The 57,671-nt window shown below is 60.6% G+C and carries 48 protein-coding genes (1 of these 48 running past the window's edge); 30 read left to right on the forward strand and 18 right to left on the reverse strand.

Going from position 1 to position 57,671, the window contains the following annotated elements; translation table 11 throughout:
- The first annotated feature begins 305 nt into the window (after positions 1 to 305).
- Positions 306 to 1,193 carry a threonine/homoserine exporter RhtA gene (gene rhtA, locus GTU76_RS08125; RefSeq protein WP_016985412.1) on the forward strand — a complete coding sequence of 296 codons (888 nt, stop codon included), beginning with the start codon at positions 306 to 308 and terminating at the stop codon, positions 1,191 to 1,193.
- A 167-nt stretch (positions 1,194 to 1,360) separates the two neighbouring features.
- The gene (locus GTU76_RS08130; RefSeq protein WP_016985413.1) at positions 1,361 to 1,642 is read left to right on the forward strand and encodes a hypothetical protein; all 282 of its coding nucleotides are present in this window, start codon (positions 1,361 to 1,363) and stop codon (positions 1,640 to 1,642) included.
- Between the two features lies 1 nt (position 1,643).
- Here the strand turns inward: GTU76_RS08130 and GTU76_RS08135 are convergent, their stop codons facing one another.
- Positions 1,644 to 2,207 (reverse strand): TetR/AcrR family transcriptional regulator, encoded by a 564-nt coding sequence (locus tag GTU76_RS08135; RefSeq protein ID WP_175553666.1) that lies wholly within the window; start codon positions 2,205 to 2,207, stop codon positions 1,644 to 1,646.
- A 91-nt stretch (positions 2,208 to 2,298) separates the two neighbouring features.
- Here GTU76_RS08135 and GTU76_RS08140 point away from each other — a divergent pair, with 91 nt between their 5' ends.
- Both GTU76_RS08140 and GTU76_RS08145 read left to right on the forward strand, forming a co-directional pair.
- A complete protein-coding gene (locus tag GTU76_RS08140; RefSeq protein WP_175553665.1) occupies positions 2,299 to 3,027 on the forward strand; it encodes an SDR family oxidoreductase in 729 nt (242 codons plus the stop codon).
- Between the two features lie 33 nt (positions 3,028 to 3,060).
- A complete protein-coding gene (locus GTU76_RS08145; protein ID WP_180698398.1) occupies positions 3,061 to 3,657 on the forward strand; it encodes a 2-hydroxychromene-2-carboxylate isomerase in 597 nt (198 codons plus the stop codon).
- A 43-nt stretch (positions 3,658 to 3,700) separates the two neighbouring features.
- On the opposite strand, the gene GTU76_RS08150 is transcribed toward GTU76_RS08145, so the two are convergent.
- The 4 genes from GTU76_RS08150 to GTU76_RS08165 all read right to left on the reverse strand — a co-directional run bounded on the left by GTU76_RS08150 (position 3,701) and on the right by GTU76_RS08165 (position 7,911).
- The gene (locus GTU76_RS08150) at positions 3,701 to 5,509 is read right to left on the reverse strand and encodes an aminopeptidase P family protein (RefSeq protein ID WP_180698399.1); all 1,809 of its coding nucleotides are present in this window, start codon (positions 5,507 to 5,509) and stop codon (positions 3,701 to 3,703) included.
- A gap of 56 nt (positions 5,510 to 5,565) precedes the next feature.
- A complete protein-coding gene (locus tag GTU76_RS08155) occupies positions 5,566 to 6,732 on the reverse strand; it encodes an aminotransferase class V-fold PLP-dependent enzyme (protein WP_180698400.1) in 1,167 nt (388 codons plus the stop codon).
- A gap of 205 nt (positions 6,733 to 6,937) precedes the next feature.
- The gene (locus tag GTU76_RS08160) at positions 6,938 to 7,552 is read right to left on the reverse strand and encodes a LysE family translocator (RefSeq protein ID WP_180698401.1); all 615 of its coding nucleotides are present in this window, start codon (positions 7,550 to 7,552) and stop codon (positions 6,938 to 6,940) included.
- A 101-nt stretch (positions 7,553 to 7,653) separates the two neighbouring features.
- A complete protein-coding gene (locus tag GTU76_RS08165; protein WP_016985420.1) occupies positions 7,654 to 7,911 on the reverse strand; it encodes a hypothetical protein in 258 nt (85 codons plus the stop codon).
- Between the two features lie 390 nt (positions 7,912 to 8,301).
- Here GTU76_RS08165 and msuE point away from each other — a divergent pair, with 390 nt between their 5' ends.
- The 4 genes from msuE (at position 8,302) to GTU76_RS08185 (ending at position 12,454) form a co-directional block, all read left to right on the forward strand.
- Positions 8,302 to 8,865, forward strand: coding sequence for an FMN reductase (msuE, locus tag GTU76_RS08170; RefSeq protein WP_016985421.1), 564 nt, complete (start codon positions 8,302 to 8,304; stop codon positions 8,863 to 8,865).
- A gap of 10 nt (positions 8,866 to 8,875) precedes the next feature.
- Positions 8,876 to 10,021: an FMNH2-dependent alkanesulfonate monooxygenase gene (gene ssuD, locus GTU76_RS08175; protein WP_007949711.1), complete on the forward strand. Its 1,146-nt coding sequence runs from the start codon at positions 8,876 to 8,878 to the stop codon at positions 10,019 to 10,021.
- Positions 10,022 to 10,129: 108 nt separating this feature from the next.
- The gene (locus tag GTU76_RS08180; RefSeq protein ID WP_180698402.1) at positions 10,130 to 11,317 is read left to right on the forward strand and encodes an acyl-CoA dehydrogenase family protein; all 1,188 of its coding nucleotides are present in this window, start codon (positions 10,130 to 10,132) and stop codon (positions 11,315 to 11,317) included.
- Positions 11,318 to 11,353: 36 nt separating this feature from the next.
- Positions 11,354 to 12,454 (forward strand): sigma-54 interaction domain-containing protein, encoded by a 1,101-nt coding sequence (locus GTU76_RS08185; protein ID WP_016985423.1) that lies wholly within the window; start codon positions 11,354 to 11,356, stop codon positions 12,452 to 12,454.
- Here GTU76_RS08185 and GTU76_RS08190 read toward each other — a convergent pair.
- Positions 12,451 to 12,804: an antibiotic biosynthesis monooxygenase gene (locus tag GTU76_RS08190; RefSeq protein ID WP_180698403.1), complete on the reverse strand. Its 354-nt coding sequence runs from the start codon at positions 12,802 to 12,804 to the stop codon at positions 12,451 to 12,453. The two genes, GTU76_RS08185 and GTU76_RS08190, sit on opposite strands and share 4 nt — an antisense overlap.
- 93 nt (positions 12,805 to 12,897) lie before the next feature.
- Here GTU76_RS08190 and soxR point away from each other — a divergent pair, with 93 nt between their 5' ends.
- The 4 genes from soxR (at position 12,898) to GTU76_RS08210 (ending at position 15,986) form a co-directional block, all read left to right on the forward strand.
- Entirely contained in the window at positions 12,898 to 13,350 is a 453-nt protein-coding gene (gene soxR, locus GTU76_RS08195) for a redox-sensitive transcriptional activator SoxR (RefSeq protein ID WP_180698404.1), read from the forward strand.
- Between the two features lie 104 nt (positions 13,351 to 13,454).
- Positions 13,455 to 13,913 carry a VOC family protein gene (locus GTU76_RS08200; protein ID WP_016985426.1) on the forward strand — a complete coding sequence of 153 codons (459 nt, stop codon included), beginning with the start codon at positions 13,455 to 13,457 and terminating at the stop codon, positions 13,911 to 13,913.
- A gap of 222 nt (positions 13,914 to 14,135) precedes the next feature.
- Positions 14,136 to 15,011 (forward strand): alpha/beta fold hydrolase, encoded by an 876-nt coding sequence (locus GTU76_RS08205; protein ID WP_180698405.1) that lies wholly within the window; start codon positions 14,136 to 14,138, stop codon positions 15,009 to 15,011.
- 24 nt (positions 15,012 to 15,035) lie between these two features.
- Positions 15,036 to 15,986 carry a LysR substrate-binding domain-containing protein gene (locus tag GTU76_RS08210; protein ID WP_180698406.1) on the forward strand — a complete coding sequence of 317 codons (951 nt, stop codon included), beginning with the start codon at positions 15,036 to 15,038 and terminating at the stop codon, positions 15,984 to 15,986.
- 126 nt (positions 15,987 to 16,112) lie between these two features.
- Here GTU76_RS08210 and leuD read toward each other — a convergent pair whose 3' ends face one another.
- Both leuD and leuC read right to left on the reverse strand, forming a co-directional pair.
- Complete coding sequence (leuD, locus tag GTU76_RS08215) at positions 16,113 to 16,727, reverse strand: 3-isopropylmalate dehydratase small subunit (protein WP_180698407.1); 615 nt, start codon at positions 16,725 to 16,727, stop codon at positions 16,113 to 16,115.
- Positions 16,724 to 18,142 carry a 3-isopropylmalate dehydratase large subunit gene (leuC, locus tag GTU76_RS08220; RefSeq protein WP_180698408.1) on the reverse strand — a complete coding sequence of 473 codons (1,419 nt, stop codon included), beginning with the start codon at positions 18,140 to 18,142 and terminating at the stop codon, positions 16,724 to 16,726. The genes leuD and leuC overlap by 4 nt, the downstream gene beginning before the upstream one ends.
- A gap of 392 nt (positions 18,143 to 18,534) precedes the next feature.
- Between leuC and GTU76_RS08225 the strand changes: the two genes are divergently transcribed.
- From GTU76_RS08225 to GTU76_RS08260, 8 genes are read left to right on the forward strand one after another with little or no spacing between them, the layout of a single operon-like run.
- On the forward strand, positions 18,535 to 19,734 hold the full coding sequence (locus GTU76_RS08225) for a PepSY-associated TM helix domain-containing protein (protein WP_016985431.1): 1,200 nt from the start codon (positions 18,535 to 18,537) through the stop codon (positions 19,732 to 19,734).
- Positions 19,731 to 20,273, forward strand: a complete 543-nt coding sequence (locus tag GTU76_RS08230; RefSeq protein ID WP_016985432.1) for a hypothetical protein — start codon at positions 19,731 to 19,733, stop codon at positions 20,271 to 20,273. The genes GTU76_RS08225 and GTU76_RS08230 overlap by 4 nt, the downstream gene beginning before the upstream one ends.
- Positions 20,270 to 20,611, forward strand: coding sequence for a hypothetical protein (locus tag GTU76_RS08235; RefSeq protein WP_016985433.1), 342 nt, complete (start codon positions 20,270 to 20,272; stop codon positions 20,609 to 20,611). The genes GTU76_RS08230 and GTU76_RS08235 overlap by 4 nt, the downstream gene beginning before the upstream one ends.
- Positions 20,608 to 21,183, forward strand: a complete 576-nt coding sequence (locus tag GTU76_RS08240) for a DUF6162 family protein (protein WP_180698409.1) — start codon at positions 20,608 to 20,610, stop codon at positions 21,181 to 21,183. The genes GTU76_RS08235 and GTU76_RS08240 overlap by 4 nt, the downstream gene beginning before the upstream one ends.
- A gap of 35 nt (positions 21,184 to 21,218) precedes the next feature.
- Positions 21,219 to 22,148 (forward strand): metal ABC transporter substrate-binding protein, encoded by a 930-nt coding sequence (locus GTU76_RS08245; protein ID WP_034155183.1) that lies wholly within the window; start codon positions 21,219 to 21,221, stop codon positions 22,146 to 22,148.
- Positions 22,138 to 22,899 (forward strand): metal ABC transporter ATP-binding protein, encoded by a 762-nt coding sequence (locus tag GTU76_RS08250; protein WP_180698482.1) that lies wholly within the window; start codon positions 22,138 to 22,140, stop codon positions 22,897 to 22,899. The genes GTU76_RS08245 and GTU76_RS08250 overlap by 11 nt, the downstream gene beginning before the upstream one ends.
- The gene (locus GTU76_RS08255; protein ID WP_180698410.1) at positions 22,899 to 23,798 is read left to right on the forward strand and encodes a metal ABC transporter permease; all 900 of its coding nucleotides are present in this window, start codon (positions 22,899 to 22,901) and stop codon (positions 23,796 to 23,798) included. The genes GTU76_RS08250 and GTU76_RS08255 overlap by 1 nt, the downstream gene beginning before the upstream one ends.
- Positions 23,799 to 24,704 (forward strand): metal ABC transporter substrate-binding protein, encoded by a 906-nt coding sequence (locus tag GTU76_RS08260; protein WP_180698411.1) that lies wholly within the window; start codon positions 23,799 to 23,801, stop codon positions 24,702 to 24,704. It abuts the gene before it with no gap.
- Between the two features lie 177 nt (positions 24,705 to 24,881).
- Here the strand turns inward: GTU76_RS08260 and GTU76_RS08265 are convergent, their stop codons facing one another.
- The 5 genes from GTU76_RS08265 to GTU76_RS08285 form a co-directional block, all read right to left on the reverse strand.
- Positions 24,882 to 25,106, reverse strand: a complete 225-nt coding sequence (locus GTU76_RS08265) for an MbtH family protein (protein WP_016985437.1) — start codon at positions 25,104 to 25,106, stop codon at positions 24,882 to 24,884.
- Between the two features lie 83 nt (positions 25,107 to 25,189).
- A complete protein-coding gene (locus GTU76_RS08270) occupies positions 25,190 to 26,602 on the reverse strand; it encodes an aspartate aminotransferase family protein (protein WP_180698412.1) in 1,413 nt (470 codons plus the stop codon).
- Between the two features lie 142 nt (positions 26,603 to 26,744).
- Positions 26,745 to 27,230 carry a GNAT family N-acetyltransferase gene (locus tag GTU76_RS08275; protein WP_180698413.1) on the reverse strand — a complete coding sequence of 162 codons (486 nt, stop codon included), beginning with the start codon at positions 27,228 to 27,230 and terminating at the stop codon, positions 26,745 to 26,747.
- A gap of 124 nt (positions 27,231 to 27,354) precedes the next feature.
- A complete protein-coding gene (locus tag GTU76_RS08280; protein WP_180698414.1) occupies positions 27,355 to 28,677 on the reverse strand; it encodes an ATP-binding protein in 1,323 nt (440 codons plus the stop codon).
- The gene (locus GTU76_RS08285; protein ID WP_175553648.1) at positions 28,677 to 29,357 is read right to left on the reverse strand and encodes a response regulator; all 681 of its coding nucleotides are present in this window, start codon (positions 29,355 to 29,357) and stop codon (positions 28,677 to 28,679) included. Before GTU76_RS08285 ends, GTU76_RS08280 begins: the two co-directional genes overlap by 1 nt.
- Before the next feature lie 238 nt (positions 29,358 to 29,595).
- Here GTU76_RS08285 and GTU76_RS08290 point away from each other — a divergent pair, with 238 nt between their 5' ends.
- The 4 genes from GTU76_RS08290 to dsbG all read left to right on the forward strand — a co-directional run bounded on the left by GTU76_RS08290 (position 29,596) and on the right by dsbG (position 33,746).
- Positions 29,596 to 30,288, forward strand: coding sequence for a hypothetical protein (locus tag GTU76_RS08290; RefSeq protein WP_016985442.1), 693 nt, complete (start codon positions 29,596 to 29,598; stop codon positions 30,286 to 30,288).
- Between the two features lie 97 nt (positions 30,289 to 30,385).
- The gene (gene dsbD, locus GTU76_RS08295; RefSeq protein ID WP_180698415.1) at positions 30,386 to 32,119 is read left to right on the forward strand and encodes a protein-disulfide reductase DsbD; all 1,734 of its coding nucleotides are present in this window, start codon (positions 30,386 to 30,388) and stop codon (positions 32,117 to 32,119) included.
- Complete coding sequence (locus GTU76_RS08300; RefSeq protein ID WP_175553645.1) at positions 32,119 to 33,000, forward strand: TlpA disulfide reductase family protein; 882 nt, start codon at positions 32,119 to 32,121, stop codon at positions 32,998 to 33,000. Before dsbD ends, GTU76_RS08300 begins: the two co-directional genes overlap by 1 nt.
- Positions 32,976 to 33,746: a thiol:disulfide interchange protein DsbG gene (gene dsbG, locus GTU76_RS08305; protein WP_016985445.1), complete on the forward strand. Its 771-nt coding sequence runs from the start codon at positions 32,976 to 32,978 to the stop codon at positions 33,744 to 33,746. Before GTU76_RS08300 ends, dsbG begins: the two co-directional genes overlap by 25 nt.
- A gap of 108 nt (positions 33,747 to 33,854) precedes the next feature.
- On the opposite strand, the gene GTU76_RS08310 is transcribed toward dsbG, so the two are convergent.
- Together GTU76_RS08310 and GTU76_RS08315 are read right to left on the reverse strand one after the other, a co-directional pair.
- Complete coding sequence (locus tag GTU76_RS08310; protein WP_016985446.1) at positions 33,855 to 34,670, reverse strand: alpha/beta fold hydrolase; 816 nt, start codon at positions 34,668 to 34,670, stop codon at positions 33,855 to 33,857.
- A 197-nt stretch (positions 34,671 to 34,867) separates the two neighbouring features.
- Complete coding sequence (locus tag GTU76_RS08315; RefSeq protein WP_180698416.1) at positions 34,868 to 47,866, reverse strand: non-ribosomal peptide synthetase; 12,999 nt, start codon at positions 47,864 to 47,866, stop codon at positions 34,868 to 34,870.
- Positions 47,867 to 48,235: 369 nt separating this feature from the next.
- Between GTU76_RS08315 and GTU76_RS08320 the strand changes: the two genes are divergently transcribed.
- Complete coding sequence (locus GTU76_RS08320) at positions 48,236 to 48,790, forward strand: RNA polymerase factor sigma-70 (RefSeq protein WP_016985448.1); 555 nt, start codon at positions 48,236 to 48,238, stop codon at positions 48,788 to 48,790.
- A 134-nt stretch (positions 48,791 to 48,924) separates the two neighbouring features.
- On the opposite strand, the gene GTU76_RS08325 is transcribed toward GTU76_RS08320, so the two are convergent.
- The 3 genes from GTU76_RS08325 to GTU76_RS08335 form a co-directional block, all read right to left on the reverse strand.
- Positions 48,925 to 49,938, reverse strand: a complete 1,014-nt coding sequence (locus GTU76_RS08325; protein WP_180698417.1) for a GNAT family N-acetyltransferase — start codon at positions 49,936 to 49,938, stop codon at positions 48,925 to 48,927.
- 86 nt (positions 49,939 to 50,024) lie between these two features.
- A complete protein-coding gene (locus GTU76_RS08330) occupies positions 50,025 to 50,822 on the reverse strand; it encodes a substrate-binding periplasmic protein (protein WP_049802137.1) in 798 nt (265 codons plus the stop codon).
- A 92-nt stretch (positions 50,823 to 50,914) separates the two neighbouring features.
- Positions 50,915 to 51,538 carry a TetR-type transcription factor C-terminal domain-containing protein gene (locus GTU76_RS08335; protein WP_180698418.1) on the reverse strand — a complete coding sequence of 208 codons (624 nt, stop codon included), beginning with the start codon at positions 51,536 to 51,538 and terminating at the stop codon, positions 50,915 to 50,917.
- Positions 51,539 to 51,722: 184 nt separating this feature from the next.
- Between GTU76_RS08335 and GTU76_RS08340 the strand changes: the two genes are divergently transcribed.
- The 5 genes in view from GTU76_RS08340 to GTU76_RS08360 are tightly spaced (at most 30 nt apart) and all read left to right on the forward strand, a layout consistent with a single transcriptional unit that may run on beyond the window.
- Positions 51,723 to 53,507, forward strand: a complete 1,785-nt coding sequence (locus GTU76_RS08340) for an acyclic terpene utilization AtuA family protein (protein WP_180698419.1) — start codon at positions 51,723 to 51,725, stop codon at positions 53,505 to 53,507.
- A 12-nt stretch (positions 53,508 to 53,519) separates the two neighbouring features.
- On the forward strand, positions 53,520 to 54,389 hold the full coding sequence (locus GTU76_RS08345; protein WP_175553639.1) for an SDR family oxidoreductase: 870 nt from the start codon (positions 53,520 to 53,522) through the stop codon (positions 54,387 to 54,389).
- Positions 54,390 to 54,392: 3 nt separating this feature from the next.
- Positions 54,393 to 56,009 carry a geranyl-CoA carboxylase subunit beta gene (gene atuC / locus GTU76_RS08350; RefSeq protein ID WP_180698420.1) on the forward strand — a complete coding sequence of 539 codons (1,617 nt, stop codon included), beginning with the start codon at positions 54,393 to 54,395 and terminating at the stop codon, positions 56,007 to 56,009.
- A 30-nt stretch (positions 56,010 to 56,039) separates the two neighbouring features.
- Positions 56,040 to 57,197, forward strand: a complete 1,158-nt coding sequence (gene atuD / locus GTU76_RS08355; protein WP_175553637.1) for a citronellyl-CoA dehydrogenase — start codon at positions 56,040 to 56,042, stop codon at positions 57,195 to 57,197.
- Positions 57,194 to 57,671 carry the 5' portion of an enoyl-CoA hydratase/isomerase family protein gene (locus tag GTU76_RS08360; RefSeq protein ID WP_180698421.1) on the forward strand. Its footprint extends 320 nt past the window's final position, so 478 of the gene's 798 nt are visible here — the first part of the coding sequence; it begins with the start codon at positions 57,194 to 57,196; the stop codon falls past the right edge of the window. Before atuD ends, GTU76_RS08360 begins: the two co-directional genes overlap by 4 nt.

A 57,671-nucleotide genomic window follows, 5' to 3' on the forward strand; every position in this document is an offset into this window, starting at 1 on the left:
AATTCTACAGCGTTACACGCTGCTGTCAACACCTCTTTTTCAACTTCCTTTTGGCTTCGATGACCTGAAGCTACCTGCTGCCGAAACTTACATAACTCATTGAATCTCAAGTAGTTTTCCGTTTCGACTGCGCCGGAAGTGGGGCGAATTATAGACATCTGAAATCTGCCGTCAACCGTTAATTCCGTTTTTTATCAAAACCATTGAAAAGCCTGCTTATATATAGACGCATCGTTCGCGAATGCGCAGTATATTGCTCAACACCCAAAATAATACCCAGCTCTTACCTTGGACGATGCCGCGTAATGAATGACCAACCCCGCTCGATTGCCTCAATGCTGTTTCCGGTTGGCCTGCTATTGATCGCCATGGCATCAATCCAGTCCGGCGCATCCTTGGCAAAAAGCATGTTCCCGGTGGTCGGCGCTCAGGGTACGACCACTCTGCGGCTAATCTTCGCCAGCGTGATCATGCTGTTGTTGCTGCGTCCATGGCGAGCGAAGCTGACAGCCAAGTCGTTACGTACGGTCATCGTCTACGGCATGGCGTTGGGCGGCATGAATTTCCTTTTCTATATGTCATTGCGCACAGTTCCACTGGGCATCGCCGTTGCTCTTGAGTTCACTGGCCCGCTGGCAGTCGCTATCTACGCCTCCCGGCGCGCTATCGACTTTCTCTGGATCGGTCTGGCCGCTGCAGGGTTGCTATTGTTGATACCTACAGGAGCAACAACCGCCGGAATCGATCTGGTGGGTGCCGGCTATGCATTGGCGGCTGGCGTCTGCTGGGCACTGTACATTCTGTTCGGCCAGAAGGCCGGTGCTGACAACGGGGTCACGACTGCGGCGTTAGGCGTGATGATCGCGGCGTTGTTCGTGGCTCCCATTGGCATAGTGCACGCCGGCGCCGCGCTATTGACGCCTTCGCTGATTCCGATTGCCATCGGCGTCGCCATCCTGTCCACTGCCCTTCCCTATACCCTGGAAATGGTTGCACTCACTCGCATGCCTGCACGCACCTTCGGCACACTGATGAGCATCGAACCGGCGTTCGGTGCGCTCTCCGGCCTGCTGTTTCTCCAGGAATACCTCACGCTGTCACAATGGATGGCGATCCTGTGCATTATTCTGGCCTCCGTCGGCGCAACCCTGACTATGGGCAGCACCGCCAAGCCTGCCATTGCGGCAGATTGAAACAGGATTTGACGAAGGTCTGGTATTTGGCGTTCATATAGGCCATGTTTAGGCCCGCAACCCAATGCCAGGCATGGATTTTTTCGGACAGGGATTTCAAAACGCTTAAAGCGCAAGCGAATACAGGCAGACCCGAGCGTAGACTCGCGGCCGCTATAAGGACGGGAATGAAACGAATTTTGATACTGATCGCCGTACTCGCAATCGCGGGCTGCGCGGCGACTTCGAAAACCCAGGTAAAACACGGTAAGAAAGGACTGCATATCAACTGTTCGGGGCTCTCGTCCTCTTGGGACCAGTGCTATACCAGCGCTGCCAACGCCTGCGCACCCAAGGGCTATAAGGTCATTGCCAAGTCAGGAGACTCCGTGGAGGAGCCCGGCGACTATCCATTCGGCCTCAATCCCGCTGGTTATACCAGCCGTAGCATGATCGTCATCTGCAAATAGATCACGGCTGCCTGGCGATCTGGCGGCAGATCTCGTCATGGCTGGACGTCAGCACCACCCGCTGGATGTCCGGTGTGGCCAGCATACGCGCCACCACCAACGCACCAACGCATTGCGACAGCACTGACCATGCCACGCTGTCACTCTCGAGTATCTGCGCCCAACTTTCCTGAAGCCGGCAGATCCACAGCTCGGCCTGCTCACGCACCTGGATATCAGAACGGGCGATTTCCGCGCCCAAGGCCGGCAACGCGCAACCCGATTCAGGCTGCTCAACATGGGCCATATTCAAATAATGTTTAAGACAGCGCTCCAGACGCTCACGATCCTTCGCGCCCTCGCCTCCCAGTCGCTCGAGGCTTTGACATAACTCTCGCTCGACAATGGCAGTGAACAACGCATCTTTCGACGAAAAGTGGCTGTAAAACGCCGCACCGCTCAATCCAATAGCCTTCATCAAACCATCGACGCCCACCGTGGAAAACCCGGAGCGCTTTGCTGACAGCGCGCTGCTCTGCAATAGCTTTTCCCGGGTTTCCAGCTTGTGATTGGCGGAGTAACGCATGTATTTGCCCTCGAATCGACTGCCTTGACGTTGTCTGGATCCTAGCATAACGTTCGTTCACTTAACGATCGTTTGATAAAGGGGCTCACCCATGAATAACAAGAAGGTCGTATTGGTTGTCGGCGCTGGTGATGCCACGGGCGGCGCGATTGCCAAGCGTTTTGCCAAGGAAGGATTCATAGCCTGCGTCACCCGCCGCAGCGCCGACAAATTGCAGCCACTGGTGCACGCGATCAAGGCTGAAGGCGGCGAAGCCCACGGCTTTGCCTGCGATGCGCGCAAGGAAGAAGACGTCACCGCGCTGATTGAAGACATCGAAACTCGCGTCGGTCCGATCGAAGCCTTTGTGTTCAATATCGGCGCCAACGTGCCGTGCAGCATTCTTGAAGAAACCGCGCGCAAGTATTTCAAGATTTGGGAAATGGCCTGTTTCTCCGGTTTCCTCAATGCTCGTGAAGTGGCCAAACGCATGGTCACGCGCAATCGCGGCACGATTCTTTTCACCGGTGCCACCGCCGGACTTCGCGGCGCTTCCGGATTCGCCGCATTCGCCGGCGCCAAGCACGGTATTCGCGCACTGGCGCAAAGCATGGCGCGGGAACTGGGGCCAATGAACATCCACGTCGCCCATGTGGTGGTCGACGGCGCCATTGACACCGATTTCATTCGCAACAGTTTCCCCGAGAAGTACGCCACCAAAGATCAGGATGGCATACTCAATCCCGAGCACATCGCCGAGAACTACTGGTATCTGCACAGTCAGCCACGGGATGCCTGGACGTTCGAGCTGGACCTGCGTCCCTGGAACGAACGCTGGTAAGCCCTCCATAACAATAACGACAGAGACGCGAAAATGACCAAAACCGTGGAGTTCTATTTCGACCTTGGCAGCCCTGCCACCTACCTGGCCTACACCCAATTACCAAAGATCTGCGCCGCGACGGGCAGTGAGCTGATCTACGTTCCAATGTTGCTCGGTGGTGTATTCAAGGCAACCGGCAACGCATCCCCGGCGATGATTCCGGCGAAGGGTCGGTATATGTTTGAGGATCTGGACCGCTACGCGAAACGCTACGGGGTGCCGCTGAAATTCAATCCGCATTTCCCGATCAACACTCTGATGTTGATGCTTGCGGTTACCGGCATCCAGTTGCGCCAACCAGCACGCTTTCAGGCGTTTATCGATTGTCTGTTCACGGCGCTATGGGTTGAAGGATGCAGCCTCGACGACCCCGCTACCGTCGCCGCCGTGCTGAGCGAACACGGCTTCGATCCGCAGGAAGTGTTAGCGCTGACCAATGACGAATCCGTCAAAGCAAAGCTCAAGGAGAACACCGAAATCGCGGTTAAACGCGGTGTGTTCGGGGCACCCAGTATGTTTATCGGCAATCAGCTGTTCTTCGGCCAGGATCGGCTCGACTTCGTTGAGGAAGCCTTGCGCCAAGGCTAAGCGATCATTCAGGCGCTGCTAACAGCGCCTGAATTGCAACGGATCAGATAGCGACAGTGCGGGTATTCAACCATTCCAGCGCAGCACCCTCAAGCAATGGACTCAAGCGCTCACGCACTTGCGCGTGGTAGTCGTTGAACCACTGTTTCTCTTCCTCCGTCAGCAGCGCCGGCAGCAGGCAACGCGTGTCGATCGGGCACAGCGTCAAGGTTTCAAACTTGAGGAACTCACCGAATTCGCTGCTGCCCGCCTCGCGATTCATCGCCAGGTTCTCGATACGCACGCCCCAACGACCCGGACGGTAGGTGCCTGGCTCGATCGAAGTAATCATCCCCGGCTGCATGGCCGTTTGCGGCGCAGGCGCGGCCTGGTAGGCAATGACCTGTGGCCCCTCGTGAACGTTGAGGAAGTAGCCAACACCGTGACCGGTGCCATGACCGTAATCCACGCTGTCGGCCCAGATCGGCGCGCGGGCAATGGCGTCCAGCAGCGGCGACAGAATGCCTTTCGGGAACTGCGCTCGCGACAGGGCAATCACGCCCTTCAACACCCGCGTGCAATCGCGCTTCTGCTCTTCGGTCGGTGTACCGACCGGCACCATCCGCGTGATATCCGTGGTGCCGCCCAGGTATTGGCCGCCCGAGTCGATCAGCAGCAAGCCGTCACCCTCGATGACTGCGTGTTCTTCTTCGGTCGCGTGGTAATGCGGCATCGCGCCATTGGCGTTGAACGCGGCGATGGTGTTGAAGCTCAGCGAGACATAATCCGGACGACGCTCGCGAGCAGCCGTGAGCTTCTCGTCGATGGTCAGTTCGGTAATGCGCTCGCGGCCCCAGGCCGATTCCAGCCAGGCAAAAAACTCGCACAGCGCGGCGCCGTCCTGCTCCATCGCTTGGCGGATGTGCCGAGCATCGGCTTCACTTTTCTGCGACTTGGCCAACGTGGTCGGGTTCAAGCCTTCGACCAGTTTCACACCGCTGTCGAGGTTATCCAGCAAACCGCTGGTCACTCGCGCCGGGTCCACCAGCAGGCTCGCGCCACTCGGCACGGCACGTAGGGCATCGGCGACTTCGCTGTAATCACGCAGCGTCACGCCGTCCGTCTCGAGCACCGCGCGCAAATCCGCGTCAACCTTGCTCAACGCTACGAACAAAGTGGCCTGCTGCTGACCGATCAACGCAAATGAAACAAACACCGGGTTGAACGACACATCGCCGCCGCGCAGGTTGAACAGCCAGGCAATGTCATCCAGGGTGGCGATGAAATGCCAGTCAGCGCCCCGCTCTTGCAAGGTTTCGCGCAGTTTGGCGAGTTTTTCGCCACGGCTGACCGTCGCTTGTGGTGGCAGATGCTGATAGATCGGTGCATTCGGCAGGCTTGGACGATCACTCCAGACTTCTTGCAGCAGATCGATGTCGGTACGCAGACGTGCACCGCGTGCTTCCAGTTTGCTGCTCAGGGTACGCGCCGATGCCACGGCCATCACCGCACCGTCAACCGCGACCACGCCACCTTCCGGTGTCTTCTCGGCCAGCCAGTCCAGCGGGCTCGGCTGACCCGGTTGCAATTTGACCAGTTCAATGCCGCTGCCCTTGAGCTCCTTGGTCGCCTGTTCCCAGTAACGACTGTCGGCCCAGACGCCGGCGAAATCAGCGGTGACAATCAAAGTGCCAACCGAACCATGGAAGCCCGACAACCACTGCCGGCCCTGCCAGTAACCCGGCAGATACTCCGACAAATGCGGGTCGGCGGACGGCACCAGCAGTGCGTGAATGCCTTCGCGGCACATCAGTTCGCGGGTGTGCGCCAGGCGCTGGGGCACCGATCCGTCGGTCGAGGTCTGGGTACTCATCATGTCTCCTGCTAATCACTTCATCGTTATTGTTCGTAGCCGTTGGGGCGGCTCGTTTAAAGCCCTGTCGCCCAGAATGCCGGAGCACTGGCGCAGGCGGTCTTGATCAGTTGAACAGCCTTGTCGATATCTTCGGCGGTGGTGAAGCGGCCGAGGCTCAGCCGAATGGTGCGACCGGCCAGATGTGCGTCGTGTCCCAGCGCCAACAACACGTGGGATGGCGCATTACTCGCCGAGTTGCAGGCCGAGGTCGCGGAAAACGCGATCGAATGACTCAACGCCGCGCTGTTGAATTCGCCTTCGCTGAAGGTCAGGCTCAAGGTGTGCGGGATGCGTTGAGTGGCGCAGCCATTGAGACGGACGCCCGGCAGGCTGAGCAGTTGCTCGAGCAAGCGCTCACGCAATTCGACGATGGTTTTTTTCTCGGCCTCGAAGGCCTCGGCGGCCAAGGCAAACGCTGCGCCCATGCCGGCAATCTGGTGCGTCGCCAAGGTTCCGGAGCGCAAGCCGCCCTCGTGCCCACCGCCATGAATCTGCGCCTGTAAACGCTGTTGCGCGCGTGGGCCGACGTACAGCGCGCCGATGCCTTTGGGGCCGTAAAGTTTGTGCGCCGAAAACGACATCAGATCCACTGGCCATTGCTGCAGATCGATGGCCACTTTACCGGCGCCTTGCGCCGCGTCGACATGGAACAACGCCTCGCGACTGCGCACCACATCGCCAATTGCTTGAACATCGTTGACCGTGCCCAACTCGTTGTTGACCAGCATCAGCGACACCAGAAAGGTGTCCTCACGCATGGCTTCACTGACTGCTTGCGGGGTGATCAGGCCATTGGCGTCCGGCACCAGATAGGTTACGGCGATGCCGGCGTCCTGCAATTGGCGGGCGGTATCGAGGATCGCTTTGTGTTCAATCTGGCTGGTGATGATGTGGCCGCCGGATACCCCGCGCGCCTGAGCTACGCCTTTGAGGGCGAGGTTATTGGACTCGGTGGCACCGGAGGTCCAGACAATCTGCTGGGCTTGCGCGCCCACCAGTTCGGCGACCTGCCCGCGGGCCTGCTCGACCGTCTGCCGGGCCTGCTGGCCAAACGCATGGGAGCTGGAAGCCGGGTTGCCAAAATTACCGTGAAACCCCAGACACTCGATCATCACCTGGATGACCCGCTCGTCAACCGGGGTGGTGGCGGCGTAATCGAAATACAACGGACGTGTGTTCATAAAAGACTCGCAGAGCGTGTTCCGGGATCAGGAGGCTCGTGTCTGCAAACGGCACGGCGCAGCCTTGTGAGCTGCGCGTCGGTTCGAGAGCGTCATCAATACCTGATCGGATGCCGTTAAAGAAGAACAACTTCATTTAAAAGTGCGTAGGAACGCTCCTGAAGCCGAGCTTAACAGGCATCCGGCCTGCGGTTGAAGCGATGCGTCAGCTAAAGCTTTCGAGAAGTAACGGGTACAGCGAAATCACCAGCAATGCGGCCATGCCCCAGTTGAACACGCGCAACCAGCGCGGATCCTTCAGCACATTGCGCAACAACGTCCCGCAGGCGGCCCAGACGCCGACGCTCGGCAGGTTGATGATGGCGAACACTGCAGCAATCACCACGACATTGGTGAAGTAGCCCTGCATCGGCGTGTACGTGCTGATGGCGCCGATGGCCATGATCCAGGCTTTGGGATTGACCCACTGAAAGGCAGCGGCGCCGAGATAGCTGATCGGCTTCGCCTCGCCTTCGGCGCTGTCGCCGACAGGCCCCGAGTGAGCGATTTTCCACGCCAGATACAGCAGATACGCCGCGCCGACATAGCGCAGAACCGTATAGAGAATCGGGTAGGTCTGAAACACCGCGCCGAGGCCAAAGCCCACGGCCACCACCAGAACGAAAAAGCCACAGGTAATTCCGAGCATATGCGGGATGGTGCGGTTGAAGCCAAAATTCACCCCCGATGCCAGCAACATGGTGTTGTTCGGCCCCGGCGTAATCGAGGTGACAAGGGCAAACAGGGCAAAGCCCAACCGCAGGTCAAGCGAGAGGTTCATGGCAGGCAATCCATCAGGGTCATTCAGGTGTTGACCCTATCCCACGCCGCCCGGCAAGCCCACGGACAGTTGGGTAAAACTTCCAGCAGTACAGTTTGTTTTCAGCTAGGACGACCGTGCAGCTGTACGGCACGTTCGGCGCTCATTTCAGCTTTTTTGTCGAACCGGGTCTGACCGAGCAGTTGGGCTTTTTTCGCGTGGTATTCATCGAAAGACAAGCCGCTGCGGTTCAGTGCTTCCATCGCCAATTCGCGGGATTCTTCATCGGTGTAAGGGCGCAGCTCCGGCGAAACATGTCCGGCACAACCGGCGAGCACGGAGACAGCGAGCAACAGGGAAACAGTCAGTAAACGATTCATGGGAGCGTCCTGGCGAGCAATGGGGAGTCGATGGACAAAGGCTACGCCCGGGCACGCTCACGCAGAAATCAACGCTTTCAATAGTGGCTATCAGGAATTCGACACAAAATGCCGCATATCTCCTAACGATCTATAAATATCAATTAACGTTCTTTTACGGAATAACAAACTGCCTTTATAACTCCATCCATGCGCTGCGCACTGTTGCTCCAGCAACTGTTGCTCAGCCAACACTGAATCAGCAAAGCGCCCCGCTACTCACAGGGGCGAACGCCACGCTGACGCTCAACGCCTTTTAAACCGGGGCTTCCAGGAATTGGTACAGCGTTTGCTCAGACCCGGTGACTCATTCACTGCTCGCTGAGCAACTGTTGAAAAAAGGAACTGATCATGTCGCGTCCCCTGAAAGTCGTCGCCCTCTCCGGCGGCACCTGGCGTCCGTCGCGCACTCTGGTGCTGACCCAGGCCTTGCTCGCCGAACTGGCCGGGCACTTGACCATCGAAAGCCATTTGATCGAACTCGGTGATATCGCTCGGCCGCTCGGCGGCGCGCTGTCGCGTCAGGAGCTCAGTGCCGAGGTTGAAGCCGAGTTGCAGGCCATTGAACAGGCCGATCTGCTGATCGTTGCCGCGCCGGTTTATCGCGGTTCCTACCCGGGCCTGCTCAAGCATTTGTTCGACCTGATCGACCTCAACGCACTGATCGACACGCCGGTGCTGCTGGCCGCAACCGGCGGCAGCGAACGCCATGCGCTGGTCCTCGATCACCAGTTGCGCCCGCTGTTCAGCTTCTTCCAGGCCATGACCTTGCCGATCGGCGTGTACGCCACTGAAGCCGACTTCGCCGATTACCAGATCACCAGCGAACTATTGAAGGCGCGCATCCGTCTGGCCGCCGAACGCGCGGCGCCGCTGTTCGCCACACAAATCAAACCCTTGCTGAAAATCGCCTGAGGAGCCGTTCATGGATGTTTTCTGGTTCCTGCCGACCCACGGCGACGGCCACTATCTGGGCACCACCCAAGGCGCACGCCCGGTCACGCTCAACTATTTGAAACAAGTCGCCCAAGCGGCTGACAGCCTCGGCTACCACGGCGTACTGATTCCCACCGGGCGCTCCTGCGAAGACTCGTGGGTCATCGCCTCGGCGCTGGTGCCGTTGACCGAGCGTCTGCGTTATCTGGTGGCGATCCGTCCGGGGATCATTTCGCCGACGGTATCGGCGCGCATGGCCGCTACCCTTGATCGACTGTCCAACGGGCGCTTGTTGATCAACGTCGTGACCGGCGGCGATCCGGATGAAAACCGTGGCGACGGCAGTTTCCTCAGCCACGCCGAGCGCTATGAAGTTACCGATGAATTCCTGAAGATCTGGCGCCGCGTGTTACAGGGCGAGGCAGTGGATTTCGACGGCAAACACCTGAAGGTGCAGAACGCCAAAGCGCTGTATCCGCCGGTGCAAAAACCCTATCCGCCACTGTACTTTGGCGGCTCCTCCGATGCGGCGCATGATCTGGCCGCCGAACAGGTCGACGTCTATCTGACTTGGGGCGAACCACCGGCCGCCGTCGCGGAAAAACTCGCCGATGTGCGCGAACGCGCGGCGCGGCATGGGCGCAAGGTCAAGTTCGGCATTCGCCTGCATGTAATCGTGCGCGAGACCGCCGAAGAGGCCTGGAAAGCCGCGGACAAACTGATCGAACACATCAGCGACGAGACCATTGAAGCGGCGCAGAAGTCTTTCTCGCGGTTCGACTCCGAAGGCCAGCGGCGCATGGCGGCGTTGCACGATGGCCGTCGCGACAACCTCGAAATTGCCCCCAACCTGTGGGCCGGTGTCGGCCTGGTGCGCGGCGGTGCCGGGACGGCATTGGTCGGCGATCCGCAACAAGTTGCGGCGCGGATCAAGGAATACGCGGATCTGGGCATCGAGAGTTTCATCTTCTCCGGTTACCCGCACCTGGAAGAGGCTTACCGCTTTGCCGAGTTGGTGTTCCCGTTGCTGCCCGAGCCTTACGCGAGTCTGGCCGGGCGTGGCGTGACCAATCTGACCGGGCCGTTTGGCGAAATGATTGCCAATGATGTGCTGCCCACAAAAGCCTCGGCATAAACCGGATCTATTGTGTAGGAGCTGCCGCAGGCTGCGATCTTTTGATCTTAAAAAGATCGCAGCCTGCGGCAGCTCCTACACCGGCTGAGTGAATTCAGGAGTGTTGGTGTGACCGCCAAACCGCAAAGTACTTTGTTATCCCCGCTGCAGACCGCCCGCCAACTGGCCGCCGAGTTTGCCCTGACCGCCGTCGAGCGTGACGAGCGTGGCGGCACGCCGAAGGCCGAGCGCGATGCACTGCGTGACAGCGGCCTGCTGGCCCTGAGCATTCCCACCCGCTACGGCGGCCTCGGCGCGAGCTGGAGCGAAACCCTGCAAGTCGTTCGCGAGTTCGCCAAGGTCGATAGTTCGATCGCCCACGTTTTCGGCTTTCATCATTTGATGCTCGCCACCGTGCGCCTGTTCTCGCGACCGGAACAATGGCAGCCGTGGTTCGAACAGACCGCGCGGCAGAACTGGTTCTGGGGCAATGCGCTCAACCCGCTCGACACCCGCACCGTGGTCAAGGATCTCGGCGGCTGGCGCGAATTTTCCGGAAAGAAAAGCTTCTGTTCCGGCGCCAGCGATTCACAGATGCTGATCGCCTCCGCCGTCGATGAAAGCGCCGGCGGCAAGTTGCTGATCGCGGCGATTCCCAGCGGGCGCAGTGGCATCACCCTGCACAACGACTGGAACAACATCGGCCAGCGCCAGACCGACAGCGGCAGCGCCACGTTTGAACGGGTGCGCGTTGAAGAGTCGGAACTGCTCCTCGATCCCGGTCCGCTGAGCACGCCGTTCGCTTGCTTGCGACCGTTGATTGCGCAACTGACGTTCACGCATATGTTTCTCGGGATTGCCGAAGGTGCTTTCGAAGAGGCGCGGCAGTACACCCTCAGTGAAACCCGTCTCTGGCACAAATCCTCGGCGCGCGATGCGCGTGAAGATCCGTACGTGCTCGCGCATTACGGCGAGTTCTGGGTGGCGCTGGAAGGCATTCGTCTGTTGGTCGAACGCGCGGCGGCATTGCTCGATGAGGCCTGGGCCAAAGGCGCGAATCTCAGCGCCGAAGAGCGCGGCCATGTCGCCACCGCGATTGCCACCGCCAAAGTCGCTGCCAGCCGTCAGGGACTGGAAATTTGCAGCCGTTTGTTCGAAGTGACCGGCGCGCGTTCGACCCACGCCTCCCTGCGCCTCGACCGCCACTGGCGCAACCTGCGCACGCAAACTTTGCACGACCCGCTGGATTACAAACTCCATGAGCTGGGCGACTGGGCGCTGAATCAGTCGCTGCCGGTGCCGACCTTCTATTCCTGACCTGCCTGCATTTGAACTGAAAAGAAGGACGAGCCCATGCAACTGCTGACCCTACCGCCCTCCCCCGCGCTCGCCACGTCGATCCGCGCCACCGCGCAGGTCTTCGAAGACCCGAAGTCCCAGGCCCTGCTTGCGCATTTGCAACAGGTCGCGCCGAGTGAAGCGAGTGTGCTGATCATCGGCGAAACCGGGACTGGCAAAGAGCTGGTGGCGCGGCATATTCATAACCTGAGCAATCGCCGTCATCGGCCGTTTATTGCGGTCAATTGCGGGGCGTTTTCCGAATCGTTGGTGGAAGCGGAGTTGTTCGGTCATGAAAAAGGCGCGTTCACCGGTGCGCTGAGCGCCAAGGCCGGATGGTTCGAGGAAGCGGACGGCGGCACCTTGTTTCTCGATGAGATCGGCGATCTGCCGATGGCGATTCAGGTGAAGTTGCTGCGGGTTTTGCAGGAGCGCGAAGTGGTGCGGCTCGGCTCGCGCAAAAGCATACCCATCGACGTACGGGTACTGGCGGCAACCAACGTGCAACTGGAAAAAGCCATCAATGCCGGCAACTTTCGTGAGGATCTGTATTACCGCCTCAACGTGGTCAATCTGGAACTGAGCCCGTTGCGCGAGCGTCCCGGCGATATCCTCCCGCTCACTCGTCACTTCATCGAAGCCTACAGTCAGCGCCTCGGCTATGGACGCGTGAGTATCAGCCCCGGCGCCGAGCACAAGCTGCGCGCTTACAGTTGGCCGGGCAATATTCGCGAGCTGGAAAACGTCATCCATCACACGTTGCTGATCTGCCGCAACGGCGTGATCGAACGCGACGATCTGCGCCTGTCGAACCTGCGCATCGAACGCCCCGACGATCATGCCGGCACTGACGATTCACCGGAGGCGCTGCTGGAACAGGCCTTTCAAAAACTGTTTGCGCAACAAGCCGGCGCGTTGCACGAGAAGGTCGAAGACGCTTTGCTGCGCGCGGCGTATCGCTTTTGCCATTACAACCAGGTGCACACTGCGGCATTGCTCGGTCTGAGCCGCAACGTCACCCGCACGCGTTTGATCAAAATCGGCGAACTGGCAGTGAACAAGCGGCGACTCACGGAAAACCTGCAAGGTGAGCGTTTGATCCAGTTATCGATCTAACCGACCAGGTTGCAGTGCAGCGCATCGTCGTGACTGCGGGCGATGCTGCTCAGCACCTGGAACGAATTGAAGGTCACGGTTTTCGCCTGATGGGTGTGGATCAGTTGCCAGAAATCCTGTTCGCCACTCTCGAAGCTGCGAAATGCCGCCTCCCCCGCCTCGCGGGTCTGCCATTGCAGAAAACTCAACACGCGCCGGCCGTCATCGCTGGCTTGCACGCTGGCGCTGACAAAACCGTCGTGGCGCTGAGCCAGGCGCTCGGTCTGCATTGATAGCGCAGTGACCAGGGCGGGTTGCTGTCGGGGTTCGATTTCAAATTCGATCAATTGGGTAAAACTGCGGTTGTTCATGGAAAGCCCCCACTCATCGTAAGACGAGCCTTGCGACTCGAAGGGCTGCAGGGTAAAACCTCTAGTTAAGTCAAGGTCAAGAGCATTTTTGCAATGATCACCAAGGAAACCGTGCACAAGCAACTCACCGTCGGTGAAGTCGCCGCACGCAGTGGTGTAGCCGTCACCGCCCTGCACTTTTATGAATCCAAAGGCCTGATCAAGAGCCAGCGCAACGCCGGCAACCAGCGGCGCTATCCGCGCGAAGTGCTGCGCCGGGTGGCCTTGATCAAGGTTGCGCAGCGGCTGGGGATTCCATTGGCGGAAATTGGCGAGGCGCTGAAAATTCTCCCGGATGATCGTGCGCCGACGGCAGCAGACTGGAAACTCCTCTCGGAGCAATGGCGACGGGAACTGGACGAACGGATCGAGCAGTTGATGCTACTGCGCGACCGGCTCAATGGCTGCATCGGTTGCGGGTGTTTGTCGATGGAGGCCTGCCCGCTGCGCAATCAGGGCGATGTACTGGGTGAACAGGGGCCAGGGCCGCACTTTCCCAAAGACTGACGCTCGTCGGGCAAAAATTTGCACGGCGAGGACAGTTCTATAGTGAATCTTCCACAAATCCGGTGGAGCCACATCTCATAGAACAAAAAGTCAGGGAGAACGTCATGAGCGTCAAACCCATTCCCGAGGGGTATCACAGCATTACCCCGTACCTCGGCATCCACAAAGCCGCCGAGGCCATCGACTTCTATAAAAAAGCCTTCGGCGCGACCGAAGTCATGCGTTTGGCCATGCCCGACGGCGGCATCGGCCACGCCGAACTGCGCATTGGCGACAGCGCGATCATGCTCGGCTCGCCGTGCGATCAGGGGCCGTTGAGCAACCCGGACCAAGCAGTTTCGGTTGGTTTGCATTTGTATGTGACCGATGTCGACAAGTCGTTTCAACGAGCGCTGGATGCCGGCGCGACGACGATATCCGAGGTCAAGGATCAGTTTTACGGTGATCGCAGCGGGACGTTGAAGGATCCGTATGGGCATCTGTGGTTTCTGGCCACGCGCAAGGAAGATCTGACTGAAGAGCAGATCAAGCAGCGGGCGATGGAGATGTTTCAGCAGGGTTGAGAGTTGCAGTGTCTGCAATGGCGCTATCGCGAGCAGGCGAAGGCCTACAGGGGAACGCATTCCAACTGTGGGAGCGAGCTTGCTCGCGAAGGGGCCGGCACAGACAATGAAAAACCTCATCAACACACTTCATGAACCTGCCCACCACGCTTTGCCCCTTGCCGCAAACGCCGGACGATTTCAGGATGCAGCCAACCAGAACCCTGAACAAGGATCAGCCCGATGTTTGCCGGATTCCGCAAAGATCAGCGCCACGTCAACGGCGTCGACATCGCCTACCGCCTCGGCGGCAGCGGCCCCGGCCTGCTGCTGTTGCACGGCCACCCGCAGACCCACGTGATCTGGCACAAGATTGCCGAACAATTGGCCGAACACTTCACCGTGGTCGCCGCCGACCTGCGCGGTTACGGTGACAGCAGTCGCCCGGCGGCCGATGAGTTGCACATTAATTACTCGAAACGCGAAATGGCCCGCGACAATGTCGAGCTGATGCAGTCGCTGGGCTTCGCGCAGTTTTCGATTCTCGCCCACGACCGTGGCGCACGAGTCGCCCATCGCCTCGCGCTCGACCACCCCGCCGTCGTGCGGCGCATGATGCTGCTCGACATCGCGCCGACCCTATCGATGTACGCGCAGACCAACGAAGCCTTCGCCCGCGCGTATTGGCACTGGTTTTTCCTGATCCGTCCGGCGCCACTGCCGGAGACCTTGCTCGAAGCCGATCCCGAAGCGTATTTGCGCAGCGTGATGGGCAGCCGCAGCGCCGGACTCAAGCCGTTTACCGATGCAGCCTTCAATGAATACCTGCGTTGCCTGCAACAACCGGGCAGCGCCCGTGGTATCTGCGAGGACTATCGCGCCAGCGCCGGCATCGACCTTGAGCACGACCGCGCCGACATCGCCGCCGGGCATCACCTGAATCTGCCACTGCGCGTGTTGTGGGGCGCCGAAGGCACGGTCGGCCGTTGCTTCAATCCGCTCAAGGAATGGCAGCAGGTGGCGACCAGCGTCAGCGGTCAGGCATTGCCCGCCGGCCATTACCTTGCCGAAGAAGTCCCCGAACTGTTGCTTGCCGAAGCCCTGGCCTTTTTGCGCTGACCGGAACCACTGGATCCCGGTGCTATGCTGGCGGCTTCTGCCGCCAGTGTTCGTTTTGACATGTCCCAGAAGAAAGACACCGTGCCCCTGCCCGAAGACCTGCGTGTGCTGCTTACCGTGATCCGCAAAAACGGCTTTGCCGCTGCGGCGGATGAATTGGGCCTGTCGCCGGCCTACGTCAGCAAACGCATCCAGATTCTTGAAACCACCCTCGGTACTCGCCTGTTGCACCGCACCAGCCGTCGCGTCTCGCTGACCGAGGATGGCGAACGCGTGCAGCGCTGGGCATTGCGCATTCTCGATGACTTCCAGCAACTGCACGACGAACTCTGCGACGCCCACGACAGCCCGCGCGGGCGTTTGCACATCTGCAGCAGTTTCGGTTTCGGGCGCAATCACGTCGCGCCGGCGGTGTCGTTGCTGGCCGAACGTTACCCGCAACTGGGGATTCGCCTCGACCTGTTTGACCGCGTCGTGGACATCATCAACGAAGGCTTCGACCTGGAGATCCGCGTCGGCGATGACATTCCCGGCCAACACATCGGCCGGCGTCTGGTCAGTAACCGGCGGGTGCTGTGCGCCGCTCCCGGTTATTTGCAACGGCGTGGCACGCCGCAAACGCTGGACGACCTGCAGCAGCACGATTGCCTGGTGATCAAGGAGCGCGACAATGCCTTCGGTATCTGGAATCTGGATCGCGATGGCGGCCAAGAGAACGTGCGGGTCAGCGGGCCGTTGTCGTCCAACAATGGCGAGATTGTTTTGCAATGGGCGCTGGACGGGCGCGGGGTGTTGTTGCGCTCGCTGTGGGATGTGAAGCCGTTGCTGGAACAAGGGCGGTTGGTGCAGGTGCTGGACGATTACAGCCAGAGCGCCAATGTCTGGGCGGTGTACCCGACGCGGCTGGCTCATTCCGGCAAGTTGCGCGCGTGTGTGGAGTTTTTGCAGGCGCATTTCAAAGGCTTGTCGCTGTAACCCGAAACCACACAAAACCCTGTAGGCCTTCGCCTGCTCGCGATAGCGGTGTGTCAGATACAACAATTCTGACTGATCCGCCGCTATCGCGAGCAAGCTCACTCCTACAGGGGGATCAGTGGTGGGTCAGGAGAGCCAAGGGTTGATGGTCAGATGTTGGCGTTCGAAGGCTTTGATCTGTTCGCGCCGTTGCAGGGTACTGCCGATGGCATCCAGGCCGAGCAGCAGTGCAGTTTTGCGCAGGGTATCGATCTGGAAATCGATCATGCTGCCATCCGCCAAACCAATCTGCTGCGCCTCCAGATCGATACTGATCCGCGCCGTCTCAGGCTCACCGACAAGCCGCCCGATGCGCTGCACCTGCGCCTCTTCCAAGGTGATCAACAACACCCCGTTACGCTGGCAGTTGTCGTAAAAGATCCCGGCAAAACTGCTGCCGATCAACGCGCGGATACCCATCTGCTGCAACCCCCAGACCGCGTGTTCACGGCTGGAACCGCAGCCAAAATTCGGCCCGACAACCAGGAAACTTGCGCCCTGCCACGCCGGTTGGTTCAACACGAAGTCGGGGTCGGGCTGGCCATCGCGCAGAAAGCGCAGATCGAAAAACAGCCCGTGATCGAGTCCCTGGCGGTCAATGCCTTTGAGAAACTGCTTGGGCATGATTACGTCAGTGTCGACATTGGCCGCCAATAACGGCGCGGCCTGACCGCTGACTTCAGTGAAAGGTTGCAGGCTCATGGGCGTTCTCCAAAGTGGCGGATATCGGTGAGTCGACCACTGATGGCCGCCGCAGCGACCATTGCCGGGCTCATCAAATGGGTGCGGGCGCCGGCGCCCTGCCGGCCTTCGAAGTTGCGGTTGGTGCTGGATGCGCAGCGGTCGCCGGGCGCGAGCACGTCGTCGTTCATCGCCAGGCACATCGAGCAGCCGGACTGCCGCCATTCGAAACCGGCGTCGATAAAGATCTGCGCCAACCCTTCGGCTTCGGCCTGCGCGCGAACTTCGCTGGAACCGGGAACGATCATCGCCCGCACATGTTCGGCGACTTGCTGACCGCGCACGACGCTGGCCGCATCGCGCAGGTCTTCGATCCGCGCGTTGGTGCATGAGCCGATAAAGGCGTGGCTGATGACGATATCGCTGAGCGCCATGCCCGCTTCGAGCCCCATATAGTTGAGGGCACGACGCATGTCCTGACGCAGGATCGGGTCGCTGATCGCTTGCGGATCCGGCACCCGCGCTCCGATGGCGGCGGCCTGATCGGGGCTAGTGCCCCAGGTGACCATCGGTTCCAGCACGCTGGCATCCAGATGAATCTCGCGGTCAAACACCGCGCCCGGATCACTGCGCAGTTCGCGCCACTTCTTCACGCCCCGTTCCCAAAGCCCACCTTGCGGCGCGCGTGGCTTGCCCTTGAGATAGGCGAAGACTTTTTCGTCCGGCGCCATGAATGCGCCACGTGCGCCGGCCTCGACGGCCATGTTGCAGATGGTCATGCGCGCTTCAACGCTCAAGGCATTGATGGTCGAACCGCAGAACTCAATGGCGTAACCGCTGGCCCCGGAAGCGCCGATGCGACCGATCAGGGCCATGATCACGTCTTTGGAGGTCAGGCCCGGCGCCAGATCGCCGTCGACAGTCACGCGCATGCTTTTCAGACATTTGTAGACCAGCGTCTGCGAGGCCAGCAAATGCTCGATCTCGGACGTGCCGATGCCGAAACCGAAGGCGCCGAGCGCGCCATAGGTGGTGGTATGACTGTCGCCAGCAGCGATGACCATGCCCGGCAGAATGAAACCCTGCTCCGGCGCGATCACATGTTCGATGCCCTGACGTTTATCGAGAATGTCCAGCAACTCGATGCCAAAGTCCCGGCAGTTCTCCGCCAGATACGAGACTTGCCGCGCGCCGCCCGCATCAGGCATTGCCGCGATGCGCACAGGCGTGGTCGGGTTGACGTGATCAACCACCGCCAGCGCCGTGCCCGGCCGCCAGACATCGCGCTTGGCCGCGCGCAAACCGCTGAAGGCCTGCGGGCTGGTGTATTCGTTGATCACCTGGCGATCGATGTACAACAGGACATGGCCCTGATCGTCGAGGCGGCACACCGTGTGCGAATCGATGTGTTTGTCGTAGAGGGTTCTGGCGGTCATCAGGGCGCTCACTCAGGCAATCAGGGTGATTTCCATCATAGGCAGCGCGCAGCCGCCATCAATTGCCTGACAGTGATGGCGTGGATCATGAATCGTGTTTGATCCCATGCACGCAGCAAAAACCTGTGGGAGCGAGCTTGCTCGCGAAAGCGGTGGATCAGGCAACGGATGAAGTGACTGACCCGGCGCCTTCGCGAGCAAGGGGATTTGTGGTGATCGGGGAATTGGGAAACATTTGCTTTCATATCACCTTTCGGGATTTACCTCGCTCATCCGTCCTATAGAGATGCAGGCCGTTCGCGTAGGCAAAAGCCACGTCCGGTCTTCCGGGGACTCCCGTGCTGCGAAGCCCGTAGCTACGCGCCCTTTCACCGCTATCAAGACGCGCAATCATGTCGAAGAAATCCCGCTCCAAACTGTGGTTCCTCGTTCATAGCTGGCTGGCATTACCGATCTGGTTCTTTGTCCTGATCGTCTGCGTCACCGGCACCCTGGCGGTGGTCAGTCAGGAGATCGTCTGGCTGGCCAACCCGCAGATGCGTGCCAGCCAGCCAGCGGACGATGCGCCGCGACTCGGTTATGAGGAAATCATAACGGCCATCAAAACCGCAGAACCGCTGGCACTGGTGCAACGCATCAGCCGCCCGGACGAATCCCATTTCGCTCTTGATGTCACGCTCAGCTATCCGGACGGGCGATCGTTGGTGACCTACGTCAACCCGTATACGGGTGTTATTCAGGGTACGGCACCGCAATTCAATTTCCAGGCATTCACCCGCGCCCTGCATGGCTGGTGGCTGGTGCCTTTCACCAACGGTTATAGCTGGGGCTGGTATCTGGTATCGGCCCTGAGCTTTCCGCTGCTGGCATCGCTGATTACCGGGCTGGTGGTCTATAAACGGTTCTGGAAAGGTTTTTTCAGCCCAACGCTGCGTTTTCGTCACGGTGCGCGGATTTTCTGGGGTGACTTCCATCGCCTGAGCGGTATCTGGTCGATCTGGTTCATCGCGGTGATTTCCATCACCAGCACCTGGTTTCTGATTGAAGCGGTGCTGTCCGACAACCACATTTCCATTTCCAGCGAAGCGATCATTCCAGCCATGGCCCGTGACAGCGTGCCATTGACTGCCGATGGTCTGCCACCCGCCCGGATCAACCTGGATCGCGCCATCGAAATCGCCCAGCAAAAAATCCCCGGGCTGGAAGCCAGTGACATCAACATGCCGTTCAATGCCTACAGCCACCTCGATATCCGCGGTCGCGGCTGGTATCCCCTGATGTTCCAGAGTGCAACACTCAATCCCTACAGCGGCGATATGGCGTCTTCTCGAGTGCTGTCCGACCGCTCCTCGCTGGAATTTGTCACCGAATCCATGCGCCCGCTGCACACCGGTGATTTTGGTGGACTGTGGATCAAGCTGATCTGGTTCTTCTTCGGGTTGATCCTGAGCATGATGGTGCTCAGCGGTTTGTTGATCTGGACCAAACGCACCGCCCTGGCCACCGCCAACGCGCTCAAGCGCGAGAACAAGAAGCAACGCGCCAATGCGCAACCACTCCTCAACCGTGAACCTTCGGAGGCCAGCCTGTGAGCAAGATCACCACCGCCCCTCAGCCTTCACGACTGAACCTGTTCTGGCACAAATGGCGCTTTCACATCAACGTTCTGTTGTTGCTGATCCCACTGGGATTCATGCCCAAATACTTCGCCGACGCGGCGCTGTTTCGCGGCGACGCCGGCCTGGGCGAGCGTGAAATCGGTGAAATACAGGTCGGCCCGTGGAGCCTGCGTCTGGCCGAACTGCGCAATGAAGCGCCACGCTCCGACGGTCCCGCCGGTTACCTGAAAGCCTTCAGCGCCGCGCTGTGCACGGCCTGTGTCGAACCGGTCAAGGCAACTTACCTGCGTATCGGCAAACCGCGCAGCCTGCGCGCCGCCGGGGTGATTTTCTTCGGCACGCCTTACCGCATGGGTACGCAACTGCCGGTCCCGGTAAAAACCCCGGCCGACGCCGAACTGTGGATCACCATGGAAGGCTGGGACGGCAGCATGCATCAAGCCTCGATTCCCCTGAGTCAGGCCTCCCCCGCCACCATCGCCTGGCTGAACAAACAAGGAGCCAAACCATGACCCGCTCTCACCGCCCTTTGCGCCTGCACCTCAGTGCTGCGCTGCTGGTGCTGAGCACCGGCTTCAGCGCCGGCGCCCTCGCCCACAACCCGATGTGCGAATGCAAAGCCATCGATGCCGAGCAGATCAAATGCACCGGTGGCTTTTCCGACGGCAGCGGTGCGCCGGGGGTGACTCTGGATGTGATCGGCTACGACGAAACCATTCTGGTGCCGGGCAAGCTTGGCAGCGACTCGACCCTGACATTCAAGAAACCTGGCGCCGAGTTCTATGTGCTGTTCGACGCAGGCCCAGGCCACGTGGTTGAAATAGACCAAGCGGATATCGAATCCCCATGAGTACGCCAACCACACAAATCGTGCGCCCGGCCGGTGCCGGCCATGAAACCCTCAATGTCCTGCTGTTGTGCCTGTTGATCCTCGCGGTCGCCGGCTCTGTCGTCGCGTGGCGTGGGGTTTCCCATGAACCGGATCCCGTCGCCAGCCACCAGTTCGACGCGCGCCGCGACCTCAGCGCTTCAGAGCAAGGCATCTACGCCGACTTGCGAGTGACCCTCGACGAAATCCGTTTGCTGCGTGAAGAACAGCAAGCCCTGCCGACGCCGCAGAATCTGGCCGACGAAGGCTTCGCGCCGTTTGCCCAGGACGCGAGTTCGGTCAGCCGTGGTGGTCATGCCTGGCAGCTACTGGCGAACACGGCCTATTTCGGCCATAGCCAAAACCCGGCCATCGCCGGCTCGTTCGTCATGCTGTTGAGCAGCGATGACAAGGCCGCTGCGGACATCTGGCTCAACCGCGATGCCAGCCTGCAAGCGCCCACCGAATTGACCGAAGCCGCGCTGTCCGCCGCCGGCTGGAAACAGATCGTCGCGCAATACGATGCCGGGGTTACCCGCGAACATCGCCATTGATTCCTCGCCCTCATCCGAGAGAAGACCGCTTGCCCATGTCTATTTCATCGCCTCGCCGTCCATTGTTGCGTCTGTTCCTGCTCGGCCTCTGCGCCTGCCTCCTCAGTCCACTGGCCAGCGCCGATCAGGCCAAACGCCTGCGCATCGGCATCACCCTGCACCCTTATTACAGCTATGTGGCGAACATCGTTGGCGACAAGGCCGAGGTAGTGCCGCTGATTCCTGCCGGTTTCAACCCGCACGCCTACGAGCCGCGCGCCGAGGACATCAAACGCATCAGCGGGCTGGATGTGATCGTGCTCAACGGTGTCGGTCATGACGACTTCGCCGACCGCATGATCGCCGCCAGCGAAACGCCGAACATCAAAACCATCGAAGCCAACGAGAACGTGCCGCTGCTGGCTGCCACCGGCGTTGCCGCACGCGGCGCCGGCAAAGTGGTGAATCCGCACACGTTCCTGTCGATCAGCGCTTCCATCGCTCAGGTCAACAACATCGCTCGCGAACTGGGCAAACTCGATCCGGACAACGCCAAGACCTACACCCAGAACGCCCGCGCCTACGGCAAACGCCTGCGGCAAATGCGCGCCGACGCGCTGGCCAAACTGACTCAAGCGCCGAACGCCGAACTGCGCGTGGCCACAGTGCACGCCGCTTACGACTATCTGCTGCGTGAGTTCGGCCTGGAAGTGACCGCCGTGGTTGAACCGGCCCACGGCATCGAGCCAAGCCCAAGCCAGTTGAAGAAGACCATCGACCAATTGCGTGAACTGGACGTGAAAGTGATCTTCTCGGAGATGGATTTCCCCTCCACCTACGTCGAAACGATTCAGCGTGAATCCGGCGTCAAACTGTACCCGCTGTCGCACATTTCCTACGGCGAATACACCGCCGACAAGTACGAAAAGGAAATGACCGGCAACCTCAACACCGTGGTGCGGGCGATTCAGGAGTCTGGCGCATGACTTCCAGAGAAAACCTTTCCCCCGAAAACACCGAGTCCCCTGTGGGCCGACGCTGGAATTTGCGGAAGTCAGTCTGACGCTCGGCCGCACAACCATTCTCGACAAGGTCACCTTCCAGGTGCAGCCCGGCAGCGTACACGCGTTGGTCGGCCCCAACGGTGGCGGCAAGAGTTCACTGATCAAGACCCTGCTCGGGCAGATGCCACATCAGGGCCAGCTCAGCCTGCAATGGCCCGGCGAACCCGGCACCATCGGTTATGTGCCGCAGGCGCTGGAGTTCGATCGCGGCCTGCCAATGACCGTCGACGATTTCATGGCCGCCATGTGTCAACGACGCCCGGCGTTTCTCGGTTTGAGCAAGCGTTACGCCGGTGCCATTGGCGAAGCGCTGGAACGCGTCGGCATGCAGGACAAACGCAAGCGGCGCATGGGCGCGTTGTCCGGCGGTGAGCGGCAGCGTGTTCTGCTTGCACAAGGCTTGATTCCGGCACCGCAACTGCTGGTGCTGGATGAGCCGATGTCAGCCCTCGATGAAGCCGGGATTCAGGTGTTCGAGCGCCTGCTCAATGACTGGCGTGCGGCGGGCATCACGGTGCTGTGGATCGAGCACGATCTGGAAGCGGTCGGGCGTCTGGCCAGTCGCGTTACCGGCCTGAACCGTCGCGTGCTGTTCGACGCCACGCCACAACAGGCGCTGACCCCGGAACGTCTGCTCACGCTGTTTTCCACCCATCCACGGAGCGCTGCCTGATGAGTTACGAAGCCTTTCGTTTGATGGTGCAGGGCTGGGCCTCGTCCGGCTATCTGCCGGAAGCGCTGGCCTACGGTTTTGTGGTCAATGCGCTACTTGCCGGGCTGCTGATCGGCCCGGTACTCGGCGGCCTCGGGACGCTGGTGGTGGTCAAGCGCTTCGCGTTTTTCTCCGAAGCGGTGGGCCACGCGGCGCTGACCGGTGTGGCCATCGGCATTCTGCTTGGCGAGCCTTACACCGGACCGTACGGCAGCCTGTTCGGTTACTGCCTGTTGTTCGGCATCCTGCTCAATTATCTGCGCAACCGTACTGGTCTGGCGCCGGACACCTTGATCGGCGTGTTCCTCTCAGTGTCGCTGGCACTGGGCGCGAGTCTGCTGCTGATTCTGGCGGGCAAGATCAATGTGCACATTCTCGAGAACGTGTTGTTCGGCTCAGTGCTGACGGTCAATGGCAACGATCTGGCGGTGTTGGCCATTGTCGGTTCGCTGGTCATGGCCCTCGCCTTGCCGCTGTACAACCGCATCATGCTCGCCAGTTTCAACCCGCAACTGGCGGCCGTGCGCGGGGTGGCGGTGAAGACCCTGGATTATCTGTTCGTGATTCTGGTGACGCTGATCACCGTGGCAGCAGTAAAAGTCATTGGTGCGATTCTGGTCGGTGCACTGCTGGTGATTCCAGCGGCGGCGGCGCGTTTGCTCAGCCAGTCGCTCAAGGGCTTCTTCTGGTGCTCGGTAGTGATCGCCACGGTCAGTACGCTGTGCGGGATTCTGGCGCCCATCGTGTTCGATCTGCCGATTCCGTCCGGCGCCGCGATCATTCTGGTCGCCGGCATCGCTTTCGCCCTCGCCGCCATCGCGCGCGGGGTTGTCCCGAGCCTGAAAGGGAATCTTGGATAAATGACTTTTTCACTGCGCAAACTGACCCTGGCCATGACCCTGTGCGGCGTGATCTGCACGCCGTTGCTGGCTGCCGAAAACACCAGACCGCTGCGGGTGCTGGCCTCCTTGCCCATCACCTTTGGCTTGGCGGAAGCGCTGCTCAAAGGCACCGACGTCAATCTTGAACGGGCGGCGCCGGCGAACCTGCCGGGCAGTCGTCAGAGTGCCTACTTCACAGGGCGCGGCGCTCCGGCATTGAGCAAACTGGCCACTGCTGCCGATGCCGTGATTGGTGTGCGCTCGCTGTGGCCGGATGATCAGCTGTACCCGATTGCCCGCCGCAGCAATATCCGCATCGTTGAAGTCGATGCGGCGCGCCCGGTCGACGGTGCCCTGCCGGGCATTGCCGTACAACCGGATCTGAAGGTCGATGGCTTGAACAGTCAGCCATGGCTGGCCAGCAACAACATGGGACGCATGGCGGATGTGCTGGCGGCGGATCTGGTGCGCCTGGCACCAAGTGCCAAGCCTGCGATCGAGGCGAATCTGGCGACGTTGAAGCAACGTTTGCTGAAGCTCAGCGCCGATAGCGAAGCGCGACTGGCCAACGCCGACAATCTGAGTGTGATGAGTCTGAGCGATCACTTTGGCTACCTGATCGGCAGCCTCAATCTGGAGCTGATCGGCGAGGATCCACGGCCGGATGCGGAGTGGACGGCTGATGATCTGAAAAAACTCACGGCAACGCTGAAGGACAATGAGGTGGCGGTGGTGCTGTATCATCGGCAGCCGTCGGAGCCGGTGAAAGCGGCGATCACCGAGTCGGGTAGTCGTCTGGTGGTGTTGAGTACCGATGCGGCGGATCCGGTGGCAGAGCTGGAAGGCAATGTGGATTTGCTGCTGAAGGGTTTGAGCGGGGCTTAGTTCCAGCCGGACCGCGTTATCGTTCATCGCGAGCAGGCTCGCTCCTACATTTGGAATGCGTTCTCCCTGTAGGAGTGAGCCTGCTCGCGATGAGGCCAGACCAGCCAACACAAATCCAGGGCAAGAAAAAACCCGCTGACTGTTTCCAGTCCAGCGGGTTTTTTCTTGCCCGGCCGCTTACTGCGCGGCGGCCTGCCCTTCCATCTTCTGGCGCAGGCTCAGCGGACGCATGTCAGTCCAGACTTCTTCGATGTAGGCCAGGCATTCCTTTTTCAGGCCGCTCTTGCCCACGGTGCGCCAGCCTTGCGGCACGGCTTTGTAATCCGGCCAGATCGAGTATTGCTCTTCGTGGTTGACCACGACCTGAAAGAGGATGTCCTCGCGGTCGAATACTGACGTCATGCTGGTTCTCCATCGTTGTAAGGGTGGGCTGCACGCGGGGTGCAGCCGGGTATGTAGAAAGAACGTTCGGCGCGGCGAAAAATTTACAGCGACGCAGTGGCAGCGGCCAAAGCTCGACCAAAGATTTCCGCGACACGGTCGATTTCGGCAGCGGTAATCACCAGCGGCGGCAGGAAACGCACTACCGCACCATGGCGACCGCCCAGTTCCAGAATCAACCCACGCTTGAGGCATTCGCGCTGTACCAGCGGCGCCAGTCGCGCAAACGCCGGTGGATGACCGAGCGCATCCGGTGTGCCGTTCGGCTCGACCAGTTCGACGCCGAGCATCAGGCCACGACCGCGAATATCACCCAGTTGCGGGAAGTCGCGTTGCAGGATGCGCAGGTGCTCGCTGAGGCGTTCACCCATGGCAGCAGCGTGCTCGCAGACCTTGTGCTCAACCAGATAACGCATCACCGCAGAACCGGCAGCCATGGCCATCTGATTGCCACGGAAGGTGCCGGCGTGCGCACCCGGTTGCCAGGTGTCGAGCCAGTCGCGATAGACCACCACGGCCAACGGCAGGCTGCCGCCGATGGCTTTGGACAACACCACCACATCCGGGGTGATGTCGGCGTGTTCAAAGGCAAACATTTTGCCGGTACGGGCGAAACCGCTCTGGATCTCGTCGACGATCAGCGCCACACCGGCCTTCTCGGTGATCCGGCGCAAGCCGCGCAGCCACTCGATATCCGCCGGAATCACGCCGCCCTCACCCTGCACCGCTTCGACGATCACCGCAGCGGGCAGTTGCACGCCGGCCTCGGGGTCGTTGAGGAGGTTTTCCAGGTAACTCAGGTTGGCCTTCACGCCTGCTGCGCCACCGAGGCCGAACGGGCAACGGTAGTCATACGGGAACGGCATGAACTGCACGCCATTGCTGAGCAAGGCGCCCAACGGCTTTTTCGGCCCCAGGCTGCCCATCAGACTCAGCGCGCCCTGGCTCATGCCGTGATAACCACCGGAGAACGACAGCACGGTGCTACGCCCGGTCGCCGTGCGTACCAGCTTCAGCGCCGCTTCCACGGCATCGGTGCCGGTCGGCCCGCAGAACTGGATTTTCGCTTCAGCCGCGAGGGCGGAAGGCAGCAGGCCAAACAGATCCTGGACAAACTGATCCTTGACCGGCGTGGTCAGGTCGAGGGTGTGCAGCGGCAATTCATCGGCCAGCACCTGCTGGATCGCTTCGATCACCACTGGGTGGTTATGCCCCAGCGCCAGCGTGCCGGCACCGGCCAGACAGTCGATGAAGGTGCGCCCTTCGACGTCTTCGACATACAAGCCTTTGGCGCGCTTCAGGGCCAGCGGAATGCGCCGTGGATAGCTGCGCGCGTTGGATTCCTGTTGAGCCTGACGGGCCAGCAATGGCGATTCATTGAACTGGTACAACGTTTCGGCCGGCGCCGAAGTAACCCGGGCCGACGACTCTTCGATAAGGCTGGTGGCGACTGACATCTCTCGACCCCTCAATTGGCTATGGATAGTGACCAAAACAGCACACCGGACAGGTGCGCATTCCGATCACGGGGCGCACTTGCAGGTTTTCCTGTTCTGGAAACGCTTAAGGGGCCCGAGGATTTAGCCCGTGATCGAGTTGTCAGCCCGGCAATGCCAACGGCTTGTGCATGGGCAGGGTTTGCAAGCCTTGGTATTCGAAGGGCGGCGCAGACTCGCGATAACCCAGACGCCGATAAAAAGCGCGGCCGGTGCGCGTGCTGTTGAGGTCAGCGTGAAGCACTCCGCGAACCCGCAACCAGCCTTCCAGATCCTGCATCAGCGCCCGCCCGACGCCGCGCCGAAAGGATTCCGGCTGCACGTAACACAACGAAATGTCGCCACCGGCCTGGGCCATGCCGACACCGACCGGTTTTTCCTCAAGCAAAGCGAGACACAGGTAGAACAACGGGTCGGCGAGCCGCACACTGATGAAGTCGGCCGATTGCTGGCCGATCCATGTGCTGACGAGTGGCGGATCGTTACGGTGGTCGAGCGCACAACCGATACGGATAGAACGCTCGATGATGCGGCTGATGATGCCGGCGTCGGCCAGTTTGGCCGGACGAATGCAGATGAGTGCTTCCATGGCGCAGTTCCCTCAATCCATTGAGTCAAAGCTGCGTCGACCTTACCCCCACCCCAGCCGGATAGCGAACGTCTAGAAGTTACATTTGATGTGTCTGGCAGCTCCTACACAGGCTGTGCTGGAATCAGACAGGCTGCAACGGCATGGTCAGCTCGACCCGCAAGCCATCCGGGCGGCTGTCGAAATGCAGGGCGCAGTCGCAACGCTGAACGATCGCCTGGACAATCGCCAGGCCGAGGCCGCAACCGGTGCTCTGGCCGTTGCGCCAGAAGCGTTGGGTCAGGTGTTGCAAGTCATCCGGCGCAATCCCCGGCCCGTGGTCGCGCACGACAAAACGTACACGGTTGCCAATGGTTTCCAGACTCAGCTCAACCGCACAGTCCTCGGGGGTATGACGCAGGGCGTTGTCGAGCAGATTGCGCAGCGCCGCAATCGACAGCACGGCCGGCATCTGTAGCGGAGCAGCAGAAAGCTCAGCCGGCAGTTGCAGTTTGATGCGCAGGCGCTCGCCTCCCGTGGCGTCCTGAATCGCCAGGCGTGCCACCTGCTCGGCGCTGCATTGCGAACCGTCATCGAACGACAGACTGCCCTCGACCCGCGCCAGCAATAGCAATTGCTCGAGGGTGCGATGCAAGCGATCGGCCCCCTCCTCGGCCCGCGCCAGCGACTGATCGCGGGCGCTGCCATCGGTCATGCGCGCGACTTGCAGGTGGGTCTTGATCGCCGTCAGCGGACTGCGCAGTTCATGGGCCGCGTCACCGGTCAAACGGCGCTCACGCTCAATGGTCTTGCCGATGCGCTGGAACAATTGGTTCTGTGTTTCGAGCAGCGGCTTCAATTCGCTGGGAAAGGTCTGGATCTGCAGCGGTTCGAGTGAGTCGGCATTGCGCCGCATCAGCGCCTCACGCAGACGGTTGAGCGGCGCCAGCCCCTGGCCGATGCCCAGCCACAACAGGCACAGGCAGCCGAGCAACGCCACGCCCACCGGCACCGAGGCCGCCAGCAGAATCGACATGTTCAGCGCCTCGCGCTCGATCTGCCGGTCGGCCGTGGTGATGCGCACATCGCCCCGGGCGAGGGTGAAGCTGCGCCACGGTGCACCGTCGATCATCTGGTCATGGAAGCCCATTTTCTCGGCTTCCAGCGCCTGTTCGGGATTGTTGTGGCTGCGCGCAAGAATTTCCCCGCGCAACGAGCTGACCTGACAGGCCATGCCACCGGGGATATTCAGTTGTTCGGCACTGAAATGGGTGCCCTCGCCTTTGCTCGGCAAAGTCGGCAACTGTTCCAGCAGCCCGGCGACCATGCGCGCCGAGGCTACCAGCCGCTGGTCGAGGGAAAACATCATCTGATTGCGCAAGTCACTGAGCATCCAGGCCGCCGCCAGCGCCCAGATCAGCGCAAACGCAGCGCCGAGGGTCAGGCTCAGGCGCAGTCGCAGGCTCATCACTTGTCTTGCTCTCCAGCATCGGCCGGGCCGAGGCGATAGCCCAGACCGCGCACGGTTTCGACGATGCCTTTGCCCAGTTTGCTGCGCAGATGATGGATGTGCACGTTCAGCGCGTTGCTTTCCAGTTCATCGTTGAAGCCGTAGACGCTGTCTTTCAACTGCTCGGTGGACAGCACCCGGCCACGATTGTGCAGCAGCGCCTGCAACAGCGATTGTTCACGCCGCGACAAGTCAACCGGTTTGCCGGCCAACCTGGTTTCGCGGCTGCTCGGGTCGTACGTCAGTGCGCCGTGCTCGATCAGGTTGACGCTGCGCCCGGCCACCCGGCGCAACAGGGTTTGCAGACGGGCAAACAGTTCACGCAGATCGAACGGTTTGAGCAGGTAATCGTCGGCCCCGGCCTGCAAGCCATCGACACGGTCGGTCACCGAGTCGCGCGCGGTCAGGATCAGCACCGGAATCTCCAGGCCGCTCTGCCGCAGTTGTTGCAGCAACTTGAGGCCATCTTCGTCGGGCAAGCCGAGATCGAGCACCATCACGTCGAATTCGGCAACTTTGAGCATCGCCCGCGCTTTCGACGCGGTGTTGACGTGCTCGACGGTCAAACCTTGAGCCGTAAGACCGGCAACGATGCCGCTGGCGATCAGCTCATCGTCTTCGCAAACCAGTACGTGCATGGGTGCTCCATGGATAAAAAAGGCGAGTGAAGCAGGCGAGGATTAAGCGGCAATTATGACCGTCACCGGTGTTTACGCAAAGCCGGGCAAAAACATCGGGGCGCCACCTGACGCTGGGACTCACTCTGCGCTGAAACTTTCCCACTAATAAAGAAACACATTCTCCCTATGTAATAACCCTTCGATCATTTAGTTTTCGACCGGTAAACACCAACAACTTTAAAGGGACTTAATAAACATGCCTAACCTAACAAACTTCGTCGCGATCGATTGGCGTTCCGGCCCTGATCGTATTTATTTCTTCTTCAAGGACAGCAACACCTATTCCCGATTCGATATCGGTGACAATAAGGTATCCGCCAACTATCCGGCATTGGTCGGCGGTAACTGGGACAGCTTTGGCCCCCATGCCAAAGACTTGCGTTTCGGACTGACAACCACTTCATTCGGCTGGAACACCTCGTCCGATGAAGATATTGCCTGGTTGTTCTTCTATCAGGGAACCACACCCGTGGTGTGTAAATACAACCAGGACGAGGACAAGGTCGATGCCTTCTATAAAGTTGCCGATTCGATCTGGAAGCCGATACTGCCCTACTTCGACAAGATCATCGCCGGTACCTGGTTCCAACTGACCGGTCAGCCGTTTCTGTTCAGATTTATTCTGAACGACGGACACTATCTATCGTTTAACTACAAGGCAAAGACCCTGACTTACAAATCCTTCGGAGATTATCAACTTGGGGCGCTGAAACCGTACAAGGACCGCATCATCACGGCAGCGCAAAATGACCGGACTTTCGCCGACAGCTACTGGTACATTTTCCTGACCGACAACCAATACCTGACTTACAACATTCAGTCCGACCGTCTGGTCTCCGGCCCGCAAACCATCAATGACCAGAACTGGCCAGGACTGCTGCGCGGCTGATTGGCCGAAACCGGAGGGCCTTGTAGGATAGGGTTAATTATCGGTTAATCGCCGCCGCCCATTCTGCACCTCACTTGCACAGGGACAAGGCTCCTCCATGCGTCATTTTTTTCTCTTTTTTGCTCTGCTGATTTCCAGCCTGGCCCAGGCTGGAAACAATCCGTTTGAGACAAAACCGGAGTTTCTGCCGGTCGACCAGGCATTCGTGCTCACCTCGGAACGCCTGGAATCCGGTGAAACCCAGCTGTTCTGGCAAATAACCGACGGCTATTACCTGTATCAGAAACGCTTGAAATTCGATGGACTGAGCGCGCAGCAGCAGCCCGCGCTGCCTGAAGGCGAATCCCACAGCGACGAGTTCTTCGGTGAACAACCGGTCTATCGCCAGGGGCTGGAAGTGAAAATCCCGGCAACCGCCACAGGCCAGATCAAGGTCAGCTATCAGGGCTGTGCCGACGCGGGGCTGTGCTATCCGCCGCAAACCCGGGTGATTGACCTGGGCGGCAAGGCCGCGGTGGCCGCAGGTGCAGAAGCACCCGATCAGGCCTTGGCCAGCAGCCTGCAACAACGGGCGCTGGGCTGGAGCCTGCTGGTGTTTTTCGGCCTCGGACTGTTGCTGGCCTTCACCCCATGCACATTGCCGATGCTGCCGATTCTGGCCGGTATGGTGGTCGGCAGTGGTGCCACCCCGCGTCGCGGTTTTGCGCTGGCCGGCAGTTATGTGATCTGCATGGCGCTGGTGTATGCGGCGATGGGCGTGATTGCCGCGCTGCTCGGCGCAAACCTGCAGGCGTGGTTGCAGAATCCGTGGCTGCTCGGCACGTTTGCCGCGATCTTCGTGGTGCTGGCCTTGCCGATGTTCGGCTTCTTTGAACTGCAACTGCCGGTGGCCATGCGCGACCGCCTCGAACACGCCTCGCGCAGTCGCAGCGGTGGCAGCCTGATCGGTGCCGGGGTGCTCGGTGCCTTGTCCGGTTTGTTGGTCGGACCTTGCATGACCGCGCCGCTGGCGGGGGCGTTGCTGTATATCGCACAGAGCGGCAACGCACTGCACGGCGGCTTGATTCTGTTCTCGCTGGGCATCGGCATCGGTGTGCCGTTGTTGTTGCTGGTGACCGTGGGCAATCGCTTCCTGCCCAAACCCGGCGCCTGGATGAACCTGCTCAAAGGCGTGTTCGGTTTCCTCTTCCTTGCCACCGCGCTGTTGATGTTGCGTCCGGTGCTGGAGGCTTCGTTGTGGCTGGGTCTGTGCGGTGCATTGCTGTTGATCGCCGCATTCTGCGCCTGGAAACAGTCCGAAGGTTTTGGCCGCGTTGCCCAATTGTTCGGCGCAACCTCGCTGTTGCTCGGGTTGTGGGGCAGTTTGCTGGTGATTGGTGCGGCGGGCGGCAGCGATGATCCGTATCAGCCGTTGCAGGTCTACAGTGCCGGCCGCGCCAGTGCGGCGGCGCCATCGGCGCATGACGCATTCGTCACGATCAAGGAACCGGCGGCACTGCAAAGTGAACTCGATGCCGCCAAAGCCAAGGGTCAGTGGGTACTGCTCGACTATTACGCCGACTGGTGTGTGTCGTGCAAGGTCATGGAGAAACAGGTATTCGGCAAAGACAAGGTCATGCAGGCGTTGAGCGACGTGCGCCTGCTGCGCCTCGATGTCACTGCCGACAATGCCGCCAGCCGTGAATTGCTCAGCCGCTACAAGGTGCCGGGGCCACCGAGCTTCGTCTGGATCGGCACGGATGGCGAAGAACGCCGCAGCCAGCGCATCACCGGCGAAGTCGATGCCGATACGTTTCTGCAACGCTGGGCTACCACCCGGGAAGCCAATTAATGCTGACTTTGACCCTCGGCACCTTTGCCATTGCGCTTAATCACCTGCTGCTGATCAGTGCCCTGGCGCTGGCGACCTTTGTCGGCTGGCGGGTGGCCAAGCGTGGCGGCGATAACCCCGAGTCGGCCTTGTTCAGCCTGTTTCTGCTGGGCATGCTCGCAGCGCGAGTTGCCTTTGTGCTGCTGTACTGGTCGCACTATCGCAATGATCCGTGGCAGATCATCGATTTGCGTGATGGCGGTTTCCTCGCCTGGCCGGGTGTGATTGTGTTGCTGCTGGTGGCGCTGTATCGCGGCTGGCGCCGTCCGGGCTTGCGCCGCCCGCTGGGGTTTGGGGTGGCCAGCGGTGTAGCGTTCTGGCTGTTGGCGACGCTGTCGTTGAACATCTATGAACAAGGCACCCGATTGCCGGACATCTCCCTGCGCAATGCCGCCGGAGAAACCATCCAGCTCAGCGACTATCAGGGTGGCCCGCTAGTGATCAATCTGTGGGCGACCTGGTGTCCACCGTGCCGACGCGAGATGCCGGTGCTGGAAAACGCCCAGCAGCAACGACCCGACCTGACCTTCCTGTTCGTCAATCAGGCCGAAAGCATGCAAAGCGTGGCGACATTTCTCGAAACCCAGGGCCTGAGCCTCAACAACGTGCTGTTCGACCGCAGCGGTCGGCTAGGTCAGGCCGTGGGTTCCATGGCATTGCCGACTACGCTGTTCTATAGCCCTGACGGTCGACTGCTGAGCAGTCACTTAGGCGAACTATCGAACGCCAGCCTGGCGCGCGCGCTGGAAAACTTCGCCACCCCGACCCCGAATTCGAACCCGGCCACTGCACCGGCCACCTCTGCAAGGAAACTGCCATGCCCCGCCTCCGCCACCTGCTGACGCTGACTCTGGGCACCGCCCTGCTGCACTTGCCGTTGGTGCAGGCCGCTGAAGAGTTGCCTGCGGCGATCAAACAGATCGAAGCCAAAGGCGCGAAAATCGTCGGCCAGTTCGACGCCCCTGATGGCTTGCGCGGTTATGCGGCGCAGTATCAGAACCGCGGCATGGCGCTGTACCTGACCCCGGATGGCAAACACGTGTTGCTCGGTAATCTGTACGACGCTGACGGCAAGGATCTGAGCAGCGAGCCACTGCAAAAACTGGTTTACGCGCCGATGGCCAAGGAAACCTGGGCCAAGTTCGAGGCGAGCAACTGGATTCAGGACGGCAACAAGGATGCACCGCGCACCGTGTACCTGTTCAGCGATCCGAACTGTCCTTACTGCAACATGTTCTGGGAACAGGCGCGACCATGGGTCAAGGCCGGCAAGGTGCAACTGCGCCACATCATGGTCGGCATTATTCGTGAAGACAGTCCGGGTAAATCGGCCGCGTTGCTGGCTGCGAAGGATCCGGCCAAGGCGCTGGAAGATCACGAAAAGGCTGGCAAGGGCAGCTCGCTCAAAGCCTTGAAAGATATTCCGGTGGCCGTGCAGAGCAAACTGGCGGCGAACATGCAGTTGATGGAAGACCTCGATTTGCAGGCGACGCCGGCAATCTTCTATATGGATGACAAGGGTGAACTGCAGCAGCAGCAAGGCGCGCCTTCGCCGGACAAGTTGGTGAAGATTCTCGGGCCTAAGTAGCTTCGGATTCTTTATTGCCTGAACCGGCCTCTTCGCGAGCAAGCTCGCTCCCACAGGGATCATGTTGACTGTGGGAGCGAGCCTGCTCGCGAAGAACGGACACCCGGTTTAACGGTTGCGCTCGCTGAGGAAGGTAAACAGCACCTCGGTGACAAACTGCGGATTCTCCAGATTGGAGATATGCCCCGCCTCCGGCACCAAGACCCACGGGCAGCCGATCAACTCAGCCATTTCCTGCGCTTCCGACGGTGGTCGTGGTTTGTCCTGATCGCCGCACAGCACCAGCGTGGTCGGCGCATTCAATTCACCCAGCCGTGGCAACAAGTCATCGCGACCAAAGGTGATACGCCCCATCGGTACGATGCTTTCGCGTAAACGATCGGACGAGTACGCCGCCAGTTTCGCGCGAAAATCCTGATACAGCGCCGACTGCGGATCAATGCCAGGACGGAAGAAGATCGGCACGACGATATCCAGTAATTGCTCGGAAATTTCGCCGGTTTCTTCGATCTGTTTAAACAGCGAGAAGTAGTACTGACGAGTCGGCTCAGGCTCGACACCAACATACGTGTCCATCAGCACCAGACCGTTGAGCCGTTGCGGTGCCGACAACGCCAGGCGCACGCCCCACATGCCGCCAACCGACAGCCCGACGAGGGTGACCTGATCGATGTCCAGATGATCGAGCAGGGCCTGCGCCTGACGGGCGATGTCGTCCAGTGAAGTCGTGCCTTCAGGCAACTTCCCCGACTCACCGTGCCCCCACAGGTCCAGTGCAATCACCCGATAGTGCGGCGATAACGCGGCAATCTGTGGCGCCCACATGGCGTGATCCCACAGGTAGCTGCCAGCCAGCAACACCGCCGGGCCTGTGCCTTGATCAATGTAATGCAGCGCTTGTCCGTCCACCGTGAAAAAAGGCATCGACCACCCCCGCGACAAAAAAGAGAACCGGCAGACTGAGCTGCCGGTTGCTGGTCGTCAACCTTGGAAATGATGCGGTTTGTGTGATGCTGATGCCGCCTTCGCGAGCAAGCTCGCTCCCACATTGGTTCTGCGTACACAGGACCAAATGTGGGAGCGAGCTTGCTCGCGAAGAGGCCAGTGCAGGCACTAAAGAATCAAAGGCCCTCCAACTCCGCCATCAGATCATTCAGGCGATCGACCTTCTCCTCGGTGATATCACTCGCCGCCAATCCATCAATGTACTCGGCCAGTTCCTCCACCGTGCTGCACTCGAACATCGCTCGCAGCGGCACATCACGTTGCAAGGATTTCTGCACCCGCGAGGCGATCTGCGTGGCCAGCAACGAATGCCCGCCCAGTTCGAAGAAGTTATCGCGCACACCGACCTGCTCGACCTTCAGCACCTCGGCCCAAATGTCCGCCAGCGTCTGCTCAAGATCATTGCGCGGCGCCAGATAATCCTGACTCTGCAACTGGCCGATCTCCAGCGCCGGCAAGGCTTTGCGGTCGAGTTTGCCGTTGGCATTCAGCGGCAACTGATCGAGCCACAACCAGTGCAGCGGCACCATGTATTCCGGCAGTTCGGCGCGCAGGCGCTGCTTGATCCGCTCCAGTCGTTCACTCGGGCTCAGCGCGCTATCAGCAGCCACCAGATAACCGACCAAGTGTTTACCGTTGACGCCTTCCTGCACACCCACCGCGCCATCGCGCACTTCCGGCTGTTCATGCAGGCGCGCTTCGATCTCACCCAACTCGATGCGATAACCGCGAATCTTCACCTGATGGTCGACGCGGCCAACGTACTCCAGCACACCGTCGCTGCGGCGCCGCGCCAGATCGCCGGTGCGGTACAGACGCTCGCCCGGCGCACCGAACGGGTTCGGCACAAACACTGGCGCGGTGCGCAGCGGATCGCTGACATAACCGCGACCGACGCCGGTCCCCGCCACACACAACTCACCCACCGCGCCCAAGGGCACCAGGTCCAGCGCGCCGTCGACCAGATACAGCAAGTTGTTGTCGGTCGGCGTGCCGATCGGCAAGTAACTGCCGCGCGTCGACGCCATGTCGACGCGGAAGAACGCCACGTCGTCAGAGCATTCCGCCGGGCCGTAAGCGTTGACCAGACCGATGTCCGGGTAACGCAGCAGCCACTGGTGCGCCAGCTCCGGTGGCATCGCTTCACCGGTCGGCAGCATCCAGCGCAGGCCATCCAGACTCAGACGATCCGAGGCGAGCATGCCCTGAATCAGCGACGGCACGCTCTCCAGCACGGTGATGCCCTGCGCTTGCACATGCACCAGCAACCCTTGCGGATCGTGGGCGATGGTGTTCGGCACGATGTCCACGCGCGCGCCGAACAACGGTGCGGCAAGGAACTGCCAGACCGAAATATCGAAGCTTTGCGAAGCGGTCTGCGCAATCACATCGGCGTCACTCAGATTCAGGTAAGGCACCTTGCTCAACTGATTGTTGAGCATGCCGCGCTGCTCGACCATCACGCCTTTCGGCAGGCCGGTCGAACCCGAGGTGTAGATCACGTAGGCGAGGTTGTCCGGGCCGCTGTAAATGCCCAGGTTCTGCGCCGAAGTCGCTGCCGCCTGAATCTCCTCCCACACCAGCAAGCGCGGGCGATTGGCGCAGCTGAATTCATCCAGCAAGGTCTGCGCCTGTTCAAAGCATGTTTTAGAGCAGACCAGCACCGGCGTGCGACTCAGCTCGATGATGCGCTGCAGACGCTGGCTCGGCAGGCCCGGATCCAGTGGCAGGTAACCCGCGCCAGCCTTGAAGCTGCCGATGATCATGCCCAGCAGATCGAGATTACGCTCGGCGAGCAGCGCCACCGGTTGATCCATCTGCACACCCGCAGCGACCAGTGCATGGCCGAGTCGGTTGGCGTTGTGGTTCAGTTCGGCATAGCTCTGCTGCTGGTCAAGGCATGTAGCGGCGATGCGCTGCGGATGCGCGGCAACTTGAGCTTCGAACAGCGCAACGTAGCTCTGCTCCAGCGGATAATCGTGGGCACTCTGGTTGCAACCGTGCAGCAGGAAGTCCTGTTCCTCGGCGCCCAACAGCGGCAGATCGGCCATGTCGCCATGGAAGCCATCGACCAGCGCCAACAGCAAACGCTTGAACTCGCCGAGCATGCGCTCGATGGTCGATTCGTCGAAATAGCGCTGGTCATACGACAGGTGCAGACCGAGGTCATCGCCCGGGTAGCACACCGCCGTCAGCGGGAAGTTGGTGTGCGTACGGCCCGAGTCCGAGGTTGCGTTCAGGCTCTGCGCGCGATCGAGCACCGAGACTTCCACCGGGGCGTTTTCGAAGACGAACAGGCTGTCGAACAGCGGCTGGCCCTTCGGCAATTCGCTCTGTTCCTGAATGTTCACCAGCGGCAGGTATTCGTACTCGCGCAACTGCATGTTGCTGTCGAGCAAAGCACTGAGCCACTGACGCACACTGCTGCGCTGATCGTCCTCAGGCATTTTCACTCGCAGCGCAATACTGTTGATGAACAGGCCGACCGTGCGTTGCATTTCCGGCATATCCACCGGACGCCCGGCCACGGTCACGCCGAACAGCACGTCACGATCGCCGCTCATGCGCCGCAGCACCAAAGCCCACGCCGCTTGAGCGAAGGTGTTGATGGTCAATTGATGGGCCTGCGCCAGTTCACGCAGACGCGCGCCGTCCTCGACATTGAGGCGGGTGTAGCGGTCGCCGACGATCATCCCGCCGCTTTCGCCAGCATGTTCACGCAGGAACGGACGATCGCTCGGGATCGGCGTAGTGCGCTCGAAGCCTTGCAGGTTCTGCTGCCACCACTGCCGCGCTTCGGCCAGACTCTGGCGTTGCAGCCAACCGATGTAATCGCGATAACGAGGCGGCACGGCGAGTTGCGCTTCACGACCCTCGCCCATCGCAGTGTAGATCTCGAAGAAGTCGTTCATCAGCAACGAACGGCACCAGGCATCGATGAGGATGTGGTGGTTGCTCATCATGAACCAGTAACGCGCCGCACCGACCTTGATCAGACGCAGGTGGAACGGTGCCTGATTGAGCAGATCGAACCCGGCCTCGCGCTCGTTTTTCAGCAGCGCTTGCAGCTTTGGTTCCTGCTCGGTTTCGGCAATGGCGCTCCAGTCCAGATACTCGATCGGCGTGCGACCCGGGGTGTGAATCACTTGCAGCATATCTTCGCCGACGTTCCAGCAGAACGACGCGCGCAGCGCTTCGTGGCGAGCAATCACCGCTTGCCAGGCCTGGGCGAAACGCTCAGCGTCGAGTTCGCTGTTGATGCGGTAGCGATCCTGCATGTAGTACAGACCGGTGCCCGGTTCGAGCAAGGTGTGCAGCAACATGCCTTCCTGCATCGGCGTCAGCGGGTAGACGTCCTCGATGTGCGCGGCTGGCACTGGCAAAGCATCGAGTTGCGCCTGAGTCAGCCTGGCCAGCGGGAAGTCCGACGGCGTCAGGCCACCGGCCTCGTCTTGCAGGCAATGGGCGATCAGGCTTTGCAGTTCACCGAGGTAGGCATCGGCCAGATCGTTGATGGTCTGCGTCTCGTAACGCTCGGCGCTGAAGGTCCAGCGCAGCAGCAGCTCACCGCCGTAAACCTGGCTGTCGACGCTCAACTCGTTCGGCAATGGCGCCTGCGGATCGTGGGCGGCTCCGACCGACTCATCCAGCGGACGGAACAGCGCATCGCTGCCGAAGCTCTGGTCGAACTGGCCGAGGTAGTTAAAGGTCACCGGCGCCTGCGGCAGCGCGGCCATGCTGCGCTGACTGAGGTCATCAGCCAGATAACGCAACACGCCATAACCCAGACCTTTATGCGGCACGGCGCGCAGTTGTTCTTTGATCGCCTTGATCGAGGCGCCCTGCCCGGCGGCCTCTTCGATGTTGTGCGGGGTCAGACGCAGCGGGTAAGCGCTGGTGAACCAGCCGACGGTGCGGGTCAGGTCGATCTCGTCGAACAGGGTTTCGCGGCCGTGGCCTTCCAGTTGAACCAGCGCCGACGGTTGCCCGCTCCAGAGACACAGCACACGGGCCAGTGCGGTCAGCAGCAGATCGTTGACCTGCGTGCGGTAAGCCGCCGGAGCCCGTTGCAGCAACTGTTGGGTGTGCTCGGCATCGAGGCGCACGCTGACGGTTTGCGCGTGACGATTCTGCTGGCCGCCCTGCGGATTTTCGCAAGGCAAATCGGCGTTCTGACCGGCCAGTTGAGTCTGCCACCAGTCGAGTTCTTCGCGCAGGGATTCACTGCCGGCGTAAGCTTGCAAACGCGCGGCCCAGTCTTTGAAGGCGCTGGTTTTCGCCGGCAGTTTCACCGCTTGTTCGGCGTCGAGTTGGCGATACACCGTTTGCAGATCGTCGAGCAGAACGCGCCACGACACGCCGTCGACGACCAAGTGATGGATGGCGATAAACAGGCGTTGTTGACCTTCAGGGCCATCGACCAGCACGGCGCGAAGCAGCGGGCCGTTTTCCAGATCAAGACTGCGTTGGGCATCAGCGAACAACGCTTCGCACTTGTCCATCGAGGTGACGCGTACTTGCCAGAGAACAGCGGCATCGGACACCGGTTGGTGCGCCGCTTGCCACTCGCCATTGACCTCACTGAAGCGCAGACGCAAGGCGTCATGCTGCTCGACCACCGCCAGCAGCGCCTGCTCCAGACGCTGCGGTTCGAGGGTCACGGTCGGCTCCAGCAACAACGCCTGATTCCAGTGCTGACGTTCAGGGATTTCGGTATCGAAGAACCAATGCTGAATCGGCGTCAGGCGCGATTCGCCGACCACCAGACCTTGCTCGGCCGTCACTTGTTCGGTGCGGCTGGCCACAGCGGCCAGGGTCTGCACGGTCTGATGCTGGAACAGATCACGCGGGCTGAAATGAATACCTTGCTGGCGTGCACGGCTGACCACTTGGATCGACAGAATCGAGTCACCGCCGAGTTCGAAGAAGTTGTCGTTGAGGCCGACCTGTTCGACGTTGAGCACCTCGCACCAGATCTGCGCCAGGGTCTGCTCCAGCTCGTTGCTCGGCGCGACGTAGTCCTGACGACTCAACTCAGGATCCGGCGCCGGCAGCGCACGACGATCGAGTTTGCCGTTGGCGGTCAGCGGCATGCTCGCCAGCAGAATCAGGTGGGTCGGCACCATGTAATCCGGCAGTTGTGCTTTGAGATGCGACTTCAGCGCGTCGCGCAGTGCGGCCTGTTTGGATTCACTTTGCTCAGCCACTTCGGTGACCAGATAGCCCACCAGTTGTTTGCCGCTCGGCGCATCGAGGGCGAGCACCACGGCTTCGCGGATCGAGTCGTGATCAAGCAGGCGCGTTTCGATTTCGCCCAGTTCGATGCGGAAACCACGGATTTTCACCTGATGGTCGATCCGGCCCAGGTATTCCACCAAACCGTCGGCACGCTGGCGCACCAGGTCGCCGGTGCGGTACATGCGCCCGCCATCGGTGGCGAACGGGTCAGCGACAAAGCGCTCAGCCGTAATGCCCGGACGGTCGTGATAGGCCTGGGCCAGACCGGCGCCGCCGACGAACAACTCACCGGTCGCGCCTTGCGGCACCAGCGCCAGATCGGCGTCGAGAATGTACGCCACGCGCGCACCGATCACGCTACCGATCGGCACACTGCCAGCGCCCTCTTCCAGCACTTCCGGCGCCAGACTGGCCAGCGGCATGACCACGGTTTCGGTCGGGCCGTAGGCGTTGAAGAACATCGCCGGTTTGAACGCCGCGCGAATCCGTTGCAGATGCTCGCCGGTCAGCGCTTCGCCACCGGTGATGATCATCCGCACCGGCAAAATTTCGTTTTGCGTCGAGAGGAACTGCGCCAACTGGCTGCCGTAGCTCGGGGTGAAACCGAGCACGTTGATTTTATGCGTGCGGATCAAGCCGCAGATTTCTTCCGCGTCCCACTGACCTTGCGCACGCAACACCACCTGCGCGCCGCTGAGCAGCGGTACCAGCAGACGCTCGGTCGCGGCATCGAAGTTGATCGAATAGAAGTGCAGTTCGCAGTCATCCGGGCGCATGCCGAAACGCTCGATCACGGCTTGGCAGTGCATGGCGATTTCGCCGTGGGAGACCACCACGCCTTTCGGCTTGCCGGTCGAGCCCGAGGTGTAAATCAGGTAGGCCTGATGCTGCGGCAGGCTGATAAATGGCAGCTCGCTGGCCGGGTAAGCGGCGAGTGCCGCGCTGTCATCTTCCAGGCTCCAACGCGCCACGCTTGGCGGTAGATCGCCGAGGGCTTTGAACATGGCGCGATCACTGAGCAGCAGGCCGATGCGGCTGTCTTCGATCATGTAATGCAGACGGTCGAGCGGGTATTCCGGGTCCAGCGGCACGTACGCGCCACCGGCCTTGAGAATCGCCAGCAGGCCGATGACCATTTCCAGCGAACGCTCCAGCGCCAGACCGACCCGCACTTGCGGGCCGACACCACGCTCTCGCAGGGCCCAGGCCAGACGATTGGCGCGGGCATCGAGATCGGCGTAGCTCAGGGTCTGCCCGGCGAAGGTCAGGGCTGGCGCGTCTTTGCGCGCCAGCGCCTGTTCGGCGAACAGGTGATGAATGCACTGGTCGAGACGATGCTCGCCCGGCTCGATGCCAAGGCTGTCGAGCAGCTGCTGTTGCTCCGGTTGATCGAGCAGCGGCAATTCGCTGAGACGCTGTTGCGGATCGGCGATCAGCGCTTCAAGCAGATTGCGCCAATGTTTGGCCATGCGCGCGATGGTCGGCTCATCGAACAGATCAGTGCTGTAGGTCAGGCAGCAACCGAGGCGATGATCGAGGTCGGTGACTTCCAGGTTGAGGTCGAATTTGGTCGCCCGCGCATCGTTGGCCAGGTACTCGACGGTCATACCGGCAAGCATGCGGCTCTGCTGGAATTCCCAGCGCTGCACATTGCACATCACTTGGAACAGCGGGTTGTACGCAGCGCTGCGCGGCGGTTGCAAGGCTTCGACCAGATGATCGAACGGCAGATCCTGATGCGACTGGCCTTCGATCACGGTGTGACGCACCTGCTCGAACAATTCGCCGACCGACATCATGCCGTCGAGTTGGCAACGCAGAACCTGGGTGTTGAGGAAGGCACCGATCAGCCCTTCGCTTTCCGGACGTATACGGTTGGCCACTGGTGCGCCGATGCGCAGATCGGTCTGGCCGCTGTAGCGGTAAAGCAGTGTAGCGAGCGCGGCGGTCATGGTCATGAACAGGGTCAGACCGTTTTGCGCATTGAACGCACGAACGCGCGCGGCGAGGTCATCGCTCAGGTCGAAGCGGAACAGTTCGCCCTGATGGCTTTGCACTGGCGGACGCGGACGATCGCCGGGCAATTCCAGCAGCGGATGTTCACGGCCGAGTTGCGCAGTCCAGTAATCGAGTTGGCGCTGACGCTCACCGGATTCCAGCCAGTTGCGCTGCCAGACGCTGTAGTCGAGGTATTGCACCGGCAGCGGCTCAAGCGGCGAATCGCGGTCGTCGACAAACGCTTCGTACAACGCACTGAGTTCGCGGGCGAAGATGTCCATCGCCCAGCCTTCGGTGACGATGTGGTGCAAGGTCAGCACGAAGTAATGCTCGTGCTCGGCAGTTTTCACAAGGCAGGCGCGTAACAGCGGGCCGGTTTCCAGATCGAACGGCAGATGCGCTTCTTCATCGGCCAGTTGCTGAACCTTTTGCTCGCGCACATCGGCGGCAAGTTTTGAGAAATCCTTCCAGCCCATGCGCACGCCGGTTTCGGCATGCACCTGCTGACGGGCAACGCCGTCGACGCTTGGGAACGTGGTGCGCAGGGTTTCATGGCGCAGGATCAGCGCTTGCAGTGCGGCCTCGAAACGCTCGACGTGCAGGACACCACGCAGGCGCGCCATGCCGCCGACGTTGTACGCCGGGCTGTCTGGCTCCATCTGCCAGAGGAACCACATGCGCTGTTGCGAGTAGGACAACGGCACTGGTTGGCTGCGATCAACCTTGTCGATTGGCGGCTGTTTGTTGGTCCGGCCGCTGACCTGGATCAAGCGGATTTGCTCGGCGAAATCTCCGAGTTCGCTGTGTTCGAACAAGGCGCGCAACGGCAGTTCGACGTCACAGGCCTGACGGCTGCGCGAGATGATTTGCGTGGCCAGCAACGAGTGGCCGCCGAGGGCGAAGAAGTCATCGCGCAGGCCGACCTGGCTCAGGCCAAGTACTTCGCGCCAGATCGCGGCAATCTGTTGTTCCAGTTCGGTGACCGGTTCGACGTGTTCACGCACTTGCCATTGCGGTTCGGGCAAGGCGCGGCGGTCGAGTTTGCCGCTGGGGCTGAGGGGCATTGCGTCGAGACGCATCAGTTGCGCCGGGACCATGTATTCGGGCAGCTCGGCGGCCAGAGCAGTTTTCAGGCGAGTGATTTGCCCGTCGTGATCTTCGTTGATATCGGTCGCGGTGAAGTAGCCGATCAGCTGCGCGCCGGCAGCGGTTTCGCGCACCAGCACCACGGCTTGGGCGACGCCGTCCTGGGCGAGCAGACGTGCTTGGATTTCTTCCGGTTCGACGCGGAAACCACGCAGCTTGACCTGTTGATCGAGGCGGCCGAGGTATTCGATCACGCCGTCGGATGTCCAACGGGCGCGGTCACCGGTGCGATACAACCGCGCGCCCTGCTCGCCCAATGGATCGACCACAAAGCGTTCAGCGGTCAACGATGGACGGCCGAGGTAACCACGGGCCAGACCAACGCCGCTGATGCACAGCTCACCCGGCACACCGGCCGGCACTGGATTCAGCTCGGCATCGAGCACGCGGCAAATCACGTTGCCCAGCGGCCGGCCAATCGGTGAGCGCTCGCCATCGGCAGTGGTGCAATGCCAATGGGTGACGTTGATCGCGGTTTCGGTCGGGCCATAACGGTTGTGCAACTGCACCACTGGCAGTTGCGCGATTACGCGATTGCGCAGTTCGGCCGGCAGCGCTTCACCGCCGGAGAACACGCGGCGCAGGCTGGTGCATTCGGCGCTCAGCGGTTCGTCGATGAACAGCGAAAGCAGCGGCGGCACAAAGTGCAGCGTGGTCACGCCATATTCCTGAACCAGTTGCGCGATGCGATGCGGATCGCGGTGTTCACCGGGACCGGCGATCAGCAGACGAGCACCAGTGATCAACGGCCAGAAGCATTCCCACACCGACACGTCGAAACTGATCGGGGCCTTTTGCATCAGCACATCGGTTTCATTGAGAGCGTATGCGTCCTGCATCCATTGCAGACGTTCAGCCAGTGCCGCGTGGGTGTTGCCGACGCCTTTCGGTTGGCCGGTGGAGCCCGAGGTGTAAATCACGTAAGCGAGGTTGTCGCCGTGCAAGTGCAGGCCTGGTGCCTGGCTCGGCCAGTTTTCCAGGTGCAAGGCGTCCATGGCGATCACGCTGACGCCGTCGCTGGCCGGCAAGCGCTCGAGCAACTCAGTTTGCGTCAGGAGCAATTCGACGCCGCTGTCGCTGAGCATGTAGGCCAGCCGATCGGCCGGGTAATCCGGGTCCAGCGGCACATAAGCGCCGCCGGCCTTGATGATCGCCAGCAGGCCGATCAACAGTTGTGGCGAACGCTCGGCGGCGATGGCCACGCAGACATCCGGGCCGACGCCTTTATCGCGCAGATAATGGGCGAGGCGGTTGGCCTGGGTGTGCAGTTCGGCGAAGTCGAGACTGCCGCCGTTCCACACCAGAGCGGTGCGTTCCGGGGTCTGCCGCGCCTGTTCGTTGAGCAGTTCAGGCAGCCATTGTTGCGCCGGGGTGCAGGGGGCTACGCCCCAGTCTTTTTGCTGAGCCTGCTCAGTGGTGGTCAGCAATTGCAGATCGCCAATGGCTTGCTCCGGACGTTCACAGACTTCGCGCAACAGGTTGCTGAAGTGCTCGGCCAGACGTTCGATGGTCGCCACTCCGAACAGTTCGCTGGCGTAGTCGAATGACAAGGTCAACCGACCATTCCGATCTTCTTCGCTGTGCAATTGCAAATCGAACTTGGCTTCGCGGCTGTGCCACGGCAGTTCTTCGGCGAGCAGACCCGGCAGACGCTTGAGCGCACTCAGATCGCGCTGCTGATGGTTGAACATGACCTGGAACAGGCCTTGTTCACGGGCCTGCGGGAAGGCTTCGAGGAGTTGTTCGAAGGGCAGATCCTGATTCGCCTGGGCACCGAGTGCGGCTTGGCGAGTCTGGGCTAACAGCTCAACAAACGGCAGACGCGAATCGATCTGCGCGCGCAGTACTTGGGTGTTGATGAAGAAGCCGATCAGACCCTGGGTTTCCAGGCGTGGACGGTTGGCATTCGGCACGCCGATGCGGATGTCGCGCTGACCGCTGTAGCGATGCAGCAGGCTCTGGAATGCCGAGAGCAGCAGCATGAACGGTGTCGACTCGTGAGCCTGAGCCGTGTTGCGGATCGCATCGCTGAGGCTGACGCCCAGTCGCACGGTATGGCGCGCGGCGCTATGCGTTTGCTTGGCGGATCGTGGGTAATCGGTGGCCAGTTCCAGTGATGGATGTTCGTCGCCCAACTGCGCTTTCCAGTACGCCAGTTGCCGCTCGCCCTCGCCTTGCGCCAGCCATTGGCGCTGCCAGCTACCGTAGTCGGCGTACTGGGTTGGCAGCGGCGCAAGGGTCGCGGTCGCGCCTTGCGTAGCGGCGGCGTAAAGGCGCGAGAACTCGTCGATCAACACGTTCAGCGACCAGCCGTCGGCGATGATGTGGTGCAGGGTCACCAGCAGTTGATGATCTTCGTCGTCGAGACGCACCAGCGTCACCCACAGCAGCGGGCCTTTTTCCAGGTCGAACTGACTGCGTGCTTCGTCTTCGCGGATTTGCTGCGCGCGGGCTTCACGCTCATGGGCCGGCAGATCGCTGATGTCGATCAGTTGCAGATTGAATTCGGCGGCGGCAGCGACTTGTTGCAGAGCCACGCCGTCGCGTTCGAAGAAGCGTGTGCGCAGGGATTCGTGGCGCTCGATCAATTGCTGGAAGCTGGCGCGCAAGGCGTCTTCGTCCAGTTCGCCGCGTAAACGCAGGGCACCGGGAATGTTGTAGGCGCTGCTCTGTGGGTCGAGTTGCCAGGTGATCCACAAACGGTTTTGTGCCAGCGATTGCGGCACCGGCTCGCTGCGCGACAGTGCGGTGATTGCCCCTTGAGCGCTACCGCCGTCCTGCTGTTGTTGCGCGACAGCAGCGGCGAACGCGGCCAGCGTCGGCGCTTCGAAGAGCAGGCGCAGGTTCAGCTCAAGCGCGAGTTCTCCGCGGACGCGGGCGATAACTTGCGTGGCGGCGATCGAGTTGCCGCCAAGCAGGAAGAAATGATCGTCGGCATTGACCTGTTTGAGGTTGAGTTGCTCGGCCCAGATTTTGCCGATCAAGGCTTCGAGTTCGGAGGCGCTGGTGGTCGACTCTTGGCTTTCAGACGCCGTCGAAGGGAACACCGCGTAGCTGTCGAGACTGCCATCGGCCAGACGATTGCGGCAGGCCGAGCGCTGCAATTTGCCGCTGGAGGTTTTCGGCAGCGCACCCGGATTGAGCAGCACCACCACGCTTGGTGCCTCCTGATACGCCTCGGCTACCGCTTGGCGAATGGCTTTGATCAAGGCTTCCGGGGGGAGGATTTTCTGCACGCTGCGGCTGATTTCCGCTGCAATGCCGATGCCCTCTTCGCCATTTTGGCTGACGGCAAATGCGGCGACGCGGCCCTTGCGCACCACTTCCACTTCGTTCTCGACGGTCTTCTCGATGTCCTGCGGATACAGGTTGTGGCCACGTACGATCAGCATGTCTTTCAGGCGACCGGTGATGAATAGCTCACCGTTGCGCATGAAGCCGAGGTCACCGGTGCGCAACCAGGTACGGCCGGCGTGCTGGACAAAAGTCTTGGCGCTGGCTTCGGGGTTGCGCCAGTAACCGTGAGCGATACTTGGGCCGGCAGCCCAGACTTCACCGACGGCGTTGTCGGCCAGTTCTGCGAGGGAGTTTGGTTCGACGATCAGCACCGCATGCTCGGGTTGGCTGATGCCGCAACTCATGATCGGGCTGCCTTCGCCCGGCTCCGCGCGATTTTGCGCCAACGCCTGATCGTCGACGCGCAGCGCAGGAATCCCGGTGCCGCGCGGGGTGCCGGCGACGAACAGTGTGGCTTCGGCCAGACCGTACGAGGCCATGAAATTGTCTGCACTGAAACCGCACGCGGTGAACTTCTCGGCGAAGCGTTCAAGGGTGTCCAGACGGATCGGTTCGGAGCCGGAGTACGCCACGCGCCAACGGCTCAGATCGAGACGTTCGAGGGCCGACTCACTGACCCGTTCGCTGCACAAGCGATAAGCGAAGTCCGGCCCGCCGCTGATGGTGCCGCCGTATTCGCTGATCGCTTCGAGCCAGCGCAATGGTCGGCCGAGGAAATACGCCGGCGACATCAGGATGCACGGCACGCCGCTGAAGATCGGTTGCAGCAGACCACCGATCAAACCCATGTCGTGATACAGCGGCAGCCAGCTGACGATGACGTCGTCCGGATTCACGTCGATGCCGAAACCATGACGGATCAACAGTTCGTTGGCGACCAGATTGCCGTGGCTGACCTGCACGCCTTTGGGCAGTGCGGTGGAACCGGAGGTGTATTGCAGGAAGGCGATGTGGTCTTGCGGCAGGCTCGTTTCGACCCAGTTTTCGGCTTGAGCGCTGTCGAGCATGTCGACGCACAACAGTGGCGGCGCGCCTTCGATCTGTTGCAAGGCGTCGCGCAGGTCAGCACTGGTCAAAAGCAGACGCGGCTCGGCGTCAGCGATGATCGACAGCAAACGCTCCTGGTGATGCCGACGCGCCGACTCCGGCGGATAGGCCGGTACCGCGATCACGCCGGCGTACAGGCAACCAAAAAACGCCGCGACATAGTCCGGGCCACTGGGAAACAGCAATACCGCGCGATCACCGAATTCAGCCTCAGCCTGCAACGCGGCAGCAATCGTTCGCGCGTGCTGATCCAGTTCGCGATAACTGAGTACCACAGCCTGCTCTTCGTTCTCGGCGAGAAAACGCAAGGCCAGTTGATCCGGCGTCAGAGCCGCGCGGCGCTGGAGGGCTTGGACCAGGGTGCTGGGGAGTTCGAACGCGTGGGTCATGAGGTTTCCTGCCTGAATTCGGCTTGCTAATGGAATCGGGTTGCTGCGTCACACCCTTCGAAGGGCATGCAGGGCGCGGTCTATGCCGACCGCGCAAGGCATCGGAATGCTGTCTGGCCGGGGATATGCACCCGGAACCATTCACCAATGAGAACGGATGACGTCTTGAAATAATTAGTCGGCAGGCTGGATCGCCAATGGGGCTGGGGTGTGGCGGCGTGTCGCAGTTCTCAGAATGCACTGTTGTGGATCATTAATTCTCTTTCTCAATTGACAATCATTATCATTCAACATAATTTGTCGCTCGATGTGTAGGACGGCCCCGCCCCCCAGGCGTCCCACTAACCTATTGGCAGCAAGGTGATTTCCATGACGGAACAAGTATCCACAAGCAGGTGCGATTCACCGCTACTTCAGGCATTCGTCGACAATCGGCTGATTCTGGTCAAGATTGCAGCCCGCATTACCGGCTGCCGCTCGCGCGCCGAAGATGTGGTGCAGGATGCGTTTTTCCGACTGCAGTCGGCGCCACCTATCACTTCGTCGATCAAGGCTCAACTGAGTTATCTGTTCCAGATCGTGCGCAACCTCGCCATCGATCACTACCGCAAACAGGCGCTGGAACAGAAGTACTCCGGCCCTGAAGAGGAAGGGCTGAATGTGGTCATCCAGGGTGCTTCACCGGAAACCTCGCACATCAACTTCTCGACCCTGGAAAACATCGCCGACGCACTGACCGAACTGCCCAGCCGCACTCGCTATGCGTTCGAGATGTACCGCCTGCACGGCGTGCCGCAAAAGGATATCGCCAAGGAACTGGGCGTTTCGCCAACCCTGGTCAACTTCATGATTCGTGATGCGCTGGTGCACTGCCGCAAGGTCTCGGGCAGTCGTCGGGATGCGGTGATTGCCGGTCGTCGTTAAGACCTGAATTCGGCGTCAAGCCATTCGCGAGCAAGCTCGCTCCCACATGGGTTCTGCGTACACAGATCCAATGTGGGAGCGAGCTTGCTCGCGAAGACGGACTCAAATTCACAAAGATCCCAAGCCCGATCACCTCACGCCAGCTTGCACCGATCAAAAAACCGCTCACGCCCCAGGATCATCAGCGCCGCGCGCTTGTGCGGGAAGTCGAATTCCTTCTCGCAGTGGAAACACTGATTCTGCATATGGCCGATCATCTTCGCGTTGTCCGCCCGAGGTTCGGCGACCACGCGTTGCGTGCGCGGATCATCGAGAAACAGGTAATGCACCAGCGCCGATAACCAGCTCGCCACTTTGTGCGGCCCACGGTGATCCTCTTCACCGACCAGCATGTGAATACCGCGATCGTAATTGTCGGCGTCATAAAACGGCGCAATGCGATCTTCCTTGGCCCAGTAGGCTTCGAAATAGGCAAACGGCTGATCATCGAAACAACCGATCAAGGTCAGCGTATGCGGGTCAGCGTCGAGTTTGCTCAGGTACTCGCGATGCTTTTCGATACTGCCCTCTTCCTGCCAGAAACTGGCAACGCGCGGGCTGTTCTGCCAGCGGTTGAATCGCGGCAAGTCTTCTTCGATCTCGACCGTGCGCAAGGAAATCCACGCCCCCAGCCGCGCGTCGAAACGTCGATAGACTTCACCCCGCGGCTTCAGCGGTCGCAGCGGATGACGCTTGCCGGCACTGATGACCATTTGCTGCGGATAGCTGCCGGCCAGCGATGCGCCAAGCCACGGCTGCGGCAGCTGCCAGAACAACGTGCGTTCGCAGCGGTACTCGCCCGCCACGTCGGTCGCCACCAGCAAACCGCTGAGCAGGGCTTCGGTCGGTGGCTGATCCAGTTGCCAGGTCAATTGCTGGCACTCAGGATCCCGGGCGAACAGCCAGTAGCAAGCAACCCATAGCGCCTGGCCCGGCAGCAGCGCAAAGCGCTCATCGAGCTGGATCGGCCCTTTGGCCTCACGGTCGAGGCGCAGACGAATCAGCGGTTGTCCGTCCAGGCTCAAGCTCAGACGGCTTTCGGTGGCATCGGCTTGGAGTTGACTGCCCGAGGGCAACGCCAGGGCAGTCAGATCATTCAGATTGGACATGGGTCAGGCTCACGATAATCGTCGACAGTTCAACGAAGTGACGTGATCCGGGCGGGGAAATTTAGCTTGGTGCACAAATCAGTGCCTCAGCGGTGAAGCACCGGCACCACTGCAATCTTGTACGGATCGAAAATTTTCAGCATCTGGCCGTTGTCGCGCAAACCTTGCAGCATCTTGCCGAACGCCTCACCAGTGATCGGCGCAGTCGGGCGAAGAATGGCGTAATGGTGATAAACCTGATCGATGCGTTGCGACACCAGCAACTCGTCGCGCACCTTCTCGTTGCGCAGCAGGTAATCGCTGAGGTAGGAGCGCGTCACCAGGGCAATATCCGCACGCGAACGCAGCACCATCAGCAGGTTGCTGTCATGGGAATAGGTCAGCGTGGCGTTGAAATTCTGCGCGAGAAATTTGGGGTCGGCATTGAAGTTGGCGAATTCGTAGTGATAACCGCTGAATAGCGCCAGACGCTTGCCGGTCAGGTCGGCAAAATAGTTCTGCTGACGACCGACTTCACGTTGTGCAACGAAAATCTCCGCGTCCTCAAGGCCCATGTCGACATCCGTATGGGGAATTTCCTTCCAGCCCCAATCGGGGTTCTCGAAAATCGCCATGTCGATCCGGCCCTGCTTGAAATCCCCGAAACGCCGCGGAATAGAGGTCGGCACCAGGACAAACTGATAGTCGCTTTGCAGGCGATTAAGGGCCTCGACCAGTTGCGGCAAGAGGCCTGTATCGGCACCGTTTTCCGGACGAATGGTGTAGGGCGGAAAATGCGCCGCGCCCACCCGAACCAGTTGCGCTGCCTGAACGGGCAATACCCATGATGCAGCCAGCGCTGCGAGCATCAGCCCCGCGGCCGTCCGGATTGGCAAAGACTTCAAAACACCCCACTCCCCGAAAAAATACCGATCAATGCATTCAAGCTAGGCGGTTTCGCCCAGTTAGCCAGTTTCCCGGCAGGATAGAAAGTCGCTCAACGCTCTTCGAGGACCAGAATCAGCGCCTCATCCGCCAACTGATCGAGGCTCAAACTGCCACCTGCACGGAACCAGGTGGTGGTCCAGGACAGTGCACCGGTGAGGAAACGTCGAGTAATAAATACATCACCGCGGATAAATCCGGCGTCCTTCGCTTCACCCAGCACTTGCAGCCAGATGTCTTCGTAGACATCGCGCAAGGCGAGCACCTTGGCCTGGCCATCTTCGGACAAGGAGCGCCACTCGTAGACCAGCACGGCCATCGCCTCGCCGCTGCCGCCCATGATCGATTGCAATTCGCAACGGATCAGCGCCAACACACGCTCACGCACATTGTTGGCATCGGCCAGTGCGGCGCGCATCAATGCAGTGTTGTAGCGGATGGTTTCTTCCATGACCGCGCGGAGAATTTCATCCTTGCTTTTGAAGTGATGAAAAATACTCCCGGACTGGATGCCGACTGCGCCGGCCAGATCGCGCACCGTGGTGCGTTCATAACCTTTGTTACGGAACAGGTGAGCCGCCACTTGCAGCAGTTTGCCGCGGGCGCTGTCCGGGTCGGTCAAATGGCCTTGATCGACCAATTCGCGCATGACCCTCAGGGCTTTTTGCTCGTCCACCCGTTCTCTCCTACAGTCGATCAGTCTGTTGCCCCCTGAAACCGCAGGGTTGCGCGCAATTTAAGCCGCCAACGACGACCAAGCAAGCGCTTGGGCAGAAGATAGTTTCAACTGTTTACAAACCAAGCGCTTGCTTGGTAGCCTCCAGACACTTCTGTCGCAGGTTGCTGAGTCGGAGATAAAAATGCCCACCACCGTTCGCATCGGATGCGCCAGCGCATTCTGGGGAGATACGTCCACCGCCGCCGCGCAACTGGTGGAGGGCGGCAATCTGGATTATCTGGTGTTCGACTACCTCGCCGAGATCACCCTGTCGATCATGGCCGGCGCACGCATGAAGGACCCGCAGGCGGGCTTCGCCGGCGACTTCATCGAAATCCTCACCCCCCTGCTGCCGCAGTTGGCCGAGCAGAACATCCGCGTGATCAGCAATGCCGGTGGAGTCAATCCGCAGGCCTGCGCCAACGCCTTGCAAGCGGCCTGCGACAAGGCCGGCATCGACCTGAAAATCGCCGTACTGCTCGGCGATGATCTGCAACCACAACTAAAACACCTCAGCGGCATCAGCGAAATGTTCAGCGGCGCCCCGCTGCCGCCGATGTGCGTGTCGACCAACGCCTACCTCGGCGCACCGGGCATTGTCGAAGCACTACGACTGGGCGCCGATATCGTCATCACCGGACGGGTGGTCGACAGCGCCGTGGTCAGCGCCGCGCTGGTGCATGAATTCGGCTGGTCGTGGCACGACTACGACAAACTCGCCCAGGCCGCGCTGGCCGGGCACATCATCGAATGCGGCGCACAATGCACCGGTGGCAATTTCACCGATTGGCGTGAAGTGCCGGATTACGAACACATCGGTTTTCCGATCGTTGAGGTCAGCGCTGACAGCCAATTCATCGTCAGCAAACCCGAAGGTTCCGGTGGACTGGTCACACCGCTGACCGTCGGCGAGCAGATGTTGTACGAAATCGGCGATCCGCAGGCCTATCTGTTGCCCGACGTGGTCTGCGATTTCACTCAAGTCAAACTTCAGCAACAAGGCAAAAACGCGGTGCACGTGCACGGCGCCAAAGGCCTGCCGGCCAATGCTAAATACAAGGTCAGCGCTACGTATCCGGACGGTTTTCGCTGCACCGCCACTTGCCTGATCGCTGGCATTGATGCGGTAGAAAAGGCGCAGCGCGTCAGTCAGGCAATCATCGCCAAGACTGCCGAGATGTTCAGCCTGCGCGGCTGGGGCCCCTACAGCGAAACCAACATTGAGCTGCTCGGCAGCGAAGCCACCTACGGCCCCCACGGCCGACGTCGCGACAACCGTGAAGTGGTCATCAAACTCGCCGTGCGCCACCCGAATAAACAGGCACTGGTGCTGTTCTCCCGGGAAATCGCCCAGGCCGCCACCGGCATGGCACCAGGCCTGACCGGCATCGTCGGTGGGCGGCCGACGGTGTACCCGGTGATCCGGCTGTTTTCGTTCCTGATCGAAAAAAGCGCCTGCACCTTGCACATTGATCTGGCGGGTGAACGTCATCCTTGCGCCCTGCCCTCATTGGTCGCGCTCGACAGCGAAGATTTGCCGATTGCCCAGCAACCGCCGAAACCTCAGGGTCGCGCCGATGCCAGTGTGGCGCTGGTGAAACTGGCCGTCGCGCGCTCCGGAGACAAGGGTAATCACAGCAACATCGGCGTCATGCCTCGCAAACCCGAATACCTGCCGTGGATCGCCGAAGCGCTGACCCCGGCGGTGATGGTCGACTGGATGAGTCATGTGCTCGATCCGATCCACGGCCGGGTCGAGCGCTGGTACCTGCCCGGCACCCACAGCCTGAATTTTCTTTTGGAAAACGCACTCGGCGGTGGTGGCGTGGCCAGTCTGCGCATCGACCCGCAAGGCAAAGCCTTCGCCCAGCAACTGTTGGAAATCCAGATCCCGGTGCCACAAAGCATCGCCGAACAGCTCGACTAGAGGAGGGTTTGCATGGCTTACGCGTCGATTTTCACCGCCGGTCTGTTCAGCGGCCAGAGCATTATCGTCACTGGTGGCGGCAGCGGCATCGGTCGCTGCACCGCGCATGAACTGGCAGCCCTCGGCGCCAATGTGCTGCTGGTCGGGCGCAAGCCGGAGAAACTGCAAAAGGTTGCCAGTGAAATCGCCGAGGACGGTGGCCGTGCACATTGGAAAGCCTGCGATATCCGTGATGAAGAAGCGGTGAAGCAATTGGTGAAAGAACTGATTGCCGAACACGGGCCGATTCACGGCCTGGTCAACAATGCTGGCGGCCAATACCCGTCGCCGCTGGCCTCGATCAATCAGAAAGGTTTCGAAACAGTACTGCGCACCAATCTGGTCGGCGGATTTCTGATGGCGCGGGAAGTGTTCAACCAGTCGATGAGCAAACACGGCGGCAACATCGTCAACATGCTCGCCGACATGTGGGGCGGCATGCCCGGCATGGGCCACTCGGGCGCGGCGCGCTCGGGCATGGACAACTTCACCAAGACCGCCGCGTTCGAATGGGGCTATGCCGGCGTGCGGGTCAACGCGGTGGCGCCGGGCTGGATTGCCTCCAGCGGCATGGACACATACGAAGGCGCGTTCAAAGCGGTAATTCCAACCCTGCGTGAACATGTACCGCTCAAGCGTATTGGCACCGAATCGGAAGTCAGCGCCGCCATCGTGTTTCTGCTCAGCCCGGCGGCGGCGTTCATCAGTGGCAGCACCTTGAAAATCGACGGCGCGGCCAGCCTCGGCAGCCGTGCATGGCCGTTGCACAAAGCCACTCACAGCGAGTCGTTCAATGGTTTCCACCGGGCGTACCTTCCCGATGTCCTGAAGGACAAGGAGTAAGCCATGCCGCAGATCCACTCCCAACTCGACCCGCACAGCGAAGCATTTGCCCGCAATCGTACGGCGATGCTCGCGGCCATTGAACACGTACAGCAACTGGAACAAAACCTGCTGAACAAGGCCGCCGAAGCCAAAGCCAAATTCGACAAACGCGGGCAACTGCTGCCGCGCGAACGCCTGAACCTGTTGCTCGATCCTGGCGCGCCGTTTCTCGAACTGGCCAGCCTTGCCGGCTACAAATTGCACGACGACAAGGACGGCAGCGCGGCCGGTGGCGGGTTGATTGCCGGTATCGGTTACGTGTCCGGCATCCGCGCGATGGTGGTCGCCAATAACAGTGCGATCAAGGGCGGCACCATCTCGCCCAGCGGTTTGAAAAAGTCTCTGCGCCTGCAACAGATCGCCCAGGAAAACAAACTCCCGGTGATCACCCTCGCCGAAAGCGGCGGCGCCAACCTCAATTACGCCGCCGAGATTTTCGTCGAAGGCGCGCGCAGTTTTGCCAATCAGGCGCGGATGTCGGCACTGGGTTTGCCGCAGATCACCGTGGTACATGGCTCAGCCACGGCGGGCGGTGCTTATCAACCGGGGTTGTCGGATTACGTGGTGGTGGTGCGCGGCAAGGCCAAGCTGTTTCTCGCCGGTCCCCCATTGCTCAAAGCGGCCACCGGTGAAGTCGCCACCGACGAAGAACTCGGTGGCGCCGAGATGCACGCACAGGTCGCCGGCACGGCTGAATACCTCGCTGAAAACGATGCCGACGGCGTGCGTCTGGTGCGTGAAATCCTCCGCATGCTGCCATGGAACGAGCAACTGCCATGGCTGCCGGAGCCGCAATACAAAGAGCCGCTCTACCCAATCGAAGAACTGCTGGGGTTGATCCCCGACGATCCGAAAAAGCCTTATGACGTACGCGAAATCATCGCGCGCATCGCCGACGAATCCTGCTTTCTCGAATTCAAGGGCGAGTTCGATCAACAAACCATCTGCGGCCAATTGAAGATCCAGGGCCGCGCCTGCGGTTTTATCGGCAACAACGGCCCGATCACCCCGAACGGTGCAAGCAAGGCTGCACAGTTCATTCAGTTGTGCGATCAGAGCCAGACGCCGCTGCTGTTTTTCCACAACACCACCGGCTTCATGGTCGGCACCGAATCGGAACAGCAAGGCGTGATCAAACACGGGTCGAAACTGATTCAAGCGGTGGCCAATGCGCGGGTGCCTAAACTGACCATCGTCGTCGGCGGCTCTTATGGCGCGGGCAACTATGCGATGTGCGGGCGCGGCCTCGATCCGCGCTTCATCTTCGCCTGGCCGAACAGCCGCACGGCGGTGATGGGCGGCGCGCAGGCCGGCAAAGTCTTGCGCATCGTTACCGAAGCCAAGCAGTTGAAGGACGGCCTGACGCCAGACCCGAAAATGCTCGACATGCTCGAACAGGTCACCGCGCAAAAACTCGACAGCCAGTCCACCGCGCTCTACGGCAGCGCCAATCTGTGGGATGACGGGCTGATCGATCCACGCGACACGCGCACCCTGCTCGGCTACTTGCTGGATATCTGCCACGAGGCCGAGATTCGCACGTTGCAACCCAACAGCTTCGGCGTCAGCCGCTTCTGACCGCCACGGATTCTACGGAGAACAAGAACAATGATCTTCACCCCGGAACACGAAGCCCTGCGTCGTACCGTCCGCCAGTTCGTCGAGCACGAGATCAATCCGCACGTCGAAGAATGGGAAAAGGCCGGCCGCTTTCCCATCCACGAGATTTTCCGCAAGGCCGGCGACCTCGGTTTGCTGGGGATTTCCAAACCGGAGAAATTCGGCGGCATGGGTCTGGACTACAGCTATTCGATTGTCGCGGCCGAAGAGTTCGGCACCATTCATTGCGGCGGCATTCCGATGTCGATCGGCGTGCAGACCGACATGTGCACCCCCGCCCTCGCCCGCTTCGGTTCCGATGAATTGCGTGAAGAGTTCCTGCGTCCGGCGATCAGCGGCGAGCAGGTCGGCTGCATCGGCGTCTCTGAAGTCGGTGCCGGCTCGGATGTCGCCGGGCTGAAAACCACCGCACGCAAGGATGGCGACGACTACGTGATCAACGGCAGCAAGATGTGGATCACCAACTCGCCGAGTGCCGACTTCATCTGCCTGCTGGCCAACACCTCGGACGACAAGCCGCACATCAACAAGTCGCTGATCATGGTGCCGATGAACACGCCGGGGATCAGCCTCAGCTCGCACCTGGACAAGCTCGGCATGCGCAGCTCGGAAACCGCGCAGGTGTTTTTCGACAACGTGCGCGTACCGCAGCGCAACCGCATCGGCCACGAAGGCGCCGGGTTCATGATGCAGATGCTGCAATTTCAGGAAGAACGTCTGTTCGGTGCGGCGAACATGATCAAAGGCCTGGAGTACTGCGTCGACAGCACCATCGACTACTGCAAGGAGCGCAAGACCTTCGGCAATGCGCTGATCGACAATCAGGTGATCCACTTTCGCCTCGCTGAATTGCAGACCGAAATCGAATGCCTGCGCGCATTGGTTTACCAGGCCACCGAGCAGTACGTGAAAGGCCAGGACGTCACGCGGCTGGCGTCGATGGCCAAGCTCAAGGCCGGGCGCCTCGGCCGCGAAGTCAGCGACAGCTGCCTGCAATATTGGGGCGGCATGGGTTTCATGTGGGACAACCCGGTGGCCCGTGCCTATCGCGATGTACGGCTGGTCTCGATTGGCGGCGGCGCCGACGAAATCATGCTGGGAATCATCTGCAAACTGATGGGCATCCTCCCGGGGAAAAAGAAATGAGCAGCCTGCCGCAATGCCAGACGCTGCTGCTGGAACTGCATGGCGGCGTGCTGCACATCACCCTCCATCGGCCGGAAAGCCGCAATGCAATGAGCCTGCAGATGGTCAGCGAACTGCGCGCGGTGCTGGCGGCTGTGCGCGATGACCGTACTGTTCGGGCGTTGGTGCTCAGCGGTGCCGGTGGGCATTTCTGTGCCGGTGGCGATATCAAGGACATGGCCAGCGCTCGCGCTCAAGGCACCGAGGCTTATCGCGTTCTGAACCGGGCATTCGGCGCCCTGCTGGAAGAAGCGCAGCACGCGCCGCAAGTGCTGATCACGGTGCTGCAAGGCGCGGTGCTCGGCGGCGGTTTGGGGCTGGCGTGTATCAGCGACATCGCGATTGCCGATCATCAAGCGCAATTCGGTTTACCGGAAACCAGCCTCGGCTTGCTGCCGGCGCAGATTGCGCCATTTGTGGTGCAGCGCATCGGCC

Origin of the sequence: Pseudomonas crudilactis, assembly GCF_013433315.1 — a bacterium.
Taxonomy (GTDB): domain Bacteria; phylum Pseudomonadota; class Gammaproteobacteria; order Pseudomonadales; family Pseudomonadaceae; genus Aquipseudomonas; species Aquipseudomonas crudilactis.

Excerpts from the sequence above, each read along its gene's own strand:
- rhtA (WP_016985412.1), top strand. The coding sequence starts at position 306 with ATGAATGACCAACCCCGCTCGATTGCCTCAATGCTGTTTCCGGTTGGC.
- GTU76_RS08130 (WP_016985413.1), top strand. The coding sequence starts at position 1,361 with ATGAAACGAATTTTGATACTGATCGCCGTACTCGCAATCGCGGGCTGC.
- GTU76_RS08135 (WP_175553666.1), bottom strand. The coding sequence starts at position 2,207 with ATGCGTTACTCCGCCAATCACAAGCTGGAAACCCGGGAAAAGCTATTG.
- GTU76_RS08140 (WP_175553665.1), top strand. The coding sequence starts at position 2,299 with ATGAATAACAAGAAGGTCGTATTGGTTGTCGGCGCTGGTGATGCCACG.
- GTU76_RS08145 (WP_180698398.1), top strand. The coding sequence starts at position 3,061 with ATGACCAAAACCGTGGAGTTCTATTTCGACCTTGGCAGCCCTGCCACC.
- GTU76_RS08150 (WP_180698399.1), bottom strand. The coding sequence starts at position 5,509 with ATGAGTACCCAGACCTCGACCGACGGATCGGTGCCCCAGCGCCTGGCG.
- GTU76_RS08155 (WP_180698400.1), bottom strand. The coding sequence starts at position 6,732 with ATGAACACACGTCCGTTGTATTTCGATTACGCCGCCACCACCCCGGTT.
- GTU76_RS08160 (WP_180698401.1), bottom strand. The coding sequence starts at position 7,552 with ATGAACCTCTCGCTTGACCTGCGGTTGGGCTTTGCCCTGTTTGCCCTT.
- GTU76_RS08165 (WP_016985420.1), bottom strand. The coding sequence starts at position 7,911 with ATGAATCGTTTACTGACTGTTTCCCTGTTGCTCGCTGTCTCCGTGCTC.
- msuE (WP_016985421.1), top strand. The coding sequence starts at position 8,302 with ATGTCGCGTCCCCTGAAAGTCGTCGCCCTCTCCGGCGGCACCTGGCGT.
- ssuD (WP_007949711.1), top strand. The coding sequence starts at position 8,876 with ATGGATGTTTTCTGGTTCCTGCCGACCCACGGCGACGGCCACTATCTG.
- GTU76_RS08185 (WP_016985423.1), top strand. The coding sequence starts at position 11,354 with ATGCAACTGCTGACCCTACCGCCCTCCCCCGCGCTCGCCACGTCGATC.
- GTU76_RS08190 (WP_180698403.1), bottom strand. The coding sequence starts at position 12,804 with ATGAACAACCGCAGTTTTACCCAATTGATCGAATTTGAAATCGAACCC.
- soxR (WP_180698404.1), top strand. The coding sequence starts at position 12,898 with ATGATCACCAAGGAAACCGTGCACAAGCAACTCACCGTCGGTGAAGTC.
- GTU76_RS08200 (WP_016985426.1), top strand. The coding sequence starts at position 13,455 with ATGAGCGTCAAACCCATTCCCGAGGGGTATCACAGCATTACCCCGTAC.
- GTU76_RS08205 (WP_180698405.1), top strand. The coding sequence starts at position 14,136 with ATGTTTGCCGGATTCCGCAAAGATCAGCGCCACGTCAACGGCGTCGAC.
- GTU76_RS08210 (WP_180698406.1), top strand. The coding sequence starts at position 15,036 with ATGCTGGCGGCTTCTGCCGCCAGTGTTCGTTTTGACATGTCCCAGAAG.
- leuD (WP_180698407.1), bottom strand. The coding sequence starts at position 16,727 with ATGAGCCTGCAACCTTTCACTGAAGTCAGCGGTCAGGCCGCGCCGTTA.
- leuC (WP_180698408.1), bottom strand. The coding sequence starts at position 18,142 with ATGACCGCCAGAACCCTCTACGACAAACACATCGATTCGCACACGGTG.
- GTU76_RS08225 (WP_016985431.1), top strand. The coding sequence starts at position 18,535 with ATGTCGAAGAAATCCCGCTCCAAACTGTGGTTCCTCGTTCATAGCTGG.
- GTU76_RS08235 (WP_016985433.1), top strand. The coding sequence starts at position 20,270 with ATGACCCGCTCTCACCGCCCTTTGCGCCTGCACCTCAGTGCTGCGCTG.
- GTU76_RS08240 (WP_180698409.1), top strand. The coding sequence starts at position 20,608 with ATGAGTACGCCAACCACACAAATCGTGCGCCCGGCCGGTGCCGGCCAT.
- GTU76_RS08245 (WP_034155183.1), top strand. The coding sequence starts at position 21,219 with ATGTCTATTTCATCGCCTCGCCGTCCATTGTTGCGTCTGTTCCTGCTC.
- GTU76_RS08255 (WP_180698410.1), top strand. The coding sequence starts at position 22,899 with ATGAGTTACGAAGCCTTTCGTTTGATGGTGCAGGGCTGGGCCTCGTCC.
- GTU76_RS08260 (WP_180698411.1), top strand. The coding sequence starts at position 23,799 with ATGACTTTTTCACTGCGCAAACTGACCCTGGCCATGACCCTGTGCGGC.
- GTU76_RS08265 (WP_016985437.1), bottom strand. The coding sequence starts at position 25,106 with ATGACGTCAGTATTCGACCGCGAGGACATCCTCTTTCAGGTCGTGGTC.
- GTU76_RS08270 (WP_180698412.1), bottom strand. The coding sequence starts at position 26,602 with ATGTCAGTCGCCACCAGCCTTATCGAAGAGTCGTCGGCCCGGGTTACT.
- GTU76_RS08275 (WP_180698413.1), bottom strand. The coding sequence starts at position 27,230 with ATGGAAGCACTCATCTGCATTCGTCCGGCCAAACTGGCCGACGCCGGC.
- GTU76_RS08280 (WP_180698414.1), bottom strand. The coding sequence starts at position 28,677 with ATGAGCCTGCGACTGCGCCTGAGCCTGACCCTCGGCGCTGCGTTTGCG.
- GTU76_RS08285 (WP_175553648.1), bottom strand. The coding sequence starts at position 29,357 with ATGCACGTACTGGTTTGCGAAGACGATGAGCTGATCGCCAGCGGCATC.
- GTU76_RS08290 (WP_016985442.1), top strand. The coding sequence starts at position 29,596 with ATGCCTAACCTAACAAACTTCGTCGCGATCGATTGGCGTTCCGGCCCT.
- dsbD (WP_180698415.1), top strand. The coding sequence starts at position 30,386 with ATGCGTCATTTTTTTCTCTTTTTTGCTCTGCTGATTTCCAGCCTGGCC.
- GTU76_RS08300 (WP_175553645.1), top strand. The coding sequence starts at position 32,119 with ATGCTGACTTTGACCCTCGGCACCTTTGCCATTGCGCTTAATCACCTG.
- dsbG (WP_016985445.1), top strand. The coding sequence starts at position 32,976 with ATGCCCCGCCTCCGCCACCTGCTGACGCTGACTCTGGGCACCGCCCTG.
- GTU76_RS08310 (WP_016985446.1), bottom strand. The coding sequence starts at position 34,670 with ATGCCTTTTTTCACGGTGGACGGACAAGCGCTGCATTACATTGATCAA.
- GTU76_RS08315 (WP_180698416.1), bottom strand. The coding sequence starts at position 47,866 with ATGACCCACGCGTTCGAACTCCCCAGCACCCTGGTCCAAGCCCTCCAG.
- GTU76_RS08320 (WP_016985448.1), top strand. The coding sequence starts at position 48,236 with ATGACGGAACAAGTATCCACAAGCAGGTGCGATTCACCGCTACTTCAG.
- GTU76_RS08325 (WP_180698417.1), bottom strand. The coding sequence starts at position 49,938 with ATGTCCAATCTGAATGATCTGACTGCCCTGGCGTTGCCCTCGGGCAGT.
- GTU76_RS08340 (WP_180698419.1), top strand. The coding sequence starts at position 51,723 with ATGCCCACCACCGTTCGCATCGGATGCGCCAGCGCATTCTGGGGAGAT.
- GTU76_RS08345 (WP_175553639.1), top strand. The coding sequence starts at position 53,520 with ATGGCTTACGCGTCGATTTTCACCGCCGGTCTGTTCAGCGGCCAGAGC.
- atuC (WP_180698420.1), top strand. The coding sequence starts at position 54,393 with ATGCCGCAGATCCACTCCCAACTCGACCCGCACAGCGAAGCATTTGCC.
- atuD (WP_175553637.1), top strand. The coding sequence starts at position 56,040 with ATGATCTTCACCCCGGAACACGAAGCCCTGCGTCGTACCGTCCGCCAG.